55 protein-coding genes, 7 tRNA genes, 1 other RNA gene and 1 pseudogene (2 of these 64 cut by a window edge) are annotated in these 55710 nt (G+C 56.5%); 20 read left to right on the top strand and 44 right to left on the bottom strand.

The genetic code is table 11. From position 1 onward, the window contains the following. Positions 1 to 2648 carry the 3' portion of an efflux RND transporter permease subunit gene (locus tag N438_RS06355; protein ID WP_116696185.1) on the top strand. The gene continues 418 nt to the left of window position 1, outside the view, so only the last 2648 of its 3066 coding nucleotides appear in the window; its start codon lies beyond the left edge, outside the window; it ends in the stop codon at positions 2646 to 2648. Positions 2649 to 2686: 38 nt separating this feature from the next. Beyond that, complete coding sequence (locus tag N438_RS06350; RefSeq protein ID WP_162493330.1) at positions 2687 to 3610, top strand: acyltransferase family protein; 924 nt, start codon at positions 2687 to 2689, stop codon at positions 3608 to 3610. 16 nt (positions 3611 to 3626) lie between these two features. On the opposite strand, the gene N438_RS06345 is transcribed toward N438_RS06350, so the two are convergent. Beyond that, the gene (locus N438_RS06345) at positions 3627 to 4133 is read right to left on the bottom strand and encodes a hypothetical protein (protein WP_012542408.1); all 507 of its coding nucleotides are present in this window, start codon (positions 4131 to 4133) and stop codon (positions 3627 to 3629) included. A 733-nt stretch (positions 4134 to 4866) separates the two neighbouring features. Here N438_RS06345 and N438_RS06335 point away from each other — a divergent pair. Continuing rightward, a complete protein-coding gene (locus tag N438_RS06335) occupies positions 4867 to 5082 on the top strand; it encodes a biofilm development regulator YmgB/AriR family protein (protein ID WP_012968674.1) in 216 nt (71 codons plus the stop codon). Between the two features lie 82 nt (positions 5083 to 5164). Next, entirely contained in the window at positions 5165 to 5719 is a 555-nt protein-coding gene (locus N438_RS06330) for a helix-turn-helix transcriptional regulator (RefSeq protein WP_008805716.1), read from the top strand. A 37-nt stretch (positions 5720 to 5756) separates the two neighbouring features. Here N438_RS06330 and N438_RS06325 read toward each other — a convergent pair whose 3' ends face one another. Then, a complete protein-coding gene (locus N438_RS06325; protein WP_008805715.1) occupies positions 5757 to 6491 on the bottom strand; it encodes a MerR family transcriptional regulator in 735 nt (244 codons plus the stop codon). 154 nt (positions 6492 to 6645) lie between these two features. Continuing rightward, positions 6646 to 7857, bottom strand: coding sequence for a diguanylate phosphodiesterase (locus N438_RS06320; protein WP_012542412.1), 1212 nt, complete (start codon positions 7855 to 7857; stop codon positions 6646 to 6648). 330 nt (positions 7858 to 8187) lie between these two features. Between N438_RS06320 and ycgZ the strand changes: the two genes are divergently transcribed. The 3 genes from ycgZ (at position 8188) to N438_RS06305 (ending at position 9182) form a co-directional block, all read left to right on the top strand. Then, entirely contained in the window at positions 8188 to 8433 is a 246-nt protein-coding gene (gene ycgZ, locus N438_RS06315; RefSeq protein WP_012542413.1) for a regulatory protein YcgZ, read from the top strand. 125 nt (positions 8434 to 8558) lie between these two features. After that, entirely contained in the window at positions 8559 to 8864 is a 306-nt protein-coding gene (locus N438_RS28510) for a hypothetical protein (RefSeq protein WP_116696184.1), read from the top strand. Between the two features lie 51 nt (positions 8865 to 8915). Next, on the top strand, positions 8916 to 9182 hold the full coding sequence (locus N438_RS06305) for a biofilm development regulator YmgB/AriR family protein (protein WP_012542414.1): 267 nt from the start codon (positions 8916 to 8918) through the stop codon (positions 9180 to 9182). Positions 9183 to 9290: 108 nt separating this feature from the next. Here N438_RS06305 and pgl read toward each other — a convergent pair whose 3' ends face one another. Continuing rightward, positions 9291 to 10286, bottom strand: a complete 996-nt coding sequence (gene pgl, locus N438_RS06300; protein WP_116696183.1) for a 6-phosphogluconolactonase — start codon at positions 10284 to 10286, stop codon at positions 9291 to 9293. A 228-nt stretch (positions 10287 to 10514) separates the two neighbouring features. Between pgl and N438_RS06295 the strand changes: the two genes are divergently transcribed. Beyond that, positions 10515 to 11333: a pyridoxal phosphatase gene (locus N438_RS06295; RefSeq protein WP_008805709.1), complete on the top strand. Its 819-nt coding sequence runs from the start codon at positions 10515 to 10517 to the stop codon at positions 11331 to 11333. Here N438_RS06295 and modC read toward each other — a convergent pair whose 3' ends face one another. The 4 genes from modC to N438_RS06275 form a co-directional block, all read right to left on the bottom strand. Continuing rightward, entirely contained in the window at positions 11334 to 12392 is a 1059-nt protein-coding gene (gene modC / locus N438_RS06290) for a molybdenum ABC transporter ATP-binding protein ModC (protein WP_016160515.1), read from the bottom strand. A 2-nt stretch (positions 12393 to 12394) separates the two neighbouring features. After that, positions 12395 to 13084: a molybdate ABC transporter permease subunit gene (modB, locus tag N438_RS06285; RefSeq protein WP_008805707.1), complete on the bottom strand. Its 690-nt coding sequence runs from the start codon at positions 13082 to 13084 to the stop codon at positions 12395 to 12397. Then, the gene (gene modA, locus N438_RS06280) at positions 13084 to 13857 is read right to left on the bottom strand and encodes a molybdate ABC transporter substrate-binding protein (protein ID WP_012542417.1); all 774 of its coding nucleotides are present in this window, start codon (positions 13855 to 13857) and stop codon (positions 13084 to 13086) included. The genes modB and modA overlap by 1 nt, the downstream gene beginning before the upstream one ends. A gap of 142 nt (positions 13858 to 13999) precedes the next feature. Beyond that, a complete protein-coding gene (locus N438_RS06275) occupies positions 14000 to 14149 on the bottom strand; it encodes an AcrZ family multidrug efflux pump-associated protein (RefSeq protein ID WP_002895156.1) in 150 nt (49 codons plus the stop codon). A 153-nt stretch (positions 14150 to 14302) separates the two neighbouring features. Here N438_RS06275 and modE point away from each other — a divergent pair, with 153 nt between their 5' ends. The 7 genes from modE to gpmA all read left to right on the top strand — a co-directional run bounded on the left by modE (position 14303) and on the right by gpmA (position 22144). Further along, on the top strand, positions 14303 to 15091 hold the full coding sequence (gene modE, locus N438_RS06270) for a molybdenum-dependent transcriptional regulator (protein ID WP_008805705.1): 789 nt from the start codon (positions 14303 to 14305) through the stop codon (positions 15089 to 15091). Between the two features lie 67 nt (positions 15092 to 15158). Further along, positions 15159 to 16631 carry a molybdate ABC transporter ATP-binding protein ModF gene (gene modF / locus N438_RS28505; protein WP_012542418.1) on the top strand — a complete coding sequence of 491 codons (1473 nt, stop codon included), beginning with the start codon at positions 15159 to 15161 and terminating at the stop codon, positions 16629 to 16631. Positions 16632 to 16840: 209 nt separating this feature from the next. Beyond that, positions 16841 to 17857 carry a UDP-glucose 4-epimerase GalE gene (gene galE, locus N438_RS06260; protein ID WP_012542419.1) on the top strand — a complete coding sequence of 339 codons (1017 nt, stop codon included), beginning with the start codon at positions 16841 to 16843 and terminating at the stop codon, positions 17855 to 17857. A 9-nt stretch (positions 17858 to 17866) separates the two neighbouring features. Further along, on the top strand, positions 17867 to 18913 hold the full coding sequence (galT, locus tag N438_RS06255; RefSeq protein WP_049009794.1) for a galactose-1-phosphate uridylyltransferase: 1047 nt from the start codon (positions 17867 to 17869) through the stop codon (positions 18911 to 18913). A 2-nt stretch (positions 18914 to 18915) separates the two neighbouring features. After that, complete coding sequence (gene galK / locus N438_RS06250; RefSeq protein WP_012968679.1) at positions 18916 to 20064, top strand: galactokinase; 1149 nt, start codon at positions 18916 to 18918, stop codon at positions 20062 to 20064. Further along, positions 20058 to 21101 (top strand): galactose-1-epimerase, encoded by a 1044-nt coding sequence (galM, locus tag N438_RS06245; RefSeq protein WP_008805700.1) that lies wholly within the window; start codon positions 20058 to 20060, stop codon positions 21099 to 21101. The genes galK and galM overlap by 7 nt, the downstream gene beginning before the upstream one ends. A 290-nt stretch (positions 21102 to 21391) precedes the next feature. Continuing rightward, positions 21392 to 22144: a 2,3-diphosphoglycerate-dependent phosphoglycerate mutase gene (gpmA, locus tag N438_RS06240; protein WP_002895089.1), complete on the top strand. Its 753-nt coding sequence runs from the start codon at positions 21392 to 21394 to the stop codon at positions 22142 to 22144. Positions 22145 to 22215: 71 nt separating this feature from the next. Here the strand turns inward: gpmA and aroG are convergent, their stop codons facing one another. Next, positions 22216 to 23268 carry a 3-deoxy-7-phosphoheptulonate synthase AroG gene (gene aroG / locus N438_RS06235; RefSeq protein ID WP_022065231.1) on the bottom strand — a complete coding sequence of 351 codons (1053 nt, stop codon included), beginning with the start codon at positions 23266 to 23268 and terminating at the stop codon, positions 22216 to 22218. Between the two features lie 314 nt (positions 23269 to 23582). Between aroG and N438_RS06230 the strand changes: the two genes are divergently transcribed. Together N438_RS06230 and zitB are read left to right on the top strand one after the other, a co-directional pair. Beyond that, positions 23583 to 23960, top strand: coding sequence for a YbgS-like family protein (locus N438_RS06230; RefSeq protein WP_012542423.1), 378 nt, complete (start codon positions 23583 to 23585; stop codon positions 23958 to 23960). Positions 23961 to 24078: 118 nt separating this feature from the next. Beyond that, positions 24079 to 25023 (top strand): CDF family zinc transporter ZitB, encoded by a 945-nt coding sequence (gene zitB, locus N438_RS06225; RefSeq protein ID WP_016160511.1) that lies wholly within the window; start codon positions 24079 to 24081, stop codon positions 25021 to 25023. Here the strand turns inward: zitB and pnuC are convergent. Together pnuC and nadA are read right to left on the bottom strand one after the other, a co-directional pair. Then, positions 25020 to 25739 (bottom strand): nicotinamide riboside transporter PnuC, encoded by a 720-nt coding sequence (gene pnuC / locus N438_RS06220; protein ID WP_008805696.1) that lies wholly within the window; start codon positions 25737 to 25739, stop codon positions 25020 to 25022. The genes zitB and pnuC overlap by 4 nt on opposite strands. Before the next feature lie 35 nt (positions 25740 to 25774). Beyond that, positions 25775 to 26818 (bottom strand): quinolinate synthase NadA, encoded by a 1044-nt coding sequence (gene nadA / locus N438_RS06215; protein WP_012968682.1) that lies wholly within the window; start codon positions 26816 to 26818, stop codon positions 25775 to 25777. 69 nt (positions 26819 to 26887) lie between these two features. Here nadA and N438_RS27820 point away from each other — a divergent pair. After that, positions 26888 to 27036, top strand: a pseudogene (locus N438_RS27820) (hypothetical protein). A 76-nt stretch (positions 27037 to 27112) separates the two neighbouring features. Here N438_RS27820 and N438_RS06210 read toward each other — a convergent pair. From N438_RS06210 to sdhC, 27 genes are all read right to left on the bottom strand, one after another. After that, positions 27113 to 27248: non-coding RNA, RtT sRNA (locus tag N438_RS06210), on the bottom strand. A gap of 22 nt (positions 27249 to 27270) precedes the next feature. Continuing rightward, positions 27271 to 27346: transfer RNA gene (locus tag N438_RS06205), tRNA-Lys, on the bottom strand. 33 nt (positions 27347 to 27379) lie between these two features. Continuing rightward, positions 27380 to 27455 (bottom strand) — tRNA-Lys (locus tag N438_RS06200). A 146-nt stretch (positions 27456 to 27601) separates the two neighbouring features. Beyond that, positions 27602 to 27677: transfer RNA gene (locus N438_RS06195), tRNA-Lys, on the bottom strand. A 3-nt stretch (positions 27678 to 27680) separates the two neighbouring features. Then, a tRNA-Val gene (locus N438_RS06190) sits at positions 27681 to 27756 on the bottom strand. A gap of 150 nt (positions 27757 to 27906) precedes the next feature. Continuing rightward, positions 27907 to 27982 (bottom strand) — tRNA-Lys (locus N438_RS06185). A gap of 2 nt (positions 27983 to 27984) precedes the next feature. After that, positions 27985 to 28060: transfer RNA gene (locus N438_RS06180), tRNA-Val, on the bottom strand. Positions 28061 to 28185: 125 nt separating this feature from the next. After that, positions 28186 to 28261, bottom strand: a tRNA-Lys gene (locus N438_RS06175). A gap of 161 nt (positions 28262 to 28422) precedes the next feature. Continuing rightward, the gene (gene cpoB / locus N438_RS06170; RefSeq protein ID WP_023297237.1) at positions 28423 to 29226 is read right to left on the bottom strand and encodes a cell division protein CpoB; all 804 of its coding nucleotides are present in this window, start codon (positions 29224 to 29226) and stop codon (positions 28423 to 28425) included. 9 nt (positions 29227 to 29235) lie between these two features. Further along, a complete protein-coding gene (pal, locus tag N438_RS06165; RefSeq protein ID WP_002895068.1) occupies positions 29236 to 29760 on the bottom strand; it encodes a peptidoglycan-associated lipoprotein Pal in 525 nt (174 codons plus the stop codon). Between the two features lie 34 nt (positions 29761 to 29794). Further along, entirely contained in the window at positions 29795 to 31087 is a 1293-nt protein-coding gene (tolB, locus tag N438_RS06160; RefSeq protein WP_008805693.1) for a Tol-Pal system beta propeller repeat protein TolB, read from the bottom strand. A gap of 132 nt (positions 31088 to 31219) precedes the next feature. Further along, positions 31220 to 32560 carry a cell envelope integrity protein TolA gene (gene tolA / locus N438_RS06155; protein WP_032734991.1) on the bottom strand — a complete coding sequence of 447 codons (1341 nt, stop codon included), beginning with the start codon at positions 32558 to 32560 and terminating at the stop codon, positions 31220 to 31222. A gap of 99 nt (positions 32561 to 32659) precedes the next feature. Continuing rightward, entirely contained in the window at positions 32660 to 33088 is a 429-nt protein-coding gene (tolR, locus tag N438_RS06150; RefSeq protein WP_002895061.1) for a colicin uptake protein TolR, read from the bottom strand. Positions 33089 to 33091: 3 nt separating this feature from the next. Further along, a complete protein-coding gene (gene tolQ / locus N438_RS06145) occupies positions 33092 to 33784 on the bottom strand; it encodes a Tol-Pal system protein TolQ (protein ID WP_004152221.1) in 693 nt (230 codons plus the stop codon). Next, complete coding sequence (gene ybgC, locus N438_RS06140; protein ID WP_002895056.1) at positions 33781 to 34185, bottom strand: tol-pal system-associated acyl-CoA thioesterase; 405 nt, start codon at positions 34183 to 34185, stop codon at positions 33781 to 33783. Before ybgC ends, tolQ begins: the two co-directional genes overlap by 4 nt. A 149-nt stretch (positions 34186 to 34334) precedes the next feature. After that, entirely contained in the window at positions 34335 to 34619 is a 285-nt protein-coding gene (ybgE, locus tag N438_RS06135) for a cyd operon protein YbgE (protein ID WP_008805691.1), read from the bottom strand. Between the two features lie 130 nt (positions 34620 to 34749). Further along, positions 34750 to 34863 (bottom strand): cytochrome bd-I oxidase subunit CydX, encoded by a 114-nt coding sequence (gene cydX, locus N438_RS06125; protein WP_004100325.1) that lies wholly within the window; start codon positions 34861 to 34863, stop codon positions 34750 to 34752. Between the two features lie 15 nt (positions 34864 to 34878). Further along, positions 34879 to 36018, bottom strand: a complete 1140-nt coding sequence (gene cydB, locus N438_RS06120; RefSeq protein WP_116696182.1) for a cytochrome d ubiquinol oxidase subunit II — start codon at positions 36016 to 36018, stop codon at positions 34879 to 34881. Positions 36019 to 36033: 15 nt separating this feature from the next. Further along, on the bottom strand, positions 36034 to 37602 hold the full coding sequence (gene cydA / locus N438_RS06115; protein ID WP_012542427.1) for a cytochrome ubiquinol oxidase subunit I: 1569 nt from the start codon (positions 37600 to 37602) through the stop codon (positions 36034 to 36036). Between the two features lie 827 nt (positions 37603 to 38429). Further along, positions 38430 to 39299, bottom strand: coding sequence for a succinate--CoA ligase subunit alpha (gene sucD, locus N438_RS06110; RefSeq protein ID WP_004885990.1), 870 nt, complete (start codon positions 39297 to 39299; stop codon positions 38430 to 38432). Beyond that, positions 39299 to 40465, bottom strand: coding sequence for an ADP-forming succinate--CoA ligase subunit beta (gene sucC, locus N438_RS06105; protein ID WP_002895039.1), 1167 nt, complete (start codon positions 40463 to 40465; stop codon positions 39299 to 39301). Before sucC ends, sucD begins: the two co-directional genes overlap by 1 nt. Positions 40466 to 40610: 145 nt before the next feature. Beyond that, positions 40611 to 41837 carry a 2-oxoglutarate dehydrogenase complex dihydrolipoyllysine-residue succinyltransferase gene (gene odhB / locus N438_RS06100; RefSeq protein ID WP_012542428.1) on the bottom strand — a complete coding sequence of 409 codons (1227 nt, stop codon included), beginning with the start codon at positions 41835 to 41837 and terminating at the stop codon, positions 40611 to 40613. A gap of 14 nt (positions 41838 to 41851) precedes the next feature. Next, positions 41852 to 44659, bottom strand: coding sequence for a 2-oxoglutarate dehydrogenase E1 component (sucA, locus tag N438_RS06095; RefSeq protein WP_008805687.1), 2808 nt, complete (start codon positions 44657 to 44659; stop codon positions 41852 to 41854). Between the two features lie 505 nt (positions 44660 to 45164). Beyond that, positions 45165 to 45881 (bottom strand): succinate dehydrogenase iron-sulfur subunit SdhB, encoded by a 717-nt coding sequence (sdhB, locus tag N438_RS06090; RefSeq protein WP_008805686.1) that lies wholly within the window; start codon positions 45879 to 45881, stop codon positions 45165 to 45167. Positions 45882 to 45896: 15 nt separating this feature from the next. Continuing rightward, positions 45897 to 47663, bottom strand: coding sequence for a succinate dehydrogenase flavoprotein subunit (gene sdhA / locus N438_RS06085; RefSeq protein ID WP_008805685.1), 1767 nt, complete (start codon positions 47661 to 47663; stop codon positions 45897 to 45899). Continuing rightward, positions 47663 to 48010, bottom strand: a complete 348-nt coding sequence (gene sdhD / locus N438_RS06080; RefSeq protein WP_002894949.1) for a succinate dehydrogenase membrane anchor subunit — start codon at positions 48008 to 48010, stop codon at positions 47663 to 47665. Before sdhD ends, sdhA begins: the two co-directional genes overlap by 1 nt. Continuing rightward, a complete protein-coding gene (gene sdhC / locus N438_RS06075) occupies positions 48004 to 48408 on the bottom strand; it encodes a succinate dehydrogenase cytochrome b556 subunit (RefSeq protein WP_004142216.1) in 405 nt (134 codons plus the stop codon). Before sdhC ends, sdhD begins: the two co-directional genes overlap by 7 nt. A gap of 640 nt (positions 48409 to 49048) precedes the next feature. Between sdhC and gltA the strand changes: the two genes are divergently transcribed. Next, positions 49049 to 50332: a citrate synthase gene (gltA, locus tag N438_RS06060; RefSeq protein WP_008805683.1), complete on the top strand. Its 1284-nt coding sequence runs from the start codon at positions 49049 to 49051 to the stop codon at positions 50330 to 50332. 66 nt (positions 50333 to 50398) lie between these two features. On the opposite strand, the gene nei is transcribed toward gltA, so the two are convergent. From nei to N438_RS06030, 6 genes are read right to left on the bottom strand one after another with little or no spacing between them, the layout of a single operon-like run. Beyond that, positions 50399 to 51190 carry an endonuclease VIII gene (nei, locus tag N438_RS06055; protein WP_012968686.1) on the bottom strand — a complete coding sequence of 264 codons (792 nt, stop codon included), beginning with the start codon at positions 51188 to 51190 and terminating at the stop codon, positions 50399 to 50401. 15 nt (positions 51191 to 51205) lie between these two features. Continuing rightward, positions 51206 to 51850: a pyroglutamyl-peptidase I gene (gene pcp, locus N438_RS06050; protein WP_012542429.1), complete on the bottom strand. Its 645-nt coding sequence runs from the start codon at positions 51848 to 51850 to the stop codon at positions 51206 to 51208. A gap of 29 nt (positions 51851 to 51879) precedes the next feature. Beyond that, positions 51880 to 52632: a 5-oxoprolinase subunit PxpA gene (gene pxpA / locus N438_RS06045; RefSeq protein WP_012542430.1), complete on the bottom strand. Its 753-nt coding sequence runs from the start codon at positions 52630 to 52632 to the stop codon at positions 51880 to 51882. Beyond that, positions 52622 to 53554, bottom strand: a complete 933-nt coding sequence (gene pxpC, locus N438_RS06040) for a 5-oxoprolinase subunit PxpC (RefSeq protein ID WP_012542431.1) — start codon at positions 53552 to 53554, stop codon at positions 52622 to 52624. The genes pxpA and pxpC overlap by 11 nt, the downstream gene beginning before the upstream one ends. Then, the gene (pxpB, locus tag N438_RS06035) at positions 53548 to 54204 is read right to left on the bottom strand and encodes a 5-oxoprolinase subunit PxpB (protein WP_116696181.1); all 657 of its coding nucleotides are present in this window, start codon (positions 54202 to 54204) and stop codon (positions 53548 to 53550) included. Before pxpB ends, pxpC begins: the two co-directional genes overlap by 7 nt. Before the next feature lie 14 nt (positions 54205 to 54218). Continuing rightward, positions 54219 to 54962: a type 2 GTP cyclohydrolase I gene (locus N438_RS06030; RefSeq protein WP_008805677.1), complete on the bottom strand. Its 744-nt coding sequence runs from the start codon at positions 54960 to 54962 to the stop codon at positions 54219 to 54221. 268 nt (positions 54963 to 55230) lie between these two features. On the opposite strand from N438_RS06030, the gene N438_RS06025 reads away from it, so the two are divergent. Continuing rightward, positions 55231 to 55710 carry the beginning of an MFS transporter gene (locus N438_RS06025; RefSeq protein WP_116696180.1) on the top strand. 999 nt of this gene lie beyond the right edge of the window, so the window shows 480 of its 1479 coding nt (coding positions 1-480); it begins with the start codon at positions 55231 to 55233; its stop codon lies off the right edge, out of view.

The following is a 55710-nucleotide window of genomic DNA, read 5'->3' as shown; positions in this document are numbered from 1 at the left end:
GCTTTTTCTTCGCCATTTCGGGCGACAGTTTTACCAATCCTGAGCTGGTGCGCTATGCCGAGCAGTTGCGCCGTGAGCTGGTGCTGGTGCCAGGCGTCGGCAAAGTCGCCATTGGCGGCGCGATTCCACAGCAGATCAATGTTGATATCTCGCTGGCGAAAATGGCGGCGCGCGGTATTACGCTTAACCAGCTTGCCGCTATCCTGACCCGGCTCAACGTGGTATCCAGCGCCGGGGAGATCCGCGCCGGCAGCGAATCGATCCGCCTTCACCCCACCGGGGAGTTTCAGAATATCGATGAACTGGGGGATCTTCTGGTCAGCCCTCATGGCGCCAGCGCCACCACCCGACTACGGGATATTGCCACGTTGTCGCGCGGGCTGACCGACTCTCCCTCCAGTATCTATCATGCCAACGGCCGCCAGGCGGTGACCATGGGGGTCTCCTTTATCCCCGGGGTCAATGTCATTAACGTGGGGCATGCCCTCGAAGCCCGACTTCAGCAGATGGCCGCCGATAAACCAGCGGGTATCGATATCGCCATTTTTTACGATCAGGCGGCAGAGGTCGCCCACTCGGTCAATGGCTTTATTACCAACTTCCTGATGGCCCTGGCGATCGTCGTCGGCGTGCTGCTGGTGTTCATGGGGGTGCGCAGCGGGATCATTATTGCTTTGTCGCTGGCGCTCAACGTTCTCGGCACCCTGCTTATTATGTATATCTGGGGGATCGAGTTACAACGGATCTCGCTCGGGGCGCTGATCATCGCCCTGAGTATGCTGGTGGACAATGCCATTGTCATTGTCGAAGGGGTGCTGATCGCCCGCCAGCAAGGCTCTCCGCTGCTGGGCGCAATTAACTATGTGATCCGCCGCTCCGCCCTGCCGCTGCTCGGCGCCACGGTCATCGCCATCCTCGCCTTCGCGCCAATTGGCCTCTCACAAGACTCCACCGGGGAATATTGCAAATCCCTGTTCCAGGTGCTGCTGATCTCCCTGATGCTCAGCTGGTTTTCCGCCCTGACCATCACGCCGGTACTCATCAAGTGGTGGTTGTTTAAAAACGCCCCGTCGGCCGAGGCGCCGAAAGAAAAAGCCGATCCCTACCGCGGCCGCTTTTATCGCGGCTATCAGCAGACGCTGCGAATACTGCTGCAGCAAAAGACCCTGACGCTGGTGCTGATGGGCGCGCTGTTAGCCGGGGCGATCTGGGGCTTCACCTTCGTCCGGCAGAATTTCTTTCCGTCATCGAATACGCCCATTTTCTTTGTCGACTTGTGGCTGCCCTACGGTACCGATATTAACGCCACCGAGCAGATGACCCGCGATATTGAGCGGTCGATCGCCAGCCAGCCGGGGGTGGCTACCACCGTCTCCACCATTGGCCAGGGCAGTATGCGATTTATTCTCACCTACAGCGGGCAGCGCCAGTACAGCAACTACGCGCAGATTATGGTGCGGATGGACGACCAGCGCAGTATCGCCCCCGTCACCCGCCACGTCGAGGCCTGGATTGCCAGAAACTACCCGCAGGTGAACGCCAGCACCAAACGCATTATGTTCGGCCCGTCCGGCGATAGCGCGATTGAAGTGCGCATTAAGGGCCCTGATCCGGATACCCTGCGCGCGCTGGCCAGTCAGGTGGGCGACATTCTCGCCGCGGATCCGGCGACCGACAGCGTACGTAACGACTGGCAGAACCGCAGCAAGGTGATCCGCCCGCAATACTCTCTGGCGTTGGGACGTGAGCTGGGGGTGGATAAACAGGATATTGATAGCGCGCTGGAGATGAATTTCTCCGGCAGTCGCGCCGGGTTATATCGCGAGGGCGCCGACCTGCTGCCGGTTATCGTCCGTCCGCCGGAAGCAGAGCGACAGGATGCCAATCACCTGAATAACGTGCTGGTCTGGAGCCAGAGCCGGCAGCAGTATATTCCGTTGAGTAACGTCATCCATGGCTTCTCGCTGGAGTGGGAAGATCCATTGATTCTCCGTCGCGATCGCACCCGCGTGCTTACCGTTCAGACCGACCCCAGCCCGCAAAGCGGCCAAACGTCGGGCGATATCCTTGCCAGAGTGAAACCGCGCATTGACGCGCTGACGCTGCCGCATGGCTACCGCATCGAATGGGGCGGCGATGCGGAAAACTCCAGTGAAGCGCAGCAAGGGCTGTTCACGACCCTGCCGCTTGGCTATCTGGTGATGTTTATCATTACGGTGCTGATGTTCAGTTCGCTGAAAAACGCTGTTGCCATCTGGCTGACCGTCCCGCTGGCGCTGATCGGCGTCACGCCCGGTTTTTTGCTGACCGGCATCCCTTTCGGCTTTATGGCCTTAATCGGCCTGCTTAGCCTCAGCGGTATGCTGATCCGCAACGGCATTGTGCTGGTGGAAGAGATAGAGCAACAAAAACAGGAGAAAGATCAAAGACAAGCAATCATTGATGCGGCAACCTCTCGTCTGCGGCCGATCCTGCTGACCGCCTTTACCACTGTGCTTGGCCTTGCCCCGCTGCTGCGCGATGTCTTTTTCCAGAGTATGGCGGTGGTGATCATGTTCGGCCTCGCCTTTGCCACCGTACTGACGCTACTGGTTCTGCCGGTAATTTACGCTTGCTTCCACCATAAGGATATGACGCCTCAACGATGAACAGTACCGGTCTCAGCATTATCAAGACATTAGGCTGTATGACAGCGGTGACCTTTTTCACTATCTATAACACCTGGGATCACTATGATTATGACTATCACTGGATCCTCGGGCTGCTGACCTTTATCTCGACCATCGCGACGCCGTTGTTTTTTGTGGTGGCTGGTTATCTTGATGCACAGACGCGTCACGATGCCAACTGGCAAATCGGCAAAATTAAAAGCGTGGTCATCGTCTTTTTGTTCTGGGTAACGGTCTATTATGTCTGGGAGCCTTATCAGCGCGGCTACCTGATCCAGCCCTGGTTTATTTTCGCCCTGATCGTGATCTATACCTTCCATCCCTTTATCGCCTGGCTCAGCCAGCGGCGGGGCCTGTTTTTCACCGTGGTTCTGACGCTGCTGTGCTGCGCTTATGGTTACGACCTGCTCTCGGTGCTCTACCCGGACAAACATCTCTTCAGCCTGCCGCCGCAGTATCGTCTGTGGACATGGCTACTTTTTTATTTAACCGGGCAGTTGTTTAACGATCCGCGAGTCACGGAGTGGATACGCGACCCGCGGGTGATTAAAGCCTCCATTATCGCCCTGCCCTTTGTCTATTTATTTACCTGGTTTTATGAACGCCATTTTTTCTTCGCGCTGTTTAAAGCCGATCGCAATGCGTTCATTCTGACGGGATCGCAAATTTATATTCTGATCGTCCTGCTGGTGATCGCCGCTAACGCCGTGCAGTTTAAAAAGAACCGCGAACTGAAGGAGGCGGTGCTGGCGACGGTTAGCAAAGCGATGACCGGGGTCTATATTCTGCACTACTCCGTTTTCCACCTGCTGGTGATGCTGATCCCTATTCACTCGTTAGCCACCAAGCTGGGCGTGATTGCGCTAACGTTTATCCTGTCGGTGCTCATTTCTCTCGCTGTGCTCTCCAGCACGCTGCTCAAGAAGGTGATAACCCTGTGACAAACGACGCGGCAACTTAGCGGAAACTCCACTGGATGCTAATCACAAACACGCTGGGAATAATGATGCCGCTCTCAAGGGCGAAATAGTCGGTAAAGTTGTACTGAATGGCATGGTAGATATAGGGGGAAAAGCCGATCCCGGTGGCGTCCTTAAAATCTTTGTAGGAGCCATGATCGCCGCAATGCTCAAAGGCGTCGAAGAAGAATTCGCCGGTGTAGCCGTAGACCCCTTTAAAGGTCCATCCACTGCCGTTGTGGTACCAGTCTCTTCTCACCCCCAGCGCCAGGCAACGATCGTCGAAACTATTGTTCATCGTGCCAATCAGCAGACTATATTTCGAATCTTCCGAGAATTTCCGCTCTACCGAGAAAAAGTGGTTTTCAAAATTCTCAGTATATTGTCCGTGGTTATTGGTCAGATGGTAAACATAGGAACCAGTATTTACCGAATAGAGATTAATTTCTTTCGCCTGCGCGAAAGCGGCTAACCCGGCCAGGAGCATCACGCTTTTACCACGCATCATCCCTCCTCAGTCCTCTATGCCTGTCCATGAACAGAATGCTTTTGCCGTATTTACCGGTCGTTATGCTGGTGCGACACCCGACAGGAAAATGGGGGAAGATAACCGTGCCGAAATGAAAATGGAGTTCCAGAAAAGCGTAGCACACGCCTAATCCGCCAACAACCGACCATGGCGATAGCGGAGTGGTTGATATTTCTCTCTTTACTATATTGTGCAAAAAACAGACAAAACCTCACCTGTTTTCCGCTATGCTCAGGGTCCGACGCGGAAGTTAGCCACCTGTCGACGACAGAGTTGCTGTGTACCCCTTCCTGCGTCGGCGCTCTTTCTGCTCAAGTGACGTAAACCGACAGAGCCCGTATTCCGATCGGGTCTGCGTCATTATCCCCTGTCTGATTGCCCTGTATCCGCATCCTGCACAGAACCGCTTTTTTGTACAAGTTAATAAAATTAAAAATACCTTTAAAATCAACAAATAAAATTAAAACGAAAAAATAAATCGTCTCGCTGTACATATCGTTATGAAAAAAGTTGTACATCCTAAAATCACCGACTATAGTTTTTGAGTGTTAACTGCTTGTTGCGCAACAAAGCGGGAACGCTAAACGGTTGCGTGGCGAGTCTGGCGGTGGTTCCTGGTTTTGCATTTCCTGTTAGTGACTTTTCGCGTACCACCGGTACGCTGCGACTTTTATGGTCAGTTTGCTTTATACGTGGGAGAGTTCGAGCTATGCATATTAAAAATACCATTCCAGCAGAATTTGTCTTCAATTCAGCCCTGATGAAGAATATTGAAAACACGCTCATGAAGCAGCACAGCACGATCAATAATGAGCGGATGATTACGGAAATCCAGCACCGCCTGCAAACGGAAAGTAATGAAATACTTTCCGACCTCTATCTGCAGGCGTTGGATATGCTGTACAGCAAAAAACATCATCATTAAGTGATCCCACCGCGCCGACAGCAGGGACAGCCCTGCTGTGCCGGCACGCCTGGGTTTTCATCTGCTAACTGGGGCTCAAAAAATGTCACACCATAATACTTGCTATCGTTCTGAGCATTACGATCTGTGGTTTGATAATCGTTTTCTTCTCTACGGGATGTCGCTGATCCTGAATACCTTACCGGCATCTTATTTTCGTAAAAAACATGTTTTTTTTACCAGCGACAATTATTTCGCGGTGCTTGAGCATAACTATAATCGGCGGGATACGTTATTTATTCTGTTAACTGAGGGAAACGATCTTAATTTTCTCAGTGAACTGCCTATGTTGCGCTTACCGGCAAATTCGACGCCGGAAGAATTAAAAATCTTCCTGCATCAGCCCACCCGCTATTACAAAACGCACCCGGCGCCGGGCGCCTCGGTGCAGTTTACCGAACGGGAAAAGAAAGTTATTCAGCTTATCAGCAATGGCGAAGCGGTTGCCAGCATTGGTCGTTCGCTAAATCTGCACATCAAAACCATTTATCAGATCCGGCTGAATCTGATTAAAAAGCTCGGCTGTAGCGGTAGGACCGATTTTTTTAATATCAGTCGTAGTGAAACCTTTAAATCCTGGAGTCAGATTCACCTGTAGTCAGGTGCAATAGCCCCGGCCTGTCCCCCAGACGGGGCTATTGCGTACCGTGAAAATGAATGCTGAAGCCCTGCTCCTGCCAGTGGCTGAGCAGTTCCTCCTGCAGTGGCGTGGCGGCGCGTCCGGTCCAGACAAAGATATGCTGCCCGGGGAAGAGCTCGGGCCGCGGCGACTCCAGCGGTTCAGCGAGAACGTTGACATGCCAACCGCGCTGCGAAAGACGCCATGCCTCCAGCCACAGACGCGTCCGGTCTTCATTGCTCCAGCCCACCAGCAGTGTCTCTTTACCATTTTTTTTACGCGCTTCGGCGAGAAACAGCGCCACGCAGTCAATGAGCAAGCCATCCAGCAGGCTGCTAATCACCAACGAGGTATTCTGATCGAGCTTGAGACGCTGTCGTACCGGCACTAACAGGCTATCGATGAGGGTATCAACGGGGTGTTGATGGCTCAGCGCCATTAATTTGGCGCGGATTCTGGCGGGCTGCATATAACGCAGAATGGACATCATCTCTTCCTGAAGATGCGCGGATTCGTCGCGCGCCGCCGGCAGATTATCCTCCAGCAGCGCTTTGACTTTCCCTACGGATACACCGCGCTCTATCCAGCGCTTGATCTCTTCTATGCGCAGGATATCTTCTTCATCAAACTGTCGATGCCCGCCTTCGCTGCGCTGCGGTTTCAGTAGACCGTAACGCCGCTGCCAGGCGCGCAATGTAACCGGATTGATTCCGCAACGTTCGGCGACTTCACCGATACTGTAAAACGCCATAGCAGCCTCACATCAACCTGATACTTTTTACCTAAACTAACGAATTCAGGCATCCTGTACAACTCTATTTTCTTGTACAGATAAAGATATCAGGTTGTGGCTCACAGCGCGCGGGGAAAAAGATGAAAAAATAGTAAGCTGATTTCGCGGTGGATCATTTCTTCTCCGGCCAGGCAACGGCGGGCAGGCCCCCCAGGCGGGCACCCGCGAATAAATTGCCCTGAAACTGCGAAATCCCGGCTGATTCAAGCCACATCCACTCTTCAGCACGCTCAACGCCGACGGCTGAGACCGCAATCTCCAGAGAAGTACAGCATTTGATAATCGCCTGTACAATCGACTGGCGCGGCCCGTCCTGGTGGATATTGCGGATCAGCTCATGGTCGATTTTAATTCTGTCGGGTTGGTATTGCGCCAGCAGCGACAGCCCGGCAAACCCGGCGCCGAAGTGATCGATGGCAAGATTAATCCCCGCGCCCTTCAGTTTGCGCACCGCATCGGTAAAATCGGCCATCCGCGAAATCACTTCCCGCTCAGTGAACTCGACAATAATCTGCTCCGGGATCAGGTCATTGCGACTAATTTCGTCGAGCAGGAAAGCCACCGCATTCGGCGCTTTGACCAGCGTCATCGGCAGCAAATTAATGCTTAACGCCTTATTACGTAAACCTAATTTACCCGCCAGAGACAGCGCGACGCGCTTACTGTGCAGGTCGGCGAGATAAATATCATCCCCTGCCAGCCCGGCAAAATAGGCGCCAGGAGACTGGCCGTCCGGTGTACGCAGCAGCGCTTCCCATGAGATAATTTCGCAGGCGAAAGGATCGACGATCGGCTGAAAGGCAAAAGACCAGCTTTCCGTATTATCGATAATGGGGGTGTCCGGATAAAAAGTGTCCTTATCGGGAATAAAAACCCAACTGTCCGCCGAAGGGATCTCAAAATAGTTCGCTTTTTCCGTGGATTCGACAAAAGTACGGAAAAATTGCAGCGCCCGGTCGTCATAGGTGAGCTGATATTTTGTCGTGCCCCGGTCCATCACTGTCTGTAGTACTTCCTCACGATCATGTTCCCGTAAATCAAACAGTTCCATACCGACCTTACCAAATCGACGGGACGGTGCATAATCGCAAAACAACTCCACCAGATTATAATGACGAGGATCGAGGACAATTGTTTGATAAATATCCCTTACCTTTTCTTCCGGTCCTTCAATAAGTTGAAAAAAATGCGTCCCGTTAAACAGTAATATACCGGTGACATCCGCCTGCCCATTTCTCTCGTTTGCCCTGGCAACCATGGCCTCGATCGATTTGAATGAGACATTGTCGCAAATATGGCTGCGATAAATGATGGTGGTAAGCATAGTGATTCCAGATGGGAGGGATAAGCATTCACAGTAGCAGTTATCAGGCTAATCGTCTTGCAAAACTACGTTTTATCTTAACAAAAAAGATACACTAAAAATCCACTCTTTGTGCAAGGTTTTTTCTTTTTTTTCTTTTCTTGTACAACATGCAACGCTACCCCCTACCTTTACAAGCCAGGATCTCCGCAAACAAAAACAAATATTACATTAAAAATCATCATGATAGCAACGATCGCTGCAATATTACGCAACTTTCTATGTACAACTTATTAATTATTGTATAAGTTTATTTGCAGTTAACAGATGAATGAAATGAAAGGAGCACATATGCAGCAGAATGGTTACATTCCAGATACAGCGAACGCAATTGCCCAGTATTTCAACAAAGCATCGTTACCTTCCCAGCAGGAAACGCTGGGTCAGATCGTGATGGATATTCTCAACGAAGGGCGCCATCTCAACCGCAAGGCACTGTGCACCAAACTGTTGAGCCGCCTTGACAGCGCCCGTGCGCCTGAGGAAGAGAGCCACTATCAAACCTTAATTGGTTTGTTGTTTGCCGGTCAGGAATAACGTCATCGATCGTCGCCTGTTGCAACCGCAGTAGCAGATGAGGGGCGATCGCTTCCATAAACCTGCTGCTGACCTGAATGCCCGTTATCAGATTCAGGAAGAGTGTGGCATGCAGAGAGACGGTTATGAATAGCAGTGATACTGAGGAAATAACCGATGAGATCATCGGCGAGGCGGTGCTCGCGCTTCTGAAAACGAATCGCCCGATTACCACCCCGACCCTGCTGGTTCGGCTTCGGTTGATGCAGGCCACAGAGTCAGATCGCCAGCGAAGGAAAATCATCGCTGTCGTTATTGAAGAAATTTGCGCGAAGCTCGCCCTCCAGCGGAAGCACGCGCCTTTGCAGGTTAAGAAAATCAATGGCCGTTGGGAAAGCAGAGGAACGCTGGCGCAGGGCAGCATGGCGCCGGAAGCTAAAAAAATCCACTGATTGTCCCAACCATGGTGAATAAAACAGAGTGAGAATGTGATGAGACAGACTATGCATCAGCAACCCGATATTTACGCAGGACTGCAGGACACCGCGCTCTCAGATTATTTCCGTACCGCCGGTGATAAACTGGTTGATGAGTCCGCCGTGATGTCGCTCGCCATCAACAGTATTCTTCAGTCCGAGGGGCACCTGAACAATAAGGCCATTATATTATGGCTGATTCAGGCGCTGGAAAGCACCGATGATGTGGTGACCGCCGACGTGATCCGTAAAACGCTGGAGATTGTCGTCGGCTACACCATGGACGATATCTAAAGCCGTCACGCTTCAGGCCCGCCAGGGCAACAGCTTCTCTACAGAGCCTGTCCGCTCTGATCAAAAAAACCTCGCTGACGCGAGGTTTTTCTTTTACCGCCTGACCCTTCAGTGGGCGTTGACCACCACCCACATCGGCCCCTGCCCAACCGCATAGCGGCCTTTCTCATGCAGCAGCCCCTGCTCACCCTCAATTTCATACACTGCGATATGGTGCGATTTCTGCCCTGCGGCAATCAGATACTTACCGCTGTGATCGAGGTTAAAGCCGCGTGGCTGAGTTTCCGTCGGCTGATAGCCTTCCACTGCCAGCACGCTGCCATCTTCCGAGACGCTGAACACCGTAATGATGCTGGCGGTACGATCGCAGGCGTACAGATGACGACCGTCAGGGGTGATGTGAATATCCGCCGCCCAGCGCACGCCGGTGAAATCCTGCGGCATCATATCCAGGGTTTGTACACATTCGATGTTGCCATTCGGGTCTTTCAGCTCCCAGACGTCAACGGAGCTGTTGAGTTCATTGACGCAATAACCATACTGCTGGTTCGGATGGAACACCATGTGGCGCGGACCGGCGCCCTCGACGGTGGTCACTTCCGCCGGTTCCTGAGCGGAGAGGAAACCATCCTCGCTAAGGGTAAACAGGCAGATGCGATCCTGCTTCAGCGCCGGCACCCACAGGGTGCGGTTGTCCGGGGAGATATTGGCCGAGTGACACCCTTCCAGGCCTTCCACCACGGTGACGGTTTCGCCCGGCAGGCCGTCCTGCAGCAGCGTCACGCTGACGCAACCCTGATTGTAGGAGGCGCTGAAGACAAAGCGGCCATGATGATCGGTAGAAATGTGGGTCGGGCTGCCCGGCAGCGCCGCTTCCCCCGCAAAGGTCAACGCTCCGTTATCCGGCGTGATGCGATACGCTAACACGCGAAACTCCGGACGAACGCCAACGTACAGATACTCCTTATTGGGACTGACCACCATCGGCTGTACCTGCCCCGGGGCATCAACCACCTGCACCAGCGTCAGTTTGCCGTCCGCTTCAAGACTCCAGACGTGGATTTGTTGGCTTTCCGGGCTGGCGGTATAAACGGTTTGTTTCATGACTACTCCTTCCCTCACTGCACGTGGAATTTTCATTTTCAGGATAACAGCACCCTGAAAATTATAAGACATCCGCCCATGATACTCGCAAAGTCCGCTGAATTTCCGACGGACGGCGGCACAAAGGGCATACAGGCATTCACGGCAGATGTGGAAAAATTGGTCCTGACGCCACGGCGGTGTACCATCATGGCCAGGTCACTTTTCAACATCAACCGGAAATAACACATGACAACACGCGTGATTGCCCTGGATTTAGACGGCACCCTGCTCACCAGCAAAAAAACCATCCTGCCCGCTTCGCTGGAGGCACTGGCCCGTGCCAGAGAGGCGGGCTACCAGGTTATCGTCGTTACCGGACGTCATCACGTCGCTATCCATCCTTTTTATCAGGCACTGGCTCTCGATACACCTGCAATTTGTTGTAATGGCACTTATTTGTATGATTATCACGCAAAAGAGGTTTTGGCAGCCGATCCTATGCCGGTAGCGCAAGCGGTCAGCCTGACGGCCATGCTCGCCGAACAGCAGATCCATGGCCTGGCGTATGTGGATGATGCGATGCTTTATGAACAGCCTACCGGGCATGTGATCCGCACCCGCAACTGGGCGCAGGCGCTGCCGGAGGATCAGCGCCCGGTCTTCCGCCAGGTCGACTCGCTGGCGCAGGCGGTCCGCGAGGTCAACGCGGTATGGAAATTCGCCCTCACCGATGAAGACATTCCCCGTCTGCAGCGCTTTGCCCGCGAGGTCGGCGAGACGCTGGGCCTGGAGTGCGAATGGTCGTGGCACGATCAGGTGGATATCGCGCGCGCCGGCAACAGCAAAGGCAAACGCCTGGCGCAATGGGTGGCCAGCCAGGGGCTGTCGATGCAGGATGTGGTGGCCTTCGGCGATAACTACAACGATCTTAGCATGCTGGAAGCGGCGGGCACTGGGGTGGCGATGGGCAATGCGGTGGACGAGGTGAAAGCTCGCGCCAGGGTGGTCATCGGCGACAATGAGTCCACCAGCATCGCCGAGTTTATCTACCGCCAGCTGCTGTAATCAGGCGGCGATCGACACGCTTTTGATCTGAGCAAACACCTGCTGACCTGGCGCTATCGCCAGGTCGTCCCGCGCCCATGGGCTAATCCTGGCCCATAGCAGACGGCCACTCACTCTGAGCTGCACTTCAATCTGTCCGTTGACCTCCAGACACTGAGCCACCTCGGCGCGCAAGATATTGCGGATGCTGGTCCCGGACGGCTGGGCCAGTGTCAGCGAAACGTCCGACGCCTGAATGCGGATCCGTGCGGTGTCGCCTGCGGGACGTTCGAGCCGGTTGACCCACAGCAGCTGGTCACCCAGCGTCAGAGCCGTCATCGCGTACTGCGGATGCTGCGCGGCGACGGTGGCGCTGAGGATCGTACTCTGCTGTTCCGCCGGCAGCCAGGGGTGCATCACGCTGCTGCTCCAGACCTCCTCCAGCGGACCAAAAGCCTTCACCTTACCGGCCTCCAGCACCAGCACGCGATCGGCCAGATGCTGGATCTCATCCAGCGAGTGGCTGACGTAGAGCATCGGAATATGGATCTCCTGCGCCAGCCGCTGCAGGTAGGGCAACAGTTCGCGTTTGCGCGGAATATCCAGCGAGGCCAGCGGCTCATCCAGCAGCAGTAGCTCCGGTGCGGTCAGCAGGGCGCGGCCGATGGCCACTCGCTGCTTTTCGCCGCCGGATAACCGGCCCGGCAGGCGATCCAGCAAGGGCGCGATCCCCAGCAATTCCACCAGCTTATCGAACTGGCTGACCATGGATTTCGCCATCCCGTAGCGCAGATTACCGCGCACTTTATAGTGGGGAAACAGGCGCGCGTCCTGAAACACATAGCCGATACGGCGCTGCTCCGGCGCCAGACAGATACGCTGGGCGGTGTCGTTCAGCACCCGGCCGTTGAGCACGATGCGCCCCGTCTGCGGCCGGGTCAGGCCGCTAATGGCGTTAATCAACGAGGTTTTGCCAGCGCCGGAGACGCCAAAGATGGCGGTGATCCCGCTGGCGGGCAGGGTTTCACGGATCTGCAGGCAGTGACTGCCGAGGATCTGGGTAAAGTCCAGCTCCAGCATCATTATCCTCCCATGCGCTGGCGGCTCACGCGGGCCAGCCATTCCGAAATCAGCAGCGAAACCAGCGCCAGTCCGATGGCGATGAGGCAGAGGCGAGCCGCCGCCCCCTCCCCGCCCGGGGTCTGGATCAAGGTGTACATCGCCGAAGGCAGGGTGCGCGTTTCGCCGGGAATATTGGAGACGAACGTGATGGTCGCGCCAAACTCCCCTAACGAGCGGGCGAAGGCCAGCACTGTGCCGACAATAATCCCCGGCAGAGTCAGCGGTAGCGTAATAGTCATAAACACTCGCCAGCGGCTGGCCCCGAGGGTTCTCGCCGCTTGCTCCAGTTTGACATCCACCCCTTCCAGCGCCAGGCGAATGGCGCGCACCATCAGCGGAAAAGACATCACCGCCGCCGCCAGCACCGCCCCGCGCCAGCTGAAGGCAAAGCTGATGCCGAACCAGTCATACAGCCAGCTGCCAATAAACCCACGCCGCCCCATGGCCACCAGCAGTAGATACCCCACCACCACCGGCGGCAGCACCAGCGGTAAATGGAGAATACTGTCGAGCAGCGCCTTGCCGGGAAAGGTGCGCCGAACCAGCAGCCAGGAAAAAAAGATGCCAAAGGGCAGGCTCAAGGCCACCGCCAGGGAGGAGACTTTCAGGCTCAGCAGCACAGCCTGCCATTCGGGTTCGCTCAGAAACATCAGCGGGTGGTAAATCCGTAACGTTTAAAAATCGCGGACGCTTCGGGCCCTTTCAGGTAGTCATAGAAAGCGCTCACGGCCGCATTGCGGTGACCATCGACAATCGCCAGCGGGTACTCGACTTTCTGATGCGAGGCCTCCGGGAAGGTGCCGACCACTTTAACCCCTTTGCTGGCCACGGCATCGGAGCCATAGACAATCCCCAGCGGCGCTTCGTTGCGCTCCACCAGGGCCAGCGCGCCGCGCACGTCTTCCGCCGGGGCAAGTTTCGGCGACAACGTCTCCCAGGCGCCGAGTTTCTGCAGCGCCTCTTTGGCGTAGATGCCTGCCGGAACGTGCTGCGGATCGCCCACCGCCAGACGGCCTCCTTTCAGCAGGCTGGTCCAGTCGGTTTTCTCATCAATGGTAATCGCCCCCTGCGCGCTGGCTTTCGGCGCGACCACCACCAGGCTGTTGCCAAGCAGGGTGGCTCGGGTTGCCGGGTCGATGGCCTTTTTGTCTGCGGCGTAATCCATCCATTTCTGATCGGCGGAGATAAACAGATCGGCTGGTGCGCCCGCTTCAATTTGCCGCGCCAGCGTCGACGACGAGGCAAACGACGACACGACATCGACGTTTTTCTCTTTCTTATACGCCTGGGCAATATCCTGCATCGCGTTGGTTAACGATGCGGCGGCGAAAACGGTCACTTTCCCCTCTGCCGCCAGCGCCTGACCCGCGACGCACAGCGTGAGTGATACCCCGATAACCCCGCGTAACCAAGAACCTGCCATCTGAATCTCCTGTCAATGCGTTATGTATTCGACAATATAACGATATGCAGAGCATTTTTATAGTGACACAGGACAATAAAACGAAGGGAAATGATACAGGAGGGAAATAGCACAGCGCCCGGTTAAACCGGGCGCCGGGAAATCAATGATTTTGCTGGCTGCGATCTTTGTGGCCTACGCCGGAGAAGAGGTTGAACACTTCGCCAAGACCGTAAATCAGTCCCAGGATGACCGCCATCACCACCGGTACCATGATGACCGCAAAAACCAGACTTTTCAAAAGCTCTAACATGGTTCACTCCAGATAGTATGATTTGCTGATTGTAACGGTTTCAGCCGAAAAAACACGCCCCATTTGTGCGGTGGGTAATGACAAAACCGCGCACAGAGGTTTTGCAAGCGGGTGACTATCGGTCACAATACCCTTTTTTGTCAGGAAACGATTATGCAGGCCGAAATTCTTCTTACCCTTAAGCTACAGCAGCGCCTGTTTGCCGATCCGCGGCGGATCGCCCTGCTCAAACAGATTGACCAGACCGGTTCGATAAGCCAGGGGGCGAAGCACGCGGGTATCAGCTATAAAAGCGCGTGGGATGCTATCAACGAGATGAACCAGCTCAGCGAACAACCGCTGGTGGATCGTGCCACCGGCGGTAAAGGCGGCGGCGGCGCGGTGCTGACCCGCTATGGGCAGCGGCTGATCCAACTGTACGATCTGCTGGCGCAGATCCAGCAGAAAGCGTTTGATGTGCTCAGCGATGACGATGCCCTGCCGCTGGACAGCCTGCTGGCGGCCATCTCACGCTTTTCCCTGCAGACCAGCGCCCGCAACCAGTGGTTCGGCACCATTACCGGCCGCGATCGCCAGCAGGTGCAGCAGCACGTCGAGGTACTGCTGGCCGACGGGCAGACGCGCCTGACCGTCGCCATCACCGCACAAAGCGCTGAGAAACTGGGGCTCGATGAGGGCCAGGAGGTGCTGGTCCTGCTGAAGGCGCCCTGGGTCGGCATCACCCTCGACCCCGCCGTGGCCCGCCAGGCCGATAACCAGTTGTCGGGTCGTATCAGCCATATCGAATGCGGGTCCGGGCAGTGCGAAGTACTGATGACGCTGGCCGACGGTCAGACCCTGTGCGCCACTCTGCCACAGGCGCAGACGTCTGGCCTGGCGGAAGGGACGGAGGCGATCGCTTACTTCAATGCCGATCGCATCATTCTCGCGACGTTATGCTGACCCCATTGACATTACGCGCCCGAAGTCGTATCCCTGATGCACATCGCTGCAAAAAATGGGATACATCATGTCATCATTGCAAATTTCGCAAGGCACGTTTCGCCTGAGCGATACAAAAACCTTAAAAATAGACCAGCTGAACCTGAGAGCGGGTCAAAGCTGGGCGTTTGTCGGTAGCAACGGCAGCGGCAAATCCGCCCTCGCGCGGGCTCTGGCTGGCGACCTGACCCTGCTCAGCGGCCAGCACGAAAGCCACTTCTCCCGCGTAACCCGCCTCTCCTTCGAGCAGTTGCAGAAGCTGGTCAGCGACGAGTGGCAGCGCAATAACACCGACCTGCTCAGCCCCGGCGAAGAAGACACCGGCCGCACCACCGCAGAGATTATCCAGGATGAGGTAAAAGATCCTGCCCGCTGCGCGCGCCTGGCCGAACAGTTTGGCATCAGCGCCCTGCTGGACCGCCGGTTTAAGTACCTGTCGACCGGGGAAACGCGTAAGACCCTGCTGTGTCAGGCCCTGATGACCGATCCGCAACTGCTGATCCTCGACGAACCTTTCGACGGCCTCGACGTCAACTCCCGCCAGCAGCTGGCTGCCCTGCTGGCCGACCTGCACCGCGCCGGCATCACCCTGGTGCTGGTCCTCAACCGCTTCGATGAGATCCCGGAGTTTGTACAATTCGCCGGCGTGCTGGCTGACTGCACCCTCAGCGAGACCGGCGAGAAGTCTTCCCTGCTGCAGCAGGCGCTGGTCGCCCAGCTGGCGCACAGTGAAAAACTGGACGGCATCACCCTGCCGGAGCCGGATGTTCCACCAGCCCGTCATGCGCTGGCAGACTCGGCGCCGCGTATCGTGCTCAATGACGGTGTGGTCTCCTACAACGATCGCCCGGTCATCAATCACCTCTCATGGACCGTGAACCCGGGCGAACACTGGCAGATCGTCGGCCCCAACGGCGCCGGTAAATCCACGCTGCTGAGCCTTATCACCGGCGATCATCCGCAGGGTTACAGCAACGATCTGACGCTCTTTGGCCGCCGTCGCGGCAGCGGTGAGACCATCTGGGATATTAAAAAGCATATCGGCTACGTCAGCAGCAGCCTGCATCTGGACTACCGGGTCAGCACCAACGTCCGCAACGTCATCCTGTCGGGCTATTTTGACTCTATCGGCATTTATCAGGCGGTCTCGGACAAGCAACACAAGCTGGTGCAACAGTGGCTGGATATTCTCGGCATTGATAAACGCACTGCCGACGCGCCGTTTCATAGCCTGTCGTGGGGCCAGCAGCGGCTGGCGCTTATCGTTCGCGCGCTGGTGAAGCATCCGACCCTGCTGATCCTCGATGAACCGCTGCAGGGGCTGGATCCCCTCAATCGCCAGCTGGTGCGTCGCTTTGTCGACGTGTTGATTGGCGAAGGGGCCACACAGCTGCTGTTTGTCTCGCACCATGCGGAAGATGCCCCGGACTGTATTACCCATCGTCTGGCGTTCGTTCCCAGTGGAGACGGTTACACTTATCAGCTCGGTCCTGTGGCCTGATGCCCCCTGCCGGGGGTCGAAAGATCCCTGGTATTTTTCAGAAAAATAGCGGCAAAACCACCTAACCATCTGTATTAAAGATAAAAAATTTTAATTTATGTCGTTTCACCATCAAGTGTAAACGATTCCACTAACTTGCCCTGTGTCACACTTTTCACTTCTTTGATATGCTATCTTCCTCATACACGATAAGCCGAATGGAGCGAATCATGAAAGTTCTGGTTACAGGTGGTAGCGGTTACATTGGAAGTCATACCTGCGTTCAACTGCTGCAGCAGGGACATGAGGTGGTGATCCTCGACAATCTCTGCAACAGCAAGCGCAGCGTACTGCCGGTGATTGAGCGTCTCGGCGGCAAAGAAGCCACCTTTATTGAAGGCGATATTCGTAACGAAGCGCTGATGACGGAGATCCTCCACGATCACGCCATTGAGGCGGTGATCCACTTCGCCGGGCTGAAAGCCGTCGGGGAGTCCGTCGCCAAGCCGCTGGAATATTACGATAATAACGTCACCGGCACACTGAAATTAGTTTCTGCCATGCGCGCCGCGGGCGTGAAGAACTTCATCTTTAGCTCCTCAGCTACCGTCTACGGCGACCAGCCGAAAATCCCATATGTAGAAAGCTTCCCGACCGGCACCCCGCAAAGCCCTTACGGCAAAAGCAAGCTGATGGTGGAGCAGATCCTGACCGACCTGCAGAAAGCCCAGCCAGAGTGGAGCATTGCCCTGCTGCGTTACTTCAACCCGGTTGGCGCCCATCCGTCGGGCGACATGGGGGAAGACCCGCAGGGGATCCCAAACAACCTGATGCCGTACATCGCCCAGGTCGCCGTTGGCCGTCGCGACTCGCTGGCCGTCTTTGGTAACGACTACCCGACTGAAGATGGCACCGGCGTACGCGATTATATCCACGTGATGGACCTCGCCGATGGCCACGTCGCGGCCATGGAAAAACTGGCTGACAAAGCCGGGGTCCATATCTACAACCTTGGCGCCGGCGTCGGCAGCAGCGTGCTCGACGTGGTCAATGCTTTCAGCAAGGCCTGCGGCAAACCGATTAACTACCATTTCGCGCCGCGCCGCGATGGCGACCTCCCGGCCTACTGGGCGGATGCCGCCAAGGCCGACCGCGAGCTGAACTGGCGCGTGACGCGCAACCTGGACGAAATGGCGCAGGACACCTGGCACTGGCAGTCCCGCCATCCGCAGGGTTATCCAGACTAAGGAACCTTCATGAGCGTATTTAACCCCGTTGACCATCCACATCGTCGTTATAACCCGTTAACCGGGCAGTGGATTCTGGTTTCTCCGCATCGCGCCAAGCGCCCCTGGCAGGGGGCGCAGGAAACGCCGGCAAAACAGACCTTGCCAGCCCACGATCCGGACTGTTTCCTGTGCCCAGGTAATACCCGGGTCACCGGCGACACCAACCCGAATTACACCGGTACCTACGTGTTTACCAACGACTTTGCGGCCCTGATGACCGACACTCCGGACGCACCGGAGAGTGACGATCCGCTGATGCGCTGTCAGAGCGCGCGCGGCACCAGTCGGGTGATCTGCTTCTCGCCAGACCACAGCAAAACGCTGCCGGAACTGAGCCTTGAAGCGCTGGAAGGCGTGGTTAAAGCGTGGCAGGAACAGACCGCGGACCTCGGGAAAAGCTACCCGTGGGTCCAGGTCTTTGAAAACAAAGGGGCAGCGATGGGCTGCTCCAACCCTCACCCGCATGGTCAGGTGTGGGCCAATAGCTTCCTGCCTAATGAAGCGGAACGGGAAGACCGTCTGCAGAAAGAGTATTACGCCGGACAAGGTCAGCCGATGCTGCTGGACTATGTTCAGCGCGAACTGGCCGACGGCAGCCGCACGGTGGTGGACACCGAGCACTGGCTGGCGGTCGTGCCCTACTGGGCCGCCTGGCCATTCGAAACGCTGCTGTTGCCGAAAGCGCACGTGCAGCGTATTACCGATCTCACCGACGCCCAGCGCAGCGATCTGGCGCTGGCGTTGAAAAAGCTGACCAGCCGTTACGACAACCTGTTCCAGTGCTCATTCCCCTACTCCATGGGCTGGCACGGCGCGCCGTTTAACGACGAAGACCATCACCACTGGCAGCTTCATGCCCACTTTTATCCGCCGCTGCTGCGCTCCGCAACGGTCCGCAAGTTTATGGTTGGCTATGAAATGCTGGCCGAAACCCAGCGCGATCTGACCGCCGAGCAAGCTGCCGAACGACTGCGTGCCGTCAGCGACGTCCATTTTCGTGAATCCGGAGTGTAATGATGAGTCTGAAAGAGAAAACCCAAACCCTGTTTGCTGACGCCTTCGGTTATCCGGCCAGCCATGTCATTCAGGCGCCAGGCCGCGTCAACCTGATCGGCGAGCATACCGATTACAACGACGGTTTTGTGCTGCCCTGCGCCATCGACTACCAGACGGTGATCAGCTGTGCGCCGCGCGACGATCGTACGGTGCGGGTGATTGCCGCCGATTACGACAATCAGACCGATGAGTTCTCTCTCGACGCGCCGATTATCAGCCACGATACCCAGCAGTGGTCGAACTATGTCCGCGGCGTGGTAAAGCATCTGCAGCAGCGGAACAACCACTTTGGCGGCGCGGATCTGGTGATCAGCGGCAATGTACCGCAGGGTGCGGGGTTAAGCTCCTCAGCCTCGCTGGAAGTCGCCGTCGGCACCGTGTTCCAGCAGCTCTATCATCTGCCGCTGGATGGCGCGCAAATCGCCCTCAACGGCCAGGAGGCGGAAAACCAGTTTGTCGGCTGCAACTGCGGCATCATGGATCAGCTGATTTCGGCGCTGGGCAAAAAAGACCACGCGCTGCTGATCGACTGCCGTTCGCTGGGCACCAAAGCCGTCTCGATGCCGAAAGGCGTGGCGGTGGTGATCATCAACAGCAACTTTAAGCGCACCCTCGTCGGCAGCGAGTACAACACCCGTCGTGAACAGTGCGAAACCGGCGCGCGCTTCTTCCAGCAGCCCGCCCTGCGCGATGTTACCCTCGAGCAATTTAACGCCGTCGCCCATGAGCTGGATCCGGTCGTCGCGAAGCGCGTACGCCATGTGCTGACTGAGAATGCCCGCACCGTGGAAGCCGCCAGCGCCCTCGAAAAAGGCGACCTGAAGCGGATGGGTGAGCTGATGGCCGAATCCCATGCCTCGATGCGCGATGATTTCGAGATCACCGTCCCGCAGATCGACACTCTGGTGGAGATCGTTAAGGCCACGATCGGTGATAAAGGCGGCGTACGCATGACCGGCGGCGGCTTTGGCGGCTGCGTGGTAGCGCTGGTCCCGGAAGATCTGGTCGATACCGTTCAGCAGGCCGTTGCTAAAACGTATGAAGCGAAAACCGGTATTAAAGAGACATTCTATGTCTGCAAACCGTCACAGGGGGCAGGCCAATGGTAACGCAAACCACCGCGCTGGCGCCGGACGGCCAGCCCTGGCAGCAGGTGACCCTGCGCAATAAGGCGGGGATGACCGTTACCGTGGCGGATTGGGGCGCGACGCTGCTCAGCGCCGAGGTGCCGCTGGCTGATGGCAGCCTGCGTCATCCGCTGCTGGGCTGTGCGAAGCTGGAGGACTATGCCCGCCAGGCCGCGTTTCTTGGCGCCTCGGTAGGCCGCTACGCCAACCGTATCGGCAATAGCCGCTTCCCGCTTGACGGCCAGCTCGTCAACGTCACGCCGTCAAACGACGCGGGCCACCAGCTCCACGGCGGCCCGGAAGGGTTTGATAAGCGCCGCTGGCGCATTGTCCGCGCCGACGAGCAGGAAGTGCTGTTCGCTCTGACCTCGCCCGATGGCGATCAAGGCTTCCCCGGCACTCTGCAGGCCACCGCGCACTATCGTCTGACCGACGATAACCGCATCGCGATTACCTATCGCGCCACCGTGGACCAACCCTGCCCGGTGAACATGACCAATCACGTCTATTTCAACCTCGACGGTGACCAGCGCGACGTGCGCCAGCACCAGTTGCAGATCCTCGCCCAGAGGTATCTGCCGGTGGAAAGCGACGGTATCCCGGGTGGTGAACTCAAAGATGTTGCTAACACCAGCTTTGATTTCCGCCAGCCGAAAACCATCGCCGCCGACTTCCTCGCCGACGCCGATCAGCAAAAGGTGAAGGGATACGATCATGCCTTCCTGCTGGATGCCAAAGGCGACGCCAGCCAGCCTGCGGCGCAGGTCTGGTCGCAGGACGGCAAGCTGCAGATGACGGTCTATACCTCCGCTCCGGCGCTGCAGTTTTACTCCGGCAACTATCTCGGCGGCACCCCGTCGCAGACGACGGAGCCCTACGCCGACTGGCAGGGGCTGGCGCTGGAGAGCGAATTCCTGCCGGATTCGCCGAATCATCCGGAATGGCCGCAGCCGGACTGTGTGTTACGTCCGGGCCAGGAGTACGTCAGCCTGACGGAATATCAGTTTATCGCCTGTTAATCGCCAGCGCCCTCCGCCGGGGGCGCTGTTTTTCGTCCCCGCCCTCCTCTCTGCCGCCTCTTTTTTCAGCAACCTGCTCTATTTTCCGTCACCAAAGGACAAAAAAATAACCTGTGTTTTACAAGCACCTTACACTGAGCCACTATTTTCGCTATGGTTAGGGATAAGCATTGCCGTGAGCCAAATCACGGCAATATAATGAGAATAGTTATCAATCAATAACACATACACCAACATATTCAGCGCACCGTTCGCGGCGCGAGGGATGGCGTGTAGAGAGGAGTAAGAGAATGGCTGTAACTAAGCTGGTACTGGTTCGTCATGGCGAAAGCCAGTGGAACAACGAAAACCGCTTCACCGGTTGGTACGACGTTGATCTGTCCGAGAAAGGCGTTAGCGAAGCGAAAGCGGCAGGTAAACTGCTGAAGGCTGAAGGCTTCAGCTTTGATTTTGCTTATACCTCCGTGCTGAAACGTGCCATCCACACCCTGTGGAACGTGCTGGACGAACTGGATCAGGCCTGGCTGCCGGTTGAGAAATCCTGGAAGCTGAACGAGCGTCATTACGGCGCGCTGCAGGGCCTGAACAAAGCGGAAACCGCTGAGAAATACGGTGACGAGCAGGTTAAACAGTGGCGTCGCGGCTTCGCTGTCACTCCGCCGGAGCTGACCAAAGACGACGAGCGCTACCCGGGCCACGATCCGCGCTATGCAAAACTGACCGACGCCGAACTGCCGACCACTGAAAGCCTGGCGCTGACCATCGACCGCGTCGTGCCTTACTGGAACGAAACCATTCTGCCGCGCCTGAAAAGCGGTGAGCGCGTGATCATCGCCGCTCACGGTAACTCCCTGCGCGCGCTGGTGAAATACCTCGACAACATGGGCGAAGACGAGATCCTCGAACTGAACATCCCGACCGGCGTACCGCTGGTGTATGAGTTCGATGAAAACTTCAAGCCGATCAAACATTACTATCTGGGCAATGCGGAAGAGATCGCGGCGAAAGCGGCTGCCGTCGCCAACCAGGGTAAAGCGAAGTAATTCCTCCCGGTAAAAAAAAAAGCGTGGAAATCTCCACGCTTTTTTTATTGCCTGCGCCAGCGCAGATTCGCTTAGCCGCGGCGGGTTTTCACCGCTTCCGCCAGCTGACGCAGGATCGTTTCGGTATCCTCCCAGCCGATGCAGGCATCGGTGACGCTCTTGCCGTAGGTCAGCGGTTCACCGCTCTCGAGGCTCTGGTTGCCTTCCACCAGATGGCTTTCAATCATCACGCCCATGATCGCCCGCTCACCGCCGGCAATCTGCTGGCATACGTCCGCGCCCACTTCCATCTGCTTCTTGAACTGCTTGCTGGAGTTGGCATGGCTGAAGTCGATCATCACCTGAGCCGGCAGGCCCGCTTTCGCCAGGCCGATCTTCACATCCGCCACGTGCTTCGCGCTGTAGTTCGGCTCTTTTCCGCCGCGCAGAATAATATGGCAGTCGCCGTTACCGCTGGTATTCACGATAGCGGAGTGGCCCCACTTAGTGACCGACAGGAAACAGTGCGGTGCGCCAGCGGCGTTAATCGCGTCGATAGCCACCTTGATGGTGCCATCGGTACCATTCTTAAAGCCCACCGGGCAGGAGAGTCCGGAGGCGAGTTCACGGTGCACCTGGGATTCGGTGGTACGCGCCCCAATGGCGCCCCAGCTCATCAGATCGGCGACATACTGCGGGGTGATCATATCGAGGAATTCCCCCGCCGCCGGCAGGCCGCTGTCGTTAATGTCCAGCAGCAGTTTGCGCGCGATGCGCAACCCGTCGTTGATGCGGAAGCTGTTATCCATATGGGGATCGTTGATAAGCCCTTTCCAGCCGACGGTGGTGCGCGGTTTTTCAAAATAGACCCGCATGACGATCTCGAGCTCGCCCTTCAATGCCTCGCGCAGGGACAGCAGACGGGAAGCGTACTCTTTCGCCGCTGCCGGATCGTGAATCGAACAGGGCCCAATCACTACCAGCAGACGATCATCGTCGCCCTTGAGGATCTGATGGATCGCTTTGCGAGCATGCGCAACGGTATTTGCAGCATTTTCGGTAGCAGGGAATTTTTCCAGGAGCGCAACGGGAGGTAATAATTCGTTGATCTCTTTAATGCGTAAATCGTCGTTCTGATAATTCATCTTCTTTCCAGCGTTGCCATACTTATTCAATGAAATGCAATCCCTCCAATCTATCTCTTCGCCGAAAAAGTGTAAACGTGATTTTACAGTAGTGATGGAATAATCCTGGAAATAGGCAAAAATACGCCATAAAGTAGCGAAACCAGGCTCATGCACTACAATAATTAACTGTTAAAGCTAATTAAGTCTTACGTTTCAGGATTATATAGTGACACTGCGATCGTCTGCGGAGTCTTTAACCATAGCGAGTCAGATCCCTGGCACACTCACCGCGGGAAGCGCATTTCCCCTTCCCGGTTTAACAGGAGTATCCGATGAATATGAAAAAACTGACGACCCTTTTACTCACCGCCACCTTAGGTCTTGCCAGCGGCGCGGCCCTGGCGGCAGACACCGGCGCCCAGTCCAATAATGGCCAGGCCAACTCTTCCGCGGATGCCGGTCAGGTGGCGCCGGATGCCCGTGAGAACGTGGCACCAAACAATGTGGACAATAACCAGATCAATTCCGGCTCTGGCGGCACCATGCTCCATCCTGACGGCTCGACGATGAGCCAGGATAATATGTCGAGCGATGAAGTGCATAAAAACTCGATGTGTAAAGACGGCCGCTGTCCGGACACCGGTAAGAAACTGGACAATGGCGGCAGCATGAACCACGACAACAGCAAAACCGACGGTACCACCCAGTAAGTGATACGCTGGGAACAAACGAAGAAAAGGCGAGCCAGGCTCGCCTTTTCTTCGTTTGTTATCGCTCTCTGTTTATGATGTCATAGCGTAATAATGATAACTATCAAGGGACGACACGATGGCCCACCCGCATTCGCACTCCCCTGCCCAGGCTCCGGACAGCGGTAACGCTCGCCGGCTGCGATGGGCGTTTATCGTCACCGCCGGTTTTATGCTGGTTGAAGCCGTCGGCGGCGCAATCTCCGGCTCACTGGCCCTGCTGGCAGATGCCGGCCATATGCTCACCGATTCCGCCGCCCTGCTGTTTGCGCTGCTGGCGGTTCGCTTCGCCAGTCGCCCACCGAATACCCGCCATACCTTTGGCTGGTTGCGTTTGACCACCCTGGCGGCGTTTCTCAATGCCATTGCCCTGGTGGTGATTACCATTTTGATTGTCTGGGAGGCGATTCAGCGCTTCCAGCATCCGCAGCCGGTGGCCGGCGTGACGATGATGGTGATTGCGGTCGCCGGCCTGCTGGCCAACGTGCTGGCCTTCTGGATCCTGCATCGGGGGAGTGAAGAGCAGAATCTCAACGTGCGCGCTGCGGCGCTACACGTGCTGGGCGACCTGCTGGGCTCGGTCGGCGCAATCGTGGCGGCCGTGGTGATCCTCACCACCGGCTGGACGCCTGTCGACCCAATCCTTTCCGTGCTGGTTTCCTGCCTGGTATTACGTAGCGCCTGGCGATTACTGAAGGAGAGTCTGAATGAACTGCTGGAAGGCGCGCCGCGTTCGCTGGATGTGGCGGCCCTGCAGCGGGATATTCGCCGCTCTATCCCGGAGGTACGCGATGTTCACCACGTCCACGTCTGGCTGGTGGGGGAAAAACCGGTGATGACGCTCCATGTTCAGGTGGTCCCGCCGCACGATCATGATGCGTTACTCAACCGCATCCTGCATTTCCTGGAACATAAATATGAAATTGAGCATGCCACGGTGCAGATGGAGTACCAGCCCTGCAGCGGCCCGGAGTGCCATCTCAACACGATGCACGCCGGGCACGATCATCACCACCACCATTAGCCAGAAAACGCGTGAGAACCTCGCTCACGCGCGCTGTTTATCCACATCCGGCTGCCGTTCAGCGCAATGAACGTCAGCAAGAGGTATTCCAGCGACATGGCATAGACGCCCTGGCGGGCAAAAATCACCACGCTTATCACGTTGACAATCACCCACAGCAGCCAGTTTTCAACATACTTGCGGGTCATTAAGATCATCGCCACCACCGACAGCACCGTCATGCAGGAGTCCCAGAACGGGAAGGCATCCGGCTGCAGCACCGGCATGGAGACCTGCAGACCCAGCGCTTGCATCAGGCTGACCGCGATCCGCGTCAGGAAAGCAAAGAACGGGTTGATAAACAGGGTCAGCAAGCCGATCGCCACCACGCAGGCCGCCAGCCAGCCCAGCGCTTTGCTGCGCGGCAACCAGCGGATCTGCAGCTCAGCCTCATGGTTGCTGCTTTGTCGCGACCAGGCATACCAGCCGTAAACGTTAGCGGCAAAGAAGAACAGCTGCAGCAGCAGGCTGGCATACAGCTGGATCTGAAAGAAGATGATGGCGAACAGCGTGACGTTGACCAGCCCGAAAGCATAGTTACTGATCTTCTCCAGGCTCGCCAGCCAGATGCACAGCAGCCCGGCGATGGTCCCCACGGCCTCTATCCAGGAGAGATCGTACCCCCCGGCGCCGATGGGTATATGTACTAAGATATTCTGCGTGCTAAAAAAATCCATTTCATCCCCTCAGCGTCTTGCGACGCGACAATACGTTATCCCCGTAGTGTAGCCGCAAAATCCAGCATCCGGTTAAGCGGAATCAATGCCCCGGTACGCAGCGCTTCGTCGACGTGGATTTCGTGTTCAGCACCGCCCTGTTCGAGTCCCTCGGCAATGGCCTTCAGGCCGTTCATCGCCATCCACGGGCAGTGCGCGCAGCTGCGGCAGGTCGCCCCTTCGCCGGCAGTGGGCGCTTCCAGCAGCGTTTTCTCCGGTACCGCCTGCTGCATTTTATAGAAGATACCGCGATCGGTGGCCACGATCAGCTGGCGCTGGGGCAAGCTTTTCGCCGCCGCAATCAGCTGGCTGGTGGAGCCCACGGCATCCGCCATCTCGACGATCGCCTGCGGCGATTCAGGATGGACCAGTACAGCAGCTTCAGGATAGAGGGCCTTCATACGCGTCAGTGCCTGGGTTTTAAACTCATCGTGCACGATGCATGCCCCCTGCCAGCACAGCACGTCTGCGCCGGTCTGACGCTGGACATAGCGACCAAGGTGGCGGTCCGGCGCCCAGAGGATCTTTTGACCCAGGCTGTCCAGATGATCAATGAGTTCCACGGCGATACTGGAGGTAACCACCCAGTCAGCGCGGGCCTTCACCGCGGCGGACGTATTGGCATAAACCACCACGGTGCGATCGGGATGGGCATCGCAGAAGGCGTTGAATTCCTCAATCGGACAGCCCAGATCCAGCGAACACTCCGCGTTCAGGGTCGGCATCAGAATGGTCTTTTCCGGGCTGAGGATTTTGGCGGTTTCCCCCATAAAACGCACCCCGGCGACCAGCAGCGTGGAGGCCGAATGACGGGCGCCAAAACGCGCCATCTCCAGCGAGTCGGCGATACAGCCGCCGGTTTCTTCCGCCAGTTGTTGAATTTCAGGATCGGTGTAGTAATGCGCCACCATCACGGCGTCGCGCTCGCGCAACAGGCGCTTGATTTTTTCGCGATAAAACTGCTTTTCGTCGACGGTCAGCGGTTGTGGTTTCGCTGGGAAAGGATAAATCGCCGTTTCAGGATCAAACATTACGCTCATCATGCAATCTCGTTTTACTGGCTTAACTCTAAGACCGTCACTATGGCCTGTCTGCGCCTTAACACGGTCATGGTGTTTTATATGCTAAACAAGATAGCGGATTACGAGCAAAAAGTCGTGATGAATTTTGTACATCAGCCCGTATGCCGCGGACGATGCTACACATCTGCCCAAACGACCGGTTCGTACCCTGTGTAGCCACGGTAAGCGCAGCGTGACCGTGGAGTCATGCTGAAGTCGAATTTTGGAGTATGGCGGATAGCAAAAAGGCGCCTTTAGGGCGCCTTTTTACATTGGTGGGTCGTGCAGGATGACTCGGCTTCGCCTCGCCCTTCGGGCCGTCGCCGCAAGCGGCTCCGTTGTCTCACTGCGTTCGACCCGAACCTGCGGCAGGTTCGAATCGTTGAGTTCTGCGCATAGCAAAAAGGCGCCTTTAGGGCGCCTTTTTACATTGGTGGGTCGTGCAGGATTCGAACCTGCGACCAATTGATTAAAAGTCAACTGCTCTACCAACTGAGCTAACGACCCCTTGCGGGATTTTGCTACTGTAATCATTCAGGATGGTGGGTCGTGCAGGATTCGAACCTGCGACCAATTGATTAAAAGTCAACTGCTCTACCAACTGAGCTAACGACCCGCTCTGGTACTACCTGAATAATTTCACTCGACACCAATATTGAAATTGGTGGGTCGTGCAGGATGACTCGGCTTCGCCTCGCCCTTCGGGCCATTGCTGACGCAACGTTATCCTTCACGTTCAACATTTGAGTTAAATGCTGAAATTGGTGGGTCGTGCAGGATTCGAACCTGCGACCAATTGATTAAAAGTCAACTGCTCTACCAACTGAGCTAACGACCCGAGTGGTGGGTGATGACGGGATCGAACCGCCGACCCCCTCCTTGTAAGGGAGGTGCTCTCCCAGCTGAGCTAATCACCCGAAACTGCGCTGGATACTACCGATACTGCGTCCACCGACCCCATCATTAAGATGGTGGGTCGTGCAGGATGACTCGCTTCGCTCGCCCTTCGGGCCGTTGCTGAAGCAACGTTATCCTCCACGTTTAACACCGACGTTCGATGTTAAAGATGGTGGGTCGTGCAGGATTCGAACCTGCGACCAATTGATTAAAAGTCAACTGCTCTACCAACTGAGCTAACGACCCGGTGGTGGGTGATGACGGGATCGAACCGCCGACCCCCTCCTTGTAAGGGAGGTGCTCTCCCAGCTGAGCTAATCACCCGATACTGCGCTGGATACTGCTAAGTGGTGGGTCGTGCAGGATGACTCGGCTTCGCCTCGCCCTATGGGCCGTTGCTGTCGCAACGTTATCCTTCACGTTTTACTATCGCGTTCCACCAGAACGATTGGTGGGTCGTGCAGGATTCGAACCTGCGACCAATTGATTAAAAGTCAACTGCTCTACCAACTGAGCTAACGACCCACTCTGGCATCGCTTTGGGCTTGTTTGATATCCCTTGGCAACGGCGGCATATATTACTGATTTCAGAATTCAGCGCAACTAAAATTTCGATAAAGATCACTTAACTGCTGGTGATTCAGGCGACAAGACCAGAAATAACGCGATTTCTGGTCATGCCGTAATCAACCAAGAGCATTAAGACGTTTTTGCGCTTGTTTCGCACCGTCGGTGCCGGGGAATTTACTGATCACCTGCTGGTAAACCGCTTTCGCTTTCGCAGTATCACCTTTGTCCTGCATGATCACGCCGACCTTAAACATGGCGTCAGGCGCTTTTGGCGATTTCGGGTAGTTCTTCACCACCGAGGCGAAGTAAAACGCCGCATCGTCTTTTTTCCCCTTATTGTAGTTCAACTGTCCGAGCCAATAGTTGGCGTTCGGCTGATAAGTTGAATCCGGGTACTTTTTAACGAAGTTCTGAAACGCCACCATTGCGTCATCCTGGCGTGAAGCATCCTTCACCAGGGCAATGGCCGCATTGTAATCGGTGTTCGCATCGCCGGTCATCGCCGGGGCGCCTGACGAGGCCGCTGGCGCTGCGCTGGTAGCAGCCGCGCTCTGATCGCCGGAAGACGATGGAGCCTGCGTACCTGATGCTGCCGCTGCGCCGCCACCACCGCTGCTCAGACTATCTATCTGCAGCAGAATCTGCTTCTGGCGCTCAACGATCTGATTCAGCTGATATTGGTTCTCCTGGATCTGGCCACGGAGAGAATCAATGTCAGTCTGGTTATCAGAGAGTTGTTGCTGGAGTTGGGTTAAAAGCTGGCTGTGAGCATTGGAAATACGCTCGAGTTGAGTGACGCGGTCTTCGACCGAGCCTGAGCCGACACTACTGATTGGCGCCTGAGCAAAAGCGGCCCAGGGGGCCGCTATGCCAACCAGTAACGACAGACTCAATAAATGATGTCTGAAGTTACTGCTCATGCAATTCTCTTAGTAAACCAGTACGGCGCGACGGTTTTTGGCATATGCCGCTTCGTCATGACCCAGTACTGCTGGTTTTTCTTTACCGTAAGAAACGATGGAGATCTGATCGGCAGAAACACCTTTGCCCTGCAGATACATCTTAACGGCGTTAGCACGACGCTCACCCAGAGCGATGTTGTATTCCGGCGTACCGCGCTCATCCGCGTGACCTTCTACAGTCACTTTGTAGGACGGGTTGCTGCGCAGGAAGTTCGCATGCGCGTCCAGCATGGCAGCGAAGTCAGAACGGATATCGTACTTGTCCAGATCGAAGTAAACGATGTTGTTCTGTTGCAGCTGCTGCATCTGCAGACGAGCTTGCTCTTCAGAAGACATGTTGCCGCCGTTACCGTTAGCGTCCATACCAGTGCCGGCACCCAGCATGCCTTCACCGCTCTGGTCGTTGCTGGCGTTCTTGTTAGAAGAACATGCCGCGATTGCCATAACCGGCAGAGCGATCATCAGCCCTTTCAGCACTTTGTTCAGTTGCATTTCTTTGATTCCTTTAATAATCAATTATTTATTATCACAGATACGGCGACCAGGCAGGCGATTTTACCTGTCCATCAGTTGCCGGAAGACGCGCTTTGAAACGCCCATCTGTAGAAACCAGATTCAGCACGGATCCCATCCCCTGAGAAGAGCTGTAGATTACCATAGTGCCGTTAGGTGCCAGACTTGGCGTTTCGTCTAAAAACGTTGATGACAGAACCTGTACACCACCCGCTTCCAGATCTTGTTTGGCAATGTGCTGCTGACCGCCGGCCGAGCTGACCATTACCATGGTTTTACCATCCGCGCTCACGTCGGCGTCCTGGTTCTGTGAACCTTCCCAGGTGATACGCTGCGGCGTGCCGCCATTGATGTTGACTTTATACACCTGCGGACGACCGGCCTGGTCAGAGGTGAAGGCCAGGTTCTGGCTGTCCGGGAACCAGCTTGGTTCGGTGTTGTTGCTGCGACCGTTAGTCACCTGACGAATCTGACCGGAGCCCAGATCCATCACGTACAGGTTCAGGCTACCGGTTTTCGACAGCGCGAAGGCCAACTTAGAGCCATCCGGAGAGAACGCCGGCGCGCCGTTGTGCTGCGGGAAGGAGGCGATCTGACGCACAGCGCCGTTCGCCAGGGTCTGAACCACCAGCGCAGAACGACCACTTTCAAAGGTCACGTAAGCCAGTTTAGAACCGTCCGGAGACCAGGCCGGGGACATCAGCGGCTGGGAGGAACGGTGAACAAGGAACTGGTTGTAACCATCGTAGTCGGACACGCGCAGTTCGTAAGGGAACTGGCCGCCGTTTTTCTGCACCACGTAGGCGATACGGGTACGGAAGGCGCCCTTGATGCCGGTCAGCTTCTCAAATACCGCGTCGCTGGCAGCGTGCGCTGCGTAGCGCAGGTACTGTTTAGTGACTTTAAAAGAGCCTTGCGCCAGCGTTGTACCCGGCGCACCGCCGGTATCCACCAGCTGATATGCTACCTGATAAGAACCATCCGGGTTTGACGTGACCTGACCGACGACCACGGCGTCGATACCCAGCGCAGACCAGGCAGCAGGCTGCACTTCCTGGGCACTGGTCGGCTGCTGCGGCAGACGCGAGCGATCCAGCGGGTTGAATTTACCACTGTTGCGCAGGTCAGCTGCCACGATACCGCCAACATCTTCAGGCGCAGCGCCCTGGCCGGCCCACTGGAACGGTACCACGCCGATAGGGCGTGCCGAGTCCACCCCCTGGGTGATCTCGATACGTACTTCTGCGTGCAGCACCGCCGCCCACAGCATTAAAAAACCAAATGCTACTCGTAATGCCTGCTTCATCATATCTCCCTTATCCGGGCGGAAAGCCCACGATAATTTAGCAGAATGTTAACAAACTGAAATACACAAAACTACCAAAACCCCATGACCGCCCTATATTCTTTTCCCCCACTGACGCGGGGGAAAAAGCGCTTAAGGTTTGAAGTCCAATGGCGCATTTTTGAACGTTTCATAAACTGCCTGCGAAGGCGGTTTAGGGAATTTGCTCATCCGACTGGTTGCCGCCAGCATCTGCTGACAGAAAGCCGGATCGCCGCCTTCCGATTTCACACTCAACAACGTTCCATCCTGAGCCAGGTTTACGCGCAACGTACATACTTTACCCTTGTACGTATCCCAGTCATAGAGATGTCCTTTAATCGCGGCCTGCACTTGCGAAATATAGCTGGCAATCTCCGCCTGAGACGCACCGCCCTGCCCTGGTTTACTTCCTTTAGCAGGTGAAGAGCCGCCTGCGCTACCGCTGGTGCTACCTTTCGGCGCATTCTTACCCGAACTCAAATCGCCAAGCAGGTCGTCAACGCCGTCCGCTTCTTTCGCGGCAGCCGCTTTCTTCGCTGCCGCCGCTTTTGCTGCTGCCGCTTTGGCCGCTTTATCGGCCGCTGCCTTCTCAGCCGCAGCCGCTTTGGCTGCCGCCGCTTTTTCAGCTGCGGCGGCTTTTTCGGCGGCGGCCTTCTCTGCGGCCGCTTTTTGGGCGGCAGCTTTCTCAGCGGCTTTTTCGGCGGCTTTTTCTGCTGCCGCTTTTTCAGCCGCAGCTTGCTTAGCCGCCTCCTGCTGGGCCTTCTTCTCTGCTTCCTGCTGCGCTTTCTTCGCCGCTGCCGCTTCCGCTTTCTTCTGCGCTTCTGCTGCGGCTTTCGCCGCTTCGGCTTCCGCCTGTTTCTTCGCATCGGCTGCCGCTTTCGCGGCGGCGGCATCGGCCTGTTTCTTCGCGTCAGCGGCGGCTTTAGCCGCTGCCAGCTCAGCCGCTTTTGCCTGGGCATCCGCCTTCGCTTTTGCGTCGGCAGCCGCTTTGGCAGCCGCTTCCTGCGCTTCTTTAGCCTGCGCATCCGCTTTGGCTTTCGCCGCCGCGGCAGCCTTGGCAGCCGCTTCCTCAGCCTGCTTCTGCTGTTCCTTCGCTTCTTTCGCCGCTTCCTGCGCCTGCAGCCGTTCCTGTTCGAGCTGTTTCAGCCGTTCCTGTTCCGCTGCCTGTTTCTCACGTAACTCTTCCGCCTGCTGCTGCGCCTGTTTTTCACGCTGCTCAGCGGCGCGACGTGCGCTGGCCTGCTGCTGTTGCTGACGGTTATAGTTATTTACCACCGCCCCCGGATCGACCATGACGGCATCAATGGACGATCCCCCGCCGCCGCCGGCAGAGGCATCCAGATGCTCGTCAAACGAACTCCAGATCAGCAGCGCGATCAGAATGATGTGCAGCGCGACTGAAATGATGATCGCTCGTTTAAGCTTGTCGTTTTGTTCGGTTGCCTTTGACACTATCGGTTCCCAAAAACTGTTCGCCTGTACCCGCGATGCACGCCGACGGCGAGCGATACTCACCATCGGACGCCACGCGGACGCACATACCTGAAGCGATTAAATAGGTTTGGTCATCAAGCCGACCGATTTAACCCCTGCACTATGCAACAGGTTCAGCGCTTTAATAATTTCATCGTAAGGGACGTCTTTCGCACCGCCGATCAGGAATACCGTTTTCTCATTGGCTTCAAGACGACGCTTCGCTTCGGCAATCACCTGCTCCGGCGGCAGCTGGGACAGCGTCTCCTGCCCCACTTTCACGCTGTACTGCCCTACCCCGGAGACTTCCACAATCACCGGCGGATCGTCATTGCTTTTCACCGCTTGCGATTCCGTGGCGTCCGGCAGATCGACTTCCACGCTCTGCGTAATGATGGGCGCCGTTGCCATAAAGATCAGCAGCAGTACCAGCAGGACATCCAGCAGCGGAACGATGTTGATCTCGGACTTCAGTTCGCGACGTCCGCGTCCACGTGCTCTGGCCATGGCTTACCCCTTATTGCTTTCGCTGGTGGTAAAGGCCTGACGGTGCAGAATAGCGGTGAACTCTTCCATAAAGTTGTCGTAGTTCAGTTCAAGCTTGTTCACGCGCTGGTTCAGGCGGTTGTACGCCATGACCGCCGGGATCGCGGCGAACAGACCGATCGCGGTGGCGATCAGCGCTTCGGCGATACCTGGCGCCACCATCTGCAGGGTGGCCTGCTTCACCGCGCCAAGGGCGATAAAGGCATGCATAATCCCCCAGACAGTACCGAACAGACCGATATACGGGCTGATGGAGCCTACGGTGCCGAGGAACGGGATATGGGTTTCCAGCGTTTCCAGCTCGCGGTTCATCGAAATACGCATCGCGCGCGATGCCCCTTCGACAATCGCTTCCGGCGCATGGCTGTTGGCCCGATGCAGGCGCGCAAATTCTTTGAAACCGCTGTAGAAGATTTGTTCCGAACCGGTCAGGTTATCGCGACGCCCCTGGCTCTCCTGGTACAAACGGGACAGCTCGATCCCGGACCAGAATTTGTCCTCGAACGCTTCAGCTTCACGCGCGGCCGAGTTAAGGATACGCGTTCTCTGAATAATGATAGCCCAGGAAGCGATAGAAAAACCAATCAAAATCAACATGATAAGTTTAACCAGAAGGCTCGCCTTCAGGAACAAATCAAGGATATTCATGTCAGTCACTGCTTAAACTCCGCGACAATAGACTTGGGAAGCGCACGTGGCTTCATTAAGAGTGGATCAACGCACACAATGAGAACCTCAGCTTCGTTTAACACTGTATTCTCGGCGTTGACGATTCGCTGCGTGAAAACCAAAGAGGTGCCGCGCATCGAGGTAATTTCCGTCTGGACTTCGAGCATGTCGTCGAGTCTGGCGGGGGCAAAATACTCCAGCGTCATTTTGCGAACCACGAAGGCAACGCGTTCAGCCAACAGCACCTGTTGACTAAAGTGATGGTGGCGCAGCATCTCTGTGCGTGCTCTTTCATAAAAAGCGACGTAACTGGCGTGGTAAACCACACCACCGGCGTCGGTATCTTCGTAGTAGACCCGAACCGGCCATCGAAACAGCGTTGTATTCACTTTACATCCCGGTAATGCAAAAAAAGGTTAGAGCTTTCAAACTTCGCTACTATACGCGCGGGAAAGGTGGTTTGGAATGGGGGAAAGTAAACGGGGCGTAAATTTTTATGGGCTTATGCAAGCCCATACCATTAACAGAGATCTCTTATTCAAAAGAAGAAAAAGAAGAGACCCAAAGCGAGCACGATATCAGCGATAAGCGGACAAAAAATCCCCTGCCAGTGAACGGCACGCGGACGGAAGCCCACGCCGTGAATAACGCCGCTGCAAACCGCCCACATCAGCAAGAAACCATGCCAGATTTCCAGCTCGCTGGTCTTCGCCGCAAAGCGCGACGGATCCCAGAAGATGCAGCCTGCCAGCAGCAGCGCCATCAATAAGGAAAGCGCCCTTAACGGGCGCTTGTCCATTATCGCATACATATACTTTATCATTCACGTCGCCTCTTTGTTGGCTACGTCTGCTTACCCCAGTCACTTACTGGTGTAAGCTCCTGGGGATTCACAGACTTGCCGCCTCGATGCAATCCGAATGATTTCGTATATCGCATCACGATAATACTCATCAGTGTTCTTCTTTACCTGCTTTGGTGGCTTCCACGTGCTCAAGCGCCAGCGCGGTAATCACCCCAAAGGCACAGGCAAGAAGCGTTCCCAAAATCCATGCGAAGTACCACATATATAGCTCCTTACCTTAGTACAGCGAGTGGGTGTTCTTTTCGATGTCTTCGCGCGTAATGCGGCCGAACATCTTCCAGTAACACCAGCTGGTGTAGGCCAGAATGATCGGCACGAAGACAATCGCCACGTAGGTCATCAGGTTCAGCGTCCGCTGACTGGAGGTCGCGTCCCACATCGTCAGGCTGGCGTTCAGCATGGTGCTGGACGGCATGATGAACGGGAACATCGCAATACCGGCGGTCAGAATGATGCAGGCCAGGGTCAGCGAGGAGAACAGGAATGCCCACGCGCCTTTATCCGCTTTAGTCGAGACGACGGTCAGCAGCGGCAGCACCACGCCCAGGGCAGGAACGGCCCACAGCGCTGGCATGTTATTAAAGTTCACCATCCATGCACCGGCCTCACGCACGACTTCTTTAGTCAGCGGGTTAGACGGGCCGCTATGATCCATTACTGATTTCACCACATAGCCGTCGATGCCGTAGTAGACCCACACGCCCGCCAGCGCGAAGCAGACCAGCGTCACCAGCGCCGCCACCGTGGAAACGGTGCAGGTACGCAGGTGCAGTTCGCCTACGGTACGCATCTGCAGGTAGGTGGCACCCTGAGTCAGGATCATCGCCACGCTGACGATACCGGCCAGCAGACCAAACGGGTTCAGCAGCTGGAAGAAGTTTCCGGTATAGAACAGACGCAGGTATTCATCGACGTGGAACGGCACGCCCTGCAACAGGTTGCCGAAGGCCACACCAATCACCAGCGGCGGCACGAAGCTACCGATGAAGATGCCCCAGTCCCACATGTTGCGCCAGCGGGTGTCCTCGATCTTGGAACGGTAGTCAAAACCGACCGGACGGAAGAACAGCGAAGCCAGCACCAGAATCATCGCCACATAGAAGCCAGAGAACGCTGCGGCGTAAACCATCGGCCAGGCCGCGAACAGCGCGCCGCCGGCGGTGATCAGCCACACCTGGTTACCGTCCCAGTGCGGAGCGATGGCGTTGATCATAATCCGACGCTCGGTGTCGTTACGGCCGAGGAAACGGGTGAGCATGCCCACCCCCATGTCGAACCCGTCGGCGACAGCGAAGCCAATCAGCAGAATGCCAATCAGCAGCCACCAGATAAAACGCAATACTTCATAATCGATCATTTGACGACTCCTGTCTTAGCGTGCCGACTGAATAGCCGCAGAGGACTGTTCAAAGTGATAGCGGCCGGTTTTCAGGCTGCTAGGTCCTTTGCGGGCAAACTTGAACATCAGGAACAGTTCAGCCACCAGGAACAGCGTGTACAGACCGCAGATCAGCAACATTGAGAAGATCAGATCGCCTGCGGTCAGCGACGAGTTGGCCACCGCGGTCGGCAGGACCTCACCAATCGCCCACGGCTGACGGCCATACTCGGCAACAAACCAGCCCGACTCCACGGCAATCCACGGCAGCGGCAGGCCAAAGAACGCGGCGCGCAGCAGCCATTTTTTCTCGCCAATGCGGTTACGAATCACGCTCCAGAAGGAGGCGCCGATAATCAACAGCATCAGGATGCCGCACGCCACCATGATACGGAAGGCGAAGTACAGCGGGGCGACGCTTGGAATAGAGTCTTTGGTCGCTTTGGCGATCTGCTCTTCCGTGGCGTCAGCGACGTTCGGGGTATAGCGCTTCAGCAACAGGCCATAGCCGAGGTCTTTCTTCACGCTATTGAACTGGTCACGCACGGCCTGGTCGGTCGAACCGGCGCGCAGCTGCTCCAGTAGCGCGTACGCTTTCATCCCGTTACGGATACGCTCTTCGTGCTGAACCATCAGATCTTTCAGGCCGATAACCGGCTTATCCACCGAGCGGGTGGCGATGATGCCCAGCGCGTAAGGGATCTGGATCGCGAAGTGGTTGGTCTGCGCATTCTGATCGGGAATACCAAACAGAGTAAAGGCAGCCGGCGCCGGCTGGGTTTCCCACTCAGCTTCGATAGCCGCCAGTTTGGTTTTCTGCACGTCACCCATTTCGTAACCGGATTCGTCACCCAGCACAATAACGGAGAGGATCGCCGCCATACCGAAGCTGGCTGCGATGGCAAAGGAGCGCTTAGCAAAGGCAAAGTCGCGGCCTTTCAGCATATACCAGGAGCTGATAGCCAGGATGAACATCGCGCCGGTGACATAGCCAGACGCCACGGTGTGAACGAACTTCACCTGGGCGACCGGGTTGAGCACCAGTTCAGAGAAGCTGACCATCTCCATACGCATGGTTTCGAAGTTGAAGTCCGATGCGATAGGGTTCTGCATCCAGCCGTTGGCGACGAGGATCCACAGCGCGGAGAGGTTGGAGCCCAGCGCAACCAGCCAGGTGACCGCCATGTGCTGAACTTTACCCAGACGATCCCAACCGAAGAAGAACAGACCTACAAAGGTGGATTCGAGGAAGAAGGCCATCAGACCTTCAATGGCCAGCGGCGCACCGAAGATATCGCCCACGTAGTGTGAGTAATACGACCAGTTAGTCCCGAACTGGAACTCCATGGTCAGACCGGTCGCCACACCCAGCGCGAAGTTGATACCAAACAACTTGCCCCAGAATTTGGTCATATCTTTATAAATCTGTTTGCCGGAAAGGACGTAAACCGTTTCCATGATGGCCAGCAGGAACGCCATACCGAGCGTTAGCGGCACAAAAAGGAAGTGGTACATCGCGGTCAAGGCAAACTGTAAGCGCGACAGTTCGACTATATCTAACATCATGACTCCTTGCTCATCGCATGAAGACTCCGAAAATGAACCGAGAAGCTCTGGCTCATACGCATGCCCCAATACAAAAGTTATTTGTTGGCCCGTCCGCAGCGCGTTTCACCTGAAAGTGAAGCCACGCCACGACAAGGTTACAAATACGTTAACGAAAACCCAATTGATTCCCCAATATATTACGCCGCAATAACCTTACAATAAATATGTTTTTATTGTTCCAGTTTTACATTTTTCGACGGTGATCAATATATAGCGAAGATAGCCTGTTTAGGCCAATTTGACTTGCGACAATTTAACGTTTTTTGAAGAATTTTTCCAAGCATTAAGCATTGATATAAATCAATTTTTACTCTACGTGTTAATTATGTAGCTCAATAAAGAATATTGGTGAACTTAATGTTAATGTTGTGTTTAAAGTATGGCTTGCTTGGTTACTGAAAAGAGAGATATGAGAATCATAGGTAATATTATTTAACGCCGCGGGGAAAAATGAAAAAAAATGCGCCGATCCTAATAATGCTAGACTGCTCACAGTATTTTTCCTGTTTTCTTATGCCCTTCTCTTCTGTTTTTTCACTATCTAAAACCCTTGCCTGTCGCGAATTGCGGAAATATTTCCTTCAGCAACCACGCTGCCGGGATTATATTCATGAAATAATTCATAAAATCAATATGATAGATAAGGTTTTTCACGGAGCAGGCATTCCGCCGGTTCAGCGGATGTTCTGGCGAGATGGATAACGCCCATAAAAAAGGCCACCTGACGGTGGCCAACCATGTCGAAATCGGACAGATTTCTGCTTCGGAGAAGCAGAGAGGGTTTACTTGATGATAGCTTTCAGCGCTTCGCCGATATCGGCCAGGCTGCGAACGGTTTTCACACCAGCGGCTTCCAGGGCGGCGAATTTCTCATCAGCAGTACCTTTACCGCCAGCGATGATCGCGCCCGCGTGGCCCATACGCTTGCCTTTCGGCGCGGTCACGCCCGCGATGTAGCCGACAACCGGCTTGGTCACGTGCTCTTTGATGTAGGCTGCCGCTTCTTCTTCCGCGCTGCCGCCGATCTCACCGATCATCACGATCGCTTCGGTCTGCGGATCTTCCTGGAACAGCTTCAGGATATCGATGAAGTTGGAGCCCGGGATCGGGTCGCCGCCGATACCGACGCAGGTAGACTGGCCGAAGCCGTAGTCGGTGGTCTGCTTAACCGCTTCATAGGTCAGGGTACCGGAACGGGAAACGATGCCCACTTTACCCGGCTTGTGAATGTGACCCGGCATGATGCCGATTTTGCATTCGCCCGGGGTGATAACGCCTGGGCAGTTCGGGCCAATCATGCGCACGCCCGCTTCGTCCAGCTTCACTTTCACAGTCAGCATATCCAGCGTCGGGATACCTTCGGTAATGGTGATAATCAGCTTAATGCCCGCGTCGATTGCTTCCAGAATGGAGTCTTTGCAGAACGGTGCCGGAACGTAGATAACGGTCGCGGTCGCGCCGGTCGCTTCAACGGCTTCGCGCACGGTGTTGAACACCGGCAGACCCAGATGGGTGGTGCCGCCTTTGCCTGGCGTCACGCCGCCAACCATTTGCGTACCGTAAGCGATCGCTTGTTCAGAGTGGAAGGTCCCCTGGCTACCGGTGAAGCCCTGGCAGATAACCTTGGTATCTTTATTAATTAAAACTGACATTATTTCCCCTCCACTGCGGCAACAACCTGCTGTGCTGCGTCCGTCAGACTTTTCGCTGCAATAATATTCAGGCCGCTGTCAGCCAGTTTTTTCGCGCCCAGTTCGGCGTTGTTACCTTCCAGACGAACCACGACCGGAACGTTAACCCCAACTTCCGCTACCGCGCCGATGATGCCGTCAGCGATCAGGTCGCAACGTACGATACCGCCGAAGATGTTAACCAGAACCGCTTTAACGTTGTCGTCAGAGAGGATGATTTTGAACGCTTCGGTCACGCGCTCTTTGGTCGCGCCGCCGCCAACGTCGAGGAAGTTAGCCGGTTCGCCGCCGTGCAGCTTAACGATGTCCATGGTACCCATCGCCAGGCCTGCGCCGTTAACCATGCAACCGATGTTGCCGTCGAGCGCAACGTAGTTCAGTTCCCACTGCGCCGCCTGCGCTTCGCGCGGATCTTCCTGAGACTGGTCGCGCATTTCGCGCAGATCCGGCTGGCGGAACAGCGCGTTGCCGTCAGCGCCCAGTTTGCCGTCGAGGCAGATCAGGTCGCCCTGCTTAGTGATAACCAACGGGTTGATTTCGATCAGCGCCAGGTCGCGCTCAAGGAAAATGGTCGCCAGACCCATGAAAATCTTGGTGAACTGCTGAACCTGCTTACCTTCCAGACCCAGTTTGAACGCCAGTTCACGCCCCTGATAAGGCATCGGGCCCGCCAGCGGATCGATGGCGATCTTGTGGATCAGGTGCGGGGTTTCTTCCGCGACTTTTTCGATTTCCACGCCGCCTTCAGTCGACGCCATGAACACCACGCGACGGGAGCTACGATCAACGACCGCGCCCAGATACAGCTCTTTATCGATATCGGTCGCTGCTTCCACCAGAATCTGGTTGACCGGCTGGCCGTTAGCATCGGTTTGGTAAGTCACCAGGCGTTTGCCCAGCCAATGCTCAGCAAAAGCGCGGATCTCTTCTTTGCTCTTAACTACTTTCACACCGCCCGCTTTACCGCGGCCACCAGCGTGAACCTGACATTTCACTACCCACGGACCCGCGCCGATTTTTGAAGCGGCTTCTTCTGCTTCACGCGGAGTAGTACAGGCATAACCCACCGGCGCCGGTAAGCCATAGCGGGCAAAAAGTTGTTTTGCCTGATATTCATGTAAGTTCATGTGTTCAGTCCATCCTTCAGGGTGTAATTATCTTTAAACCTGTAGGCCTGATAAGACGCGCTAGCGTCGCCATCAGGCATCTCATCAACGCCGGATGGCGGCATAAATGCCTTATCCGGCCTACGGTAAGTCATACTCTTACTGACTACACGTCCAGCAGCAGACGAGTCGGATCTTCCAGCAGCTCTTTAATCGCCACCAGGAAGCCAACCGATTCACGCCCATCGATCAGACGGTGGTCATAGGAGAGCGCCAGGTACATCATCGGCAGGATCTCTACCTTGCCATTCACCGCCATCGGACGGTCTTTAATGGCATGCATACCCAGGATGGCGCTCTGCGGTGGGTTGATGATCGGCGTGGACATCAGGGAACCGAAGACGCCGCCGTTGGTAATGGTGAAGTTACCGCCGGTCAGGTCATCTACGGTCAGCTTGCCGTCACGGCCTTTCACCGCCAGCTCTTTGATATTCTTTTCGATGTCCGCCATGCCCAGCAGGTCAACGTCACGCAGAACCGGGGTTACCAGGCCGCGCGGAGTGGACACTGCCATGCTGACATCGAAGTAGTTGTGGTAAACCACGTCGTCGCCATCGATGGAAGCGTTCACTTCCGGGTAGCGTTTCAGCGCTTCAACCACCGCTTTCACGTAGAAGGACATGAAGCCCAGACGGATACCGTGACGTTTTTCGAAGGCATCGCCGTACTGCTTACGCAGATCCATAATCGGCTTCATGTTGACTTCGTTAAAGGTCGTCAGCATGGCGGTGGAATTTTTCGCTTCCAGCAGACGCTCGGCCACGCGTTTACGCAGACGGGTCATCGGGACGCGTTTTTCTGAACGGTGACCCAGCTGCGGCGCTGGTGTCGCTGCCGCGGTAGCCGCTGGCGCTTTGGCTTCAGCCGCCGCCGGGGCTTTCGCCAGATGTTTCTCGACGTCTTCACGAGTCAGACGGCCACCCACGCCGGTACCTTTGATGGCAGCGGCGTCGAGGTTGTGCTCCGCCAGCAGACGACGGATCGCCGGGCTGAGCGCATCGTTGTTCTGCTCTTCCAGAGAAGCCTGCTGGCGCTGCGCCGGGGTGGACGCTTTCGCATCCGCTTTTTCGCTGGTTTCTTTACCTGCGCTGTTGCCTTCACGCAGGCGGCCAAGGATCTGGCGAGACAGGACGGTAGCGCCCTCGTCTTCCAGCACTGCATCCAGAATGCCGTCCGCTGATGCCGGTACTTCCAGTACCACTTTGTCAGTTTCGATTTCGACCAGAACTTCGTCACGGACGACCGCGTCGCCCGGTTTTTTATGCCAGGTGGCGACGGTTGCGTCAGCTACGGACTCAGGCAGGTCGGGAACCAGAATATCTACGCTACTCATTGTGTATCCTTTAATTAATCGACGTTCAGCGCGTCATTGACCAGATCTTGTTGCTGTTTCTGGTGAACGGACATGTACCCTACCGCCGGAGAGGCGGAGGCCGGGCGGCCTGCATAACGCAGAGAGGCCCCAAATGGAACTACTTCACGAAGGTGGTGCTGGCTGCAGTACCATGCGCCCTGGTTGAGCGGCTCTTCCTGGCACCAGACAAAATCATGTACGTGCGAGTAAGCTTTCAGCGCTTCCTGCACCGCCTGATGCGGGAACGGGTAGAGCTGTTCGATACGCACGATGGCGACATCTTTTTGCTCGTTTTTGCGGCGCTGTTCCAGCAGGTCGTAGTAAACCTTACCAGAGCACAGTACGACGCGCTTCACGGCTTGCGGATCGAGTTCGTCGATTTCGCCGATGGCCGGCATAAAGGTGCCGTTCGCCAGTTCGTCCATGCTGGAGACCGCCAGCGGGTGGCGCAGCAGAGACTTCGGCGACATCACCACCAGCGGACGGCGCATACCGCGCAGCGCCTGACGACGCAGCATATGGTAAACCTGTGCCGGGGTGGACGGTACGCAAACCTGCATGTTCTGCTCAGCGCACAGCTGCAGATAGCGTTCCAGACGCGCGGAGGAGTGCTCCGGGCCCTGCCCTTCGTAGCCGTGCGGCAGCAACATCACCAGACCGCACATCCGGCCCCATTTCTGTTCGCCAGAGGAGATGAACTGATCAATCACCACCTGCGCGCCGTTGGCGAAGTCGCCGAACTGCGCTTCCCAGATGGTCAGCGTACGCGGCTCTGCGGTGGCGTAACCGTATTCGAACGCCAGCACGGCTTCTTCAGACAGCACCGAGTCCCAGACGCGGAACTGGCCCTGGCCGTTGTGCACATGCTGCAGCGGGGTATAGGTAGAACCGTTGCTCTGGTTATGGATAACCGCGTGACGGTGGAAGAAGGTGCCGCGACCGGAGTCTTCACCGGACAGGCGCACCGGAATGCCTTCGTCAACCAGGGTGGCATAAGCCAGGTTTTCAGCGCCGCCCCAATCGAACAGCTTCTCGCCGGCGGCCATCAGTTGGCGATCGCCGTAGATTTTCGCTACACGGGACTGCATTTCGATACCTTCCGGCACCGTACTGATGCGTTTAGCCAGCTCTTGCAGACGTTTCGGATCCACTTTATCCGGATAGCTCTCGTCCCACTCGTGGTTGAGGTAGGGAGACCAGGTAAAGGAGTGCATATTCATCGGACGCCACTCCTCTACCACGCATTCGCCGGCATCCAGCGCATCGCGGTAAAGGTTAACCTGCTCAGTCGCGTCTTCCAGCGTCGCAACTTTCTCCTGCTCCAGCTTGTCAGCATAGATTTTGCGCGGGGTCGGATGCTTTTTGATTTTCTGGTACATCAGCGGCTGGGTTGCGCTCGGCTCGTCGGCTTCGTTATGGCCGTGACGGCGGTAGCACACCAGGTCGATAAAGACATCGCGTTTGAAGGTATTACGGAAATCCAGCGCCAGACGGGTAACGAAAGCAACGGCTTCCGGGTCATCCGCGTTAACGTGGAAAATCGGCGCCTGAACCATCTTACCGATATCGGTACAGTATGGCGTAGAACGCGCATCCAGCGGGTTGGAGGTGGTAAAGCCAACCTGGTTGTTGATAACGATACGCACGGTACCGCCGACTTCGTAACCGCGGGCTTTCGACATGTTCAGGGTTTCCTGAACCACGCCCTGGCCGGTAACGGCGGCGTCGCCGTGGATGGTAATAGGCAGAACTTTGTTGCTGCTTGGCTCGTCCAGACGATCCAGACGGGCGCGTACGGAACCGATAACCACCGGGCTAACGATCTCCAGGTGCGACGGGTTAAACGCCAGCGCCAGGTGGACCAGACCGCCTTCGGTTTCCATATCGGAAGAGAAGCCCATGTGGTACTTCACGTCGCCGGTGCCGAGGTGTTCTTTATGTTTGCCCGCGAACTCGTCGAACAGGTCCTGCGGTTTTTTACCCAGCACGTTGACCAGCACGTTCAGACGGCCACGGTGCGCCATGCCCAGCACCACTTCGCGGGTGCCGCTTTTGCCTGCATGGCGGATCATCTCTTTGAGCATCGGGATCAGGGCATCACCCCCTTCCAGCGAGAAGCGTTTCGCCCCCGGGAATTTGGCGCCGAGGTAGCGTTCCAGCCCTTCTGCAGCGGTCAGTTCACTGAGGAAGCGCTTTTTCTCTGCCGCGGTGAAGCTCGCTTTACCGGCTACCGATTCAATACGCTGCTGGATCCAGCGTTTTTCCTCAGTAGAGGTGATATGCATGTATTCCGCGCCGATGGAGCCGCAGTAGGTTTGCTTGAGGGCGGCAATCAGGTCGCCCAGCTTCATCGTGTCTTTACCGATGGCGAATGAACCTACGTTATAGCTATCCTGGAAATCGGCCTCGGTCAGATCGTGGTAGGCCGGATCAAGATCCGCCACTCTCTCTTGCTTCCACAGTCCCAGCGGATCGAGATTCGCATGCTGGTGGCCACGGAAACGGTATGCGTTGATGAGCTGCAGGACTTTAACCTGCTTCACATTGGTGTCAGGGTCGGAAATCGAAGAAGTGTAACGTGAGGCATCCTTCGCCAGTCGACGGAAATAATCACGTGTTTTGGAATGGAATTGATCCGGTTTAACTCCGGTGCCAGGTAACTGCTGGAACATCGAACGCCAGTTGGCGTCAACAGAGTCAGGATCGGTTAAGAAGTCTTCATAGAGCTGTTCTATCCAGCTCTGGTTCGAACCAGAGAGGAAAGAAGAGTCCAGCCAGGCTTTCATTGCGCCGTTCTGCATCGTGATCCCTTAAGCACTTTTATGCTTATTTCGCCGTAGAAACTACCACGCACACCGAGTGCACGTGCCGGGGTTCACTTGTTGCGGACGAGTTGTGGTTTCTATCCGCTAAGGAACCTTTAAAAACTGCCATTAATCTTCAGCGTTCAGGCTGCGGTTGTGTTGGCTGCCTTCGCTTACCCCGGTCACATAGTTCACTATGCTCCCGGGGATGCGCTCAGTTGCCGCCTTACCTCGCACTGAACGCCTCGATTACTGGTACATCTTGTGGCGGTTTTTAAAGATTTCCTGCTATCCCCTTCATACTTCAAGTTACATGTGCGTTGGCTTTCCTCACTCACCCCAGTCACTTACTTGAGTAAGCTCCTGGGGATTCGCTGCGTCGCCGCCTTCCTGTAACTCGAATTATTTAGGGTATTCATTTCCCGGTGGCACAAACGCTACCGGGGTTACTGCTTTGGTAGCCCGGATAAGCGCAAGCGCCATCCGGGACAGACCGTGTTGCTTACGCGCTGCGCTGCAGCAGCATCGACTTAATATGGCCGATGGCGCGCGTCGGGTTAAGCCCTTTAGGACACACACTGACGCAGTTCATAATGCTGTGACAGCGGAATACGCTGAAAGCATCGCTCAGGCCTTCCAGGCGCTCGCTGGTTTCGGTATCGCGACTGTCGATCAGGAAGCGATACGCGGCCAGCAGGCCAGCCGGGCCGATGAACTTGTCCGGGTTCCACCAGAACGACGGGCACGAGGTTGAACAACATGCGCACAGAATACACTCGTACAGACCATCGAGTTTCTCACGCTGCTCAGGCATCTGCAGATGCTCGCGAGCCGGAGGATTTTGCCCATTATTCAACAAGTAAGGCTTAATCTTCTCATATTGTGCATAGAATTGCCCCATGTCCACCACCAAATCACGGATAACCGGTAATCCTGGCAGCGGACGGATAACAATCTTCTTGCCCGGCTGATTCAGCGCGGAGATTGGCGTGATGCACGCCAGACCGTTTTTCCCGTTCATGTTCAGACCATCGGAACCGCAAACCCCTTCACGGCAGGAGCGGCGGAACGACAGCGACGGATCTTTTTCTTTCAGCTGGATCAGCGCATCCAGCAGCATCATGTCACGACCTTCTTCCGCTTCGAGGGTGTAATCCTGCATATGCGGAGCGTCGTCAACATCCGGGTTATAGCGATAAATTGAAAACTCGAGTTTCATTTTCCTGTCTCCGCATTAGTAAGTACGAATCTTCGGCGGGAATGCCGGACGCAGTTTCGGTTCCATGTTGACGCTACGACGCGTCATGGATTCCGACTCTGGCAGATACAGGGAATGGCACAGCCAGTTTTCATCATCACGATCCGGGAAGTCGAAGCGGCTATGGGCGCCACGGCTTTCAGTACGGAAGTTAGCGGACACGGCGGTCGCAAACGCGGTCTCCATCAGGTTGTCCAACTCCAGGCACTCGACGCGCTGGGTGTTGAACTCGCTGGAAGTATCGTCGAGACGCGCGTTTTTCAGGCGCTCGCGGATCACTTTCAGTTGCTCCAGACCTTTGTGCATCGCATCGCCTTCGCGGAACACCGAGAAGTTGTGCTGCATACATTCCTGCAGTGCTTTGCGGATTTCCACCGGGTCTTCGCCGGAGCGGGTATTGTTCCAGCGATTGAGGCGGTCCAGCGAGCCTTCGACATCCGATTCGCTGGCGTCGCGTAGCGTGCCCTGCTCGGCGATGGACTCCTGCAGATGCAGGCCCGCCGCGCGGCCGAAGACCACCAGGTCGAGCAGCGAGTTGCCGCCCAGACGGTTGGCGCCGTGGACCGATACGCAGGCAATTTCGCCTACCGCGAACAGGCCCGGGATCACCACGTCTTCGCCCTTCTCATTCACGGTCAGCGCCTGACCGGTGACTTTGGTCGGGATACCACCCATCATGTAGTGGCAGGTTGGGATAACCGGGATTGGCTCTTTCACCGGATCGACGTGAGCAAAGGTACGGGACAGCTCAAGGATACCTGGCAGACGAGATTCCAGAACCTCTTTACCCAGGTGATCCAGTTTCAGTTTCGCATGCGGGCCCCACGGACCATCGCAGCCGCGGCCTTCGCGAATTTCGATCATGATGGAACGCGCCACCACGTCACGACCCGCCAGGTCTTTGGCGTTCGGGGCATAACGCTCCATAAAGCGCTCGCCGTGTTTGTTCAGCAGGTAACCGCCTTCGCCGCGGCAACCTTCGGTGACCAGCACCCCTGCCCCGGCGATGCCGGTCGGGTGGAACTGCCACATTTCCATATCCTGCACCGGAACGCCGGCGCGGATGGCCATCCCGACGCCGTCACCGGTGTTGATGTGGGCGTTGGTGGTGGACTGATAAATACGGCCTGCGCCGCCGGTCGCCAGCACGGTGGCGCGGGCTTTAAAGTAGACCACTTCGCCGGTCTCGATGCACAGGGCGGTACAACCGACCACCGCGCCGTCCTGGTTTTTCACCAAATCGAGGGCATACCATTCGGAGAAAATAGTGGTGTGGTTTTTCAGGTTCTGTTGATACAGGGTGTGCAACAGCGCGTGGCCGGTACGGTCAGCCGCCGCCGCGGTGCGTGCCGCTTGCTCGCCGCCGAAGTTTTTCGACTGGCCGCCGAACGGGCGCTGATAAATACGGCCGTCGTCAAGACGGGAGAACGGCAGGCCCATATGTTCCAGCTCAAGAATCGCTTCCGGGCCGGTCTTACACATATATTCGATGGCGTCCTGGTCGCCAATATAGTCCGACCCTTTTACGGTGTCGTACATATGCCATTCCCAGTTATCTTCATGGGAGTTACCGAGCGCGACGGTGATACCACCCTGCGCGGATACGGTATGGGAACGGGTAGGGAACACTTTGGAGAGCAGTGCACAGGTCTGTCCGCTCTGGGAAATTTGCAGCGCCGCGCGCATACCTGCGCCGCCGGCACCGATAACAACAGCATCAAACTCTCTGACTGGCAATTTCATTACACACCCCACACCACAACAAATCCATAAAGAACGTAAGCCACCAGCGCCACAACGATAGCCAGTTGCAGAACCAGGCGCAGAGCCAGTGGTTTAACGTAGTCCGTTAACACCTGCCACATCCCGATCCAGGCATGGATGAGAATGGAGACGAGAGCCAGCAGAGTGAAGACTTTAGTGAAGCCGGAGGCAAAGAATCCGGTCCACACTTCCCATGAGATTTCACCGGTGGTGGCGAAGAAGCCAACCATGTAGATGATGTAGAGGGTCAGAACGATGGCGGTAGCACGGACCAGAATAAAGTCATGTACGCCGTTGCGTCCCAGTGCTGAGGCGTTGCTTACCATACGAGGACTCCTGCGAGAAGTGAAAGCACGACAGTAATAACAAAAGAGATTTTGGCGGAACGTTTCCCTGCTTCGAGGGTTTCGTCCAGGTAGCCAAAGTCCATCATCAGATGGCGGATACCGACAACGACATGATAGGCCAGTGCGGTGAGAATGCCCCACATGATGAACTTCACAAAGAAGCTATCCATGATCGAGGCCGCCGTCAGAAAACCTTCAGGGGAGGAAAGGCTGGTGCCCAGCAACCAAAGCAGAATTCCGACCGCCACGAAGGTGATGACACCGGAAACGCGATGGAGAATGGACGCTATCGCCGTGATTGGGAACCGTATCGTTTGTAGATCCAGATTGACAGGTCTTTGTTTTTTCACATTTCTTACCATGAATAACGCCCACATGCTGTTCTTATTGTTTCCTTCCTCCGGTCTGCTTGCGGGTCAGACAGCGTCCTTTCTATAACCAGAAGTCATGTTAAAACGTCTTTTCAGGCATTAAAACATCACTAAACAACGCTGGGTGGCTCGGGATTGCAGGGTGTTCCGGAGACCTGGCCGCAGTATAGGCCGTTCACAAAATCATTACAATTAACCTACATATAGTTTGTTGGGTTTTCTCCGGAACAGTGATCAAGGTCACGATAACAACATTTTTTTAATTTTTAATCACCTGATTTGACAAATATTAAACATTCTTGTTACAACCATTACCAGTTAAATGCAATAATGCTCAAAAGTTATGGGGTCACTCTTTCACCTGAGAATAAGTTATGTAACAGTGTGTCAGTATTGACCGATGTAATCAGGACAGTTATTAGTGGTATACAGGTTTTAATATTCGGACTGCTAAAACGCTGATTTGCTGTTGTTTCACCGCAGCCCTGAAGGACGTACCATCAAGCGCCGTTGCTCTGTACCCTGCCCTTTTCGCTGACGCAGAGCTGTGTGCAACATAACAAACTGGTAACGTATGCAGGCGCGGGCCGAAAGCAAATCCACCACCCGGCAGTCTTAAGCAATAAAGGCGCTAAGGAGACCATAAATGTCTGATGCTAAAGCAAAAATCACCCTGGGTGGTGACACTGCTATTGAACTGGATGTGCTAAAAGGCACGCTCGGTCAGGATGTTATTGATATTCGTAGTCTTGGTTCAAAAGGCGTATTTACTTTTGACCCAGGTTTCACATCCACCGCTTCTTGTGAATCTAAAATTACGTTTATCGATGGTGACGAGGGGATCCTGCTGCACCGCGGCTTCCCGATCGACCAGTTAGCGACCGAATCTAACTATCTCGAAGTATGTTATATTCTGCTGTACGGTGAAAAACCGACTCAGGCCGAATATGACGAATTCAAAACCACCGTCACCCGCCACACCATGATTCATGAGCAGATCACGCGTCTGTTCCATGCATTCCGTCGCGATTCCCACCCGATGGCCGTGATGTGCGGGATCACCGGCGCCCTGGCGGCGTTCTATCATGACTCCCTCGACGTGAATAACCCACGTCACCGCGAGATTGCTGCCTACCGTCTGCTGTCCAAAATGCCAACCATGGCAGCCATGTGTTACAAGTATTCTATCGGCCAGCCGTTTGTTTATCCGCGCAACGACCTCTCCTACGCCGGCAACTTCCTGCGCATGATGTTCGCGACACCGTGCGAAGAGTATGAAGTCAATCCGGTGCTTGAACGCGCGATGGATCGTATTCTGATCCTGCACGCCGATCACGAGCAGAACGCGTCGACCTCGACGGTACGTACCGCCGGCTCCTCCGGCGCTAACCCGTTCGCCTGTATCGCTGCTGGCATCGCCTCCCTGTGGGGACCGGCGCACGGCGGCGCCAACGAAGCGGCGCTGAAGATGCTGGAAGAGATCAGCTCCGTTGAGCACATTCCGGAATTTGTTCGTCGTGCGAAAGACAAGAATGACTCTTTCCGCCTGATGGGCTTCGGCCATCGTGTTTACAAAAACTACGACCCGCGCGCCACCGTGATGCGTGAAACCTGCCATGAAGTGCTGAAAGAGCTGGGCACCAAAGACGATCTGCTGCAGGTAGCCATGGAGCTGGAGCATATCGCGCTGAACGACCCGTACTTCATCGAGAAGAAACTCTACCCGAACGTCGACTTCTACTCCGGTATCATCCTGAAAGCGATGGGTATTCCGTCCTCCATGTTTACCGTTATCTTCGCCATGGCGCGTACCGTGGGCTGGATTGCGCACTGGAACGAAATGCACAGCGATGGCATGAAGATCGCCCGTCCGCGTCAGCTGTACACTGGCTACACCAAACGCGATTACCAGTCCGACATTAAGCGCTAATCTTGCCGTCCGGATGAAAAAAAACGCGCCACCTGGCGCGTTTTTTTATCTGCCTGACTGCCGGGCTTAATGCTGGCATCCGGGACACCAGTAAAACGGCCGCGAGGAGAGTGTCGTCTTCTCAATCACGCCCCCACAGCGCTCGCACCTTTCCCCGTCGCGATGGAAGACCTTAAAGCGAAACAGCGCGCCGTGATGCTTGTTGTCATCGGCCTGGCCGCGGGTGTGATACGACAACCGCGGAATAGCCAGCAGCGCGTGCGCCAGCGCATCCAGCTGACTATCGCTCAGTTCAGCGGCTTTACGCTTTCCGCTTAATCCCACCTGCCAGAGGATCTCCACCCGCAGATAGTTACCGAGCCCGGCCAGAAAAGCCTGATCCAGCAGCAGGCCGGAAAACTGACGATGGCGGAATTTGGCCGACAGCAGCCGCGCTTTCACCTCCTCCACGGTTAACGTCATATCCAGCACATCTGGCCCCACGCGCAGTAAAAACGGGTGATGGGCAACCTGCTCCGCCGTGAGCATCTCGATGTCCGAGGCGCTATAGAGCAAAATCGCCTTGCGGGCGGTCTGCAGCCTGACGCGCAGCACCCGGTTAGAGGCGGGCTGTTCCCCGGCGTCAACCACGCGCCAGACACCGTACAGCTGATTATGGCTGTACAGGGTCAGCCCGCCGGAGAAGTGTGTTAACAGGGCCTTACCGCGGGTGGCGATATGGGTCACCCGCTGGCCAATCAACAGGCTTTGATAGGGTTGCAACTGCGGAAAGGCGAACCAGGCATCGGTTAAGGGTTGGCCTTTGATTGCCGCCTCCAGTTTATCCGCCGCGCGGCGGATCTCCGGACCTTCCGGCATACTGTCATCCTTCTGTTAATGGGTGGCGCCGCCGCCCAGTTTACTATCCACCGACTGGCGCAGCGCCACGGCAATGGCCGTTTCCAGCGCTTCCCGCACGGTGGCGGTCGCCATACTCGGCTCGCCGGGATGGGCCGCCGCCTGCGCCGGTAGCCATGGAATATGGATAAAGCCGCCCCTGACGCCAGCCTGCTCCTGCAGCTTATGTAGCAAACCATACATCACGTGATTGCAGACGAAGGTGCCGGCGGTTTGGGAGACCGAAGCCGGGATCCCGCGATCGCGCAACGCGCTGACGATCGCTTTGATCGGTAAGGTACTGAACCACGCCGCCGGCCCCCCGTCGACGATCGGCGTGTCGACAGGCTGCTGGCCTTTGTTATCGGGAATGCGCGCATCATCGACGTTGATAGCCACACGTTCAACGCTGATATCGACGCGACCACCAGCCTGCCCAACGGCAATGACCAGCCTCGGCTGCAGGTCTTCGATCGCCGCGTAAAGCACCGACAGCGCCTCGCCAAACACACAGGGGAGCTGGCGGGCGATCACCGGCTGCCCGGCAATCATCGTCCCGTCCAGCTGCTTCACCACTTCCCATGAAGGGTTAACCGTTTCGCCATCAAAGGGTTCAAAACCGGTGAGCAATACTCCCGCCATCATCCTCTCCTTCGCGGTCATTCAGGTTGTCACGCTTCAGCGTCCAGTTGCGCGCTGACCAGAATATGGCGCCCGGCAAAGGCCGCCCGCAGACGGCGGGCAAAATCCAGCGCGTGCGGGCCATCGCCGTGCAGACACACCGTCTGCGCCACCACGTTCGCCCACTCGCCGCTGATGCTGCGCACCCGGTGGTGCTGCACCATCTCGAGGGTTTGCGCCAGAGCCTGCTCTTCGCTGTCGATCAGCGCGCCGGGCTGGCTGCGCGGCACCAGGCTACCGTCGGCCAGGTAGCCGCGGTCGGCAAACACCTCCTGGCGCGTCGTCAGACCATAGTGCTGCCCGGCGCGGATCAGTTCGCTGCCCGCCAGCCCCACCAGCACCAGCTTCGGGTTAACATCACGGATCGCGCGGGCGATCGCGTCCGCCAGCGGCGGCGACTTGGCCGCCTGGTTATAAAGCATGCCGTGCGGCTTCACATGCTGTAGCTCGCCGCCCTGCGCCTGAACGATCGCCGCCAGGGCGCCAATCTGATACAGCATCTGGGCATAGACCGTTTCCGGCGGCAGATCCATCGCCGTACGGCCAAAATTTTCCCGGTCGGGGTATCCCGGATGGGCGCCCACCGCCACGCCGTACTTCAGCGCCTCGCGTACGCTCTGCACCATCAGTCCGGCGTCGCCGGCATGAAAGCCGCAGGCGATATTCGCCGACGAGACCAACTGGAGCAGCGCGCTATCGTTCGCGCCCCCTTCCCCGAGATCGGCATTGAGATCAATCATCATCGTGGAGTCTCCAGGCCAGTTGTTCAAGATAACGCTGACGATCGGCCCGTGCTTTTAAGGCCTCCTCCAGCGAGCAGGCGACAAAGTGGATCGGCTGCCCCAGCGGGATCTGCGCCAGCTGGTACATATCAGCCTCAATAATGCAGGCGATGCGCGGATAGCCGCCGGTGGTTTGCGCATCGTTCATCAGGACGATGGGCTGGCCGTTATGCGGCACCTGCACTACGCCCGGCAGCAGACCGTGCGACAGCATCTCGCGATCGGTGATCCGTTTCAACGGCTGCCCCTGCAGGCGGTAGCCCATGCGATTGCTCTGCGGACTGAGCTGCCAGGGGGAGCGCCAGAACGACGCCTGCGAGGCCGCATCAAACTCATGATACTCCGGGCCCGGCAGCGCGCGAATGCGGTTGCCCAGCGGCAGCTGCTTGACACCGCGCGAGGTGGTAAAGCGCCGAGCGGCTTTCCCGAGCTTCAGCTGATCGCCATCCTGCAGGCGGCGTCCTTCCAGACCGCCAATCCCCGCCTTAAGATCCGTGCTGCGCGAGCCAAGCACCACCGGGACCGCGACCCCGCCCGCCACCGCCAGATAGCTGCGGATGCCATGCTGCGGCGTTTTCAGCACCAACCGTTGCCCGGCCCGGTAGGCGGTGCGCCAGCCCACCCAGACCGCTTTGCCGTCCAGCGTCGCTTCGCAGGCGGCGCCGGTCAGCGCGAACCAGCCGCTGCGGGCAAATTCGATCTCCACCTGACCGAGGGTAATCTCCAGCCCGGCGGCGTTCGCCTCGTTGCCAACCAGCAGATTGGCAATCACCAGCGAGGGATAATCCAGAGCGCCGCAGCGGCTGATGCCAGACTGGCGCAGGCCTTCTCGTCCACCGTCCTGTACCGAGGTGTACAGACCGGCGCGGATCAGGGTTAACATACCCCCTCCTTTTGCGGCACAAAGCGAATTTTATCGCCCACGCGCAACAGCGCAGGCTCCTTACGCGCCGGGTCAAACAGCGTCAACGCGGTCCGCCCCAGCAGCTGCCAGCCGCCGGGCGTCGCCAGCGGATAGATGCCGGTTTGCGCGCCGCCAATGCCCACCGATCCGGCCGGGACCCGCACGCGCGGTTCGGCGCGACGCGGGGTCGCCAGCGCTGGCGGCAGCCCGCCCAGGTAGGGGAATCCCGGCTGAAAACCAATAAACCAGACCAGGTATTCCACCGAGGCATGCAGCTCCACAACCTGTTTTTCACTCAGGCCGCTGTGTTGCGCCACCACCCCGAGATCCGGCCCGGCCTCGCCGCCGTACACGACCGGGATGGTTAATGACCTCGACTCCGGCTCCAGCGCAAGACTCTCCTCCCACCAGCGCTGCAGACGGTCCATCGCCTCCCACGCCATCTCCTGCGGGCGGCGGAGCACCACGGTGATATTGTTCATGCCGGGAATGGCGTCAACCACCTCTTCATGGTGAGACAGACGCTGGGCCAATCCCCAGATCCGTTGCTGGCTCTCGAGCGTGACCGGCGGCTCCAGCTCCAGCACGACGGCCGTTTCTCCTAACAGATAACAACGCGCTCGCTGCACTTTTCTCTCTCCCGTCAGGCAGGGTTAGGAATATCAATAAAGGTGACATCCAGGTCGGTCGTTTCCGTCAGCCATTCACTGAGGGCGCGAATGCCGCCCCGCTCGGTGGCGTGGTGGCCGGCGGCATAAAAATGCAGCCCCTGTTCGCGGGCAGAGTGAATAGTTTGTTCCGACACCTCGCCGGTAATAAACGCATCCACCCCAAAGCGCGCCGCGGCGTCGATAAAGCTCTGGCCGCCGCCGGTACACCAGGCGACGCGGCTGACGGTGTCCGGCCCGGTATCGCCGCACCATAACGGCTTGCGCCCCAGCCGCGCTTCGATCCACGAGGCCAGTTCGAGGCCGGAAACCGGCATCGACAGTTCGCCCCAAGGCACCAGCGGTTCGATTTCACCCAGCACGTTAATCCCCAGCAGATGCGCCAGTTGCGCGTTGTTGCCCAGCTCCGGGTGGGCATCCAGCGGCAGGTGCCAGCCGTAGAGATTGATATCGTTGGCCAGCAGAGTCTTCAGGCGGCGGCGCTTCATGCCGCGGATCACTGGCGACTCGTTTTTCCAGAAATAGCCATGATGGACGATCACCGCATCCGCCTGCAGCCGAACGGCTTCATCCAGCAGCGCCTGGCTGGCCGTCACCCCGGTGACGATCGTTTGCACCGTATCACGTCCTTCCACCTGCAGACCGTTAGGGGCGAAATCACTGATGGCCGCACTATTGAGCTTGTCGTTTATCAGTTGTTCCAGTTCGCTATTTTTCATCGCCACTCCAGCAGATAATCAGGGTATACAAAGGCATAACATAACCAGATCCATTCGGGCCGTCGATAGTCCACAACCGGCACCGACCATGACTTTTTTGTTAATCCCGCATTTTGTCTACCCACCCCATCGCGCATTCGTGTATATTTATGCATTAATAAAGCATATTAAATAAACAGAAAGCCCCTCAAGCCATGAATATGACTAATAAAGCGCTATTCATGCAGAACGATCGACTTTCGCTTTACGCCAGGAAACCACACTTCTCATGAAGACAACATCATCGCAACCGCGGGCGATTTACTACGTCGTGGCGCTGCAAATCTGGGAATATTTTAGCTTCTACGGCATGCGCGCCCTGCTGATCCTCTATCTCACCAATCAGCTCAAATATGACGATAACCACGCCTATGCCCTGTTCAGCGCCTACTGTTCGCTGGTCTATGTCACGCCGATCCTCGGCGGCTATCTGGCCGATAAGCTGTTAGGCAACCGGATGGCGGTCATGCTCGGCGCGCTGCTGATGGCCATTGGCCATCTGGTGCTCGGAGCCAGCGAAACCGCCCCAGTCTTCCTCTACCTGTCGCTGGCGATCATCGTCTGCGGCTACGGGTTGTTTAAATCCAACGTCAGCTGTCTGCTGGGCGAACTCTACGAACCTGCCGATCCGCGTCGCGACGGCGGCTTCTCGCTGATGTATGCCGCGGGCAATATCGGCTCGATTATCGCGCCGATCGCCTGCGGCTAC

The sequence above is a fragment of the Klebsiella sp. GL120222-02 genome, from assembly GCF_003097195.1.
GTDB classification, from domain to species: Bacteria; Pseudomonadota; Gammaproteobacteria; order Enterobacterales; family Enterobacteriaceae; genus Klebsiella; species Klebsiella variicola.
Note: the sequence above shows the minus strand (reverse complement) of the source record. Positions and strands in the feature narration are given on the sequence as shown.

What these genes read in the sequence shown, in the direction of transcription:
- galE (WP_012542419.1), top strand. Translation starts at nt 16,841, where the DNA reads ATGAAAGTTCTGGTTACAGGTGGTAGCGGTTACATTGGAAGTCATACC.
- sdhD (WP_002894949.1), bottom strand. Translation starts at nt 48,010, where the DNA reads ATGGTAAGCAACGCCTCAGCACTGGGACGCAACGGCGTACATGACTTT.
- gltA (WP_008805683.1), top strand. Translation starts at nt 49,049, where the DNA reads ATGTCTGATGCTAAAGCAAAAATCACCCTGGGTGGTGACACTGCTATT.
- nadA (WP_012968682.1), bottom strand. Translation starts at nt 26,818, where the DNA reads ATGAGCGTAATGTTTGATCCTGAAACGGCGATTTATCCTTTCCCAGCG.
- pal (WP_002895068.1), bottom strand. Translation starts at nt 29,760, where the DNA reads ATGCAACTGAACAAAGTGCTGAAAGGGCTGATGATCGCTCTGCCGGTT.
- N438_RS06295 (WP_008805709.1), top strand. Translation starts at nt 10,515, where the DNA reads ATGACAACACGCGTGATTGCCCTGGATTTAGACGGCACCCTGCTCACC.
- modC (WP_016160515.1), bottom strand. Translation starts at nt 12,392, where the DNA reads ATGCTGGAGCTGGACTTTACCCAGATCCTCGGCAGTCACTGCCTGCAG.
- modB (WP_008805707.1), bottom strand. Translation starts at nt 13,084, where the DNA reads ATGTTTCTGAGCGAACCCGAATGGCAGGCTGTGCTGCTGAGCCTGAAA.
- galK (WP_012968679.1), top strand. Translation starts at nt 18,916, where the DNA reads ATGAGTCTGAAAGAGAAAACCCAAACCCTGTTTGCTGACGCCTTCGGT.
- odhB (WP_012542428.1), bottom strand. Translation starts at nt 41,837, where the DNA reads ATGAGTAGCGTAGATATTCTGGTTCCCGACCTGCCTGAGTCCGTAGCT.
- zitB (WP_016160511.1), top strand. Translation starts at nt 24,079, where the DNA reads ATGGCCCACCCGCATTCGCACTCCCCTGCCCAGGCTCCGGACAGCGGT.
- N438_RS06350 (WP_162493330.1), top strand. Translation starts at nt 2,687, where the DNA reads ATGACAGCGGTGACCTTTTTCACTATCTATAACACCTGGGATCACTAT.
- N438_RS06230 (WP_012542423.1), top strand. Translation starts at nt 23,583, where the DNA reads ATGAATATGAAAAAACTGACGACCCTTTTACTCACCGCCACCTTAGGT.
- sdhA (WP_008805685.1), bottom strand. Translation starts at nt 47,663, where the DNA reads ATGAAATTGCCAGTCAGAGAGTTTGATGCTGTTGTTATCGGTGCCGGC.
- N438_RS06320 (WP_012542412.1), bottom strand. Translation starts at nt 7,857, where the DNA reads ATGCTTACCACCATCATTTATCGCAGCCATATTTGCGACAATGTCTCA.
- modE (WP_008805705.1), top strand. Translation starts at nt 14,303, where the DNA reads ATGCAGGCCGAAATTCTTCTTACCCTTAAGCTACAGCAGCGCCTGTTT.
- pgl (WP_116696183.1), bottom strand. Translation starts at nt 10,286, where the DNA reads ATGAAACAAACCGTTTATACCGCCAGCCCGGAAAGCCAACAAATCCAC.
- galM (WP_008805700.1), top strand. Translation starts at nt 20,058, where the DNA reads ATGGTAACGCAAACCACCGCGCTGGCGCCGGACGGCCAGCCCTGGCAG.
- N438_RS06305 (WP_012542414.1), top strand. Translation starts at nt 8,916, where the DNA reads ATGCATCAGCAACCCGATATTTACGCAGGACTGCAGGACACCGCGCTC.
- N438_RS06275 (WP_002895156.1), bottom strand. Translation starts at nt 14,149, where the DNA reads ATGTTAGAGCTTTTGAAAAGTCTGGTTTTTGCGGTCATCATGGTACCG.
- galT (WP_049009794.1), top strand. Translation starts at nt 17,867, where the DNA reads ATGAGCGTATTTAACCCCGTTGACCATCCACATCGTCGTTATAACCCG.
- tolB (WP_008805693.1), bottom strand. Translation starts at nt 31,087, where the DNA reads ATGAAGCAGGCATTACGAGTAGCATTTGGTTTTTTAATGCTGTGGGCG.
- cydX (WP_004100325.1), bottom strand. Translation starts at nt 34,863, where the DNA reads ATGTGGTACTTCGCATGGATTTTGGGAACGCTTCTTGCCTGTGCCTTT.
- cydB (WP_116696182.1), bottom strand. Translation starts at nt 36,018, where the DNA reads ATGATCGATTATGAAGTATTGCGTTTTATCTGGTGGCTGCTGATTGGC.
- sdhC (WP_004142216.1), bottom strand. Translation starts at nt 48,408, where the DNA reads ATGTGGGCGTTATTCATGGTAAGAAATGTGAAAAAACAAAGACCTGTC.
- sucA (WP_008805687.1), bottom strand. Translation starts at nt 44,659, where the DNA reads ATGCAGAACGGCGCAATGAAAGCCTGGCTGGACTCTTCTTTCCTCTCT.
- nei (WP_012968686.1), bottom strand. Translation starts at nt 51,190, where the DNA reads ATGCCGGAAGGTCCGGAGATCCGCCGCGCGGCGGATAAACTGGAGGCG.
- modF (WP_012542418.1), top strand. Translation starts at nt 15,159, where the DNA reads ATGTCATCATTGCAAATTTCGCAAGGCACGTTTCGCCTGAGCGATACA.
- gpmA (WP_002895089.1), top strand. Translation starts at nt 21,392, where the DNA reads ATGGCTGTAACTAAGCTGGTACTGGTTCGTCATGGCGAAAGCCAGTGG.
- N438_RS06335 (WP_012968674.1), top strand. Translation starts at nt 4,867, where the DNA reads ATGCATATTAAAAATACCATTCCAGCAGAATTTGTCTTCAATTCAGCC.
- N438_RS28510 (WP_116696184.1), top strand. Translation starts at nt 8,559, where the DNA reads ATGAATAGCAGTGATACTGAGGAAATAACCGATGAGATCATCGGCGAG.
- sucD (WP_004885990.1), bottom strand. Translation starts at nt 39,299, where the DNA reads ATGTCAGTTTTAATTAATAAAGATACCAAGGTTATCTGCCAGGGCTTC.
- ycgZ (WP_012542413.1), top strand. Translation starts at nt 8,188, where the DNA reads ATGCAGCAGAATGGTTACATTCCAGATACAGCGAACGCAATTGCCCAG.
- modA (WP_012542417.1), bottom strand. Translation starts at nt 13,857, where the DNA reads ATGGCAGGTTCTTGGTTACGCGGGGTTATCGGGGTATCACTCACGCTG.
- pcp (WP_012542429.1), bottom strand. Translation starts at nt 51,850, where the DNA reads ATGGCGGGAGTATTGCTCACCGGTTTTGAACCCTTTGATGGCGAAACG.
- aroG (WP_022065231.1), bottom strand. Translation starts at nt 23,268, where the DNA reads ATGAATTATCAGAACGACGATTTACGCATTAAAGAGATCAACGAATTA.
- sdhB (WP_008805686.1), bottom strand. Translation starts at nt 45,881, where the DNA reads ATGAAACTCGAGTTTTCAATTTATCGCTATAACCCGGATGTTGACGAC.
- N438_RS06030 (WP_008805677.1), bottom strand. Translation starts at nt 54,962, where the DNA reads ATGAAAAATAGCGAACTGGAACAACTGATAAACGACAAGCTCAATAGT.
- pxpC (WP_012542431.1), bottom strand. Translation starts at nt 53,554, where the DNA reads ATGTTAACCCTGATCCGCGCCGGTCTGTACACCTCGGTACAGGACGGT.
- pxpA (WP_012542430.1), bottom strand. Translation starts at nt 52,632, where the DNA reads ATGATGATTGATCTCAATGCCGATCTCGGGGAAGGGGGCGCGAACGAT.
- cydA (WP_012542427.1), bottom strand. Translation starts at nt 37,602, where the DNA reads ATGTTAGATATAGTCGAACTGTCGCGCTTACAGTTTGCCTTGACCGCG.
- N438_RS06325 (WP_008805715.1), bottom strand. Translation starts at nt 6,491, where the DNA reads ATGGCGTTTTACAGTATCGGTGAAGTCGCCGAACGTTGCGGAATCAAT.
- tolR (WP_002895061.1), bottom strand. Translation starts at nt 33,088, where the DNA reads ATGGCCAGAGCACGTGGACGCGGACGTCGCGAACTGAAGTCCGAGATC.
- cpoB (WP_023297237.1), bottom strand. Translation starts at nt 29,226, where the DNA reads ATGAGCAGTAACTTCAGACATCATTTATTGAGTCTGTCGTTACTGGTT.
- N438_RS06330 (WP_008805716.1), top strand. Translation starts at nt 5,165, where the DNA reads ATGTCACACCATAATACTTGCTATCGTTCTGAGCATTACGATCTGTGG.
- pnuC (WP_008805696.1), bottom strand. Translation starts at nt 25,739, where the DNA reads ATGGATTTTTTTAGCACGCAGAATATCTTAGTACATATACCCATCGGC.
- sucC (WP_002895039.1), bottom strand. Translation starts at nt 40,465, where the DNA reads ATGAACTTACATGAATATCAGGCAAAACAACTTTTTGCCCGCTATGGC.
- ybgE (WP_008805691.1), bottom strand. Translation starts at nt 34,619, where the DNA reads ATGATAAAGTATATGTATGCGATAATGGACAAGCGCCCGTTAAGGGCG.
- N438_RS06345 (WP_012542408.1), bottom strand. Translation starts at nt 4,133, where the DNA reads ATGCGTGGTAAAAGCGTGATGCTCCTGGCCGGGTTAGCCGCTTTCGCG.